Here is a 57134-nt window from a genome sequence, read left to right on the forward strand (position 1 = left end):
CTGTCTTTCCGTTCGGCTTGCGCGTCCCGGCGACGTGTTGAACTCTAGCGGATTCCTGGGCCAGTACAAAAACGCGTTTGTGCAGCGTGCTGCGCTGCACCTGCTCAGGCACCCCGCCGAGGTCACGGGCGAGGTCGCGGCCCAGGTCCCCGGACGGACATGACCAGGTCACCCGCTCGCCACCCGCCCTAGACTCGACCGCGTGCACGACCTCCCTCCTCTGGCCCGTTTCGGCAACCGCGTCGCGACCGGGCTGCTCGACATCACCAGCGATCCCGCCGCCCTGGACTCGACCGGCTTCTGGGCCGTCGCGGCGGACTTCGAGGGCCGCCTGACCTGCGCCCGCTTCGGCGACGTACGCGAAGAGCCGGTGCCCGCCCCGGTGCCGGGGCGGTGGCGGGGGCCGGCGGTCGGGGACTGGACGTCCTCGCTCGACCGCGCCGGGTACACGGCGGGAGTGCGGCGCATCCGGGAGCACATCGCGGCCGGCGAGGTCTATCAGGCGAACCTCTGCCGCGTCCTGAGCGCGCCCGTGGCGCCCGACGCCGACGTGGACGCGCTGACCGCCCTGCTGGCCCGTGGCAACCCGGCACCGTATGCAGGAACGATCCGGCTGCCGGAGCACGGCGTGGAGACGGCCACCGCCTCACCGGAGCTCTTCCTGCGCCGCGACGGTGATGTCGTCGAGTCCGGGCCGATCAAGGGCACCGGGCGCACCGAGGCGGACCTCCTGGAGAAGGACTACGCCGAGAACGTCATGATCGTCGACCTGGTCCGCAACGACATCGGGCAGGTCTGCGCCACCGGCAGCGTGAGCGTCCCCGACCTGTGCGCGGTGGAGAAGCACCCGGGCCTGGTGCACCTGGTCTCCACGGTCCGCGGCGAGCTGCGGGACGGCGCCGGCTGGCCGGAGCTGCTGGCCGCCGCCTTCCCACCGGGGTCCGTCACCGGAGCGCCCAAGTCCAGCGCCCTGCGGATCATCGACGCCCTGGAGCCGGCACCGCGCGGCCCGTACTGCGGCGGCATCGGATGGGTCGACGCCGACCGGGGTACCGGAGAGCTGGCCGTCGGCATCCGCACCTTCTGGATCGACCGCGCGCGAGGAGTGCTGTGCTTCGGCACCGGTGCGGGCATCACCTGGGGTTCCGACCCCGAGGGGGAGTGGCGGGAGACCGAGCTGAAGGCGGCACGGCTGCTCGCGGTAGCGTCGGGGACGTACGAGGTGAGTGGAGAGGAAGCACCGACGTGCTAGCCGACCCGGGGGGCACCCCTAGGGCCACCGCGACTCGTCCGGCACGGATTCTGCGAGGTAAAGACCAGTGAAGATTTGGCTCGACGGCGGGTTGCAGGACACCGAGTCCGCCCGTGTCTCCGTCTTCGACCACGGGCTGACCGTGGGCGACGGCATCTTCGAGACCGTGAAGGCGGTGGCCGGCCGGCCGTTCGCCCTGACCCGGCACCTGGACCGGCTGACCCTCTCGGCGCGCGGCCTCGGCCTGCCCGACCCCGACCTCGACGAGGTGCGCCGCGCCTGCGCCGCCGTCCTCGACGCCAACCCCATGCCGCTCGGCAGGCTGCGCATCACCTACACCGGCGGCCACGGCCCCCTCGGCTCCGACCGCGGCGAACACGGCCCGACCCTCGTCGTCGCCCTCGGCGAGACCTCCCGCCGCCCCGACACCACGGCCGTGATCACGGTCCCCTGGACCCGCAACGAGCGCGGCGCCCTCACGGGCCTGAAGACCACCTCGTACGCGGAGAACGTCGTCGCGCTCTCCCGCGCGCACGGCCAGGGCGCGTCCGAGGCGCTGTTCGCCAACACCGTCGGGCAGCTCTGCGAGGGCACCGGGTCCAACGTCTTCGTCGTCCTGGACGGCGAGATCCACACCCCGCCGCTCGCCTCCGGCTGCCTCGCGGGCATCACGCGCGCATTGACGGTCGAATGGACCGGCGCCCAGGAGACAGACCTCCCGCTGGACGTCCTGGAACGCGCCGAGGAGATCTTCCTCACCTCCACCCTGCGCGACGTGCAGGCCGTGCACCGCGTGGACGACCGCGAGCTGGCCGGTACGCCGGGACCGGTGACCGCCAAGGCCATGCGCGTCTTCGACGAGCGGGCCGGCAACGACCTCGACCCGTAGGGTCCCGAGGAGTTGGGCGGCTTGCGAATATTGGGCTGCCCCGGGGCATCGCAGCGGGTAGAACACCCGTGATGACCACCACCCTGCGGCCGACCGAGCCGCTCCAGCAGAATGCCGACGGCACGCGTTCACGCCGCTACCAGGTGTGCGTGAACAGCCGCCCCGTCGGCGCCGTACACCTCGGCACGTCGCCGTCCTTCGGGACCTCGGTGGCGCGCATCCGCGATCTCGGCATCGAGGAACCCGACCGGCGCCGGGGCCGCGGGACGGTGGCCGCGCTGGCCGCCGAGGAGGTCGCGCGCGGGTGGGGCTGCCGGGAGATCGAGATCGCCGTTCCCGCGACCGCTGAGGCCGCCCTGCGGCTCGTCAGGGCGCTCGGCTACGTCCTGCGCAACCGCGGCATGGTGAAGCAACTCGGCGACACCCCGCCGGCCCTGCCGGCCGGCTATCGGGCCCGCCCCATGACCGAGGCCGAGTTCGACACCTGGCTGGAGCACGAGACCGAGGACTACGCGCGCACCTGGATCGCCCGGGGCGTGCCCGAGGCCGAGGCCCGCGCCAAGTCCCGGCGCGACCACGACACGCTCCTGCCGCGGGGCTTCGCCACCGAGGACACGTGGCTCCACATCCTCGAACACGAGGGCACGCGCGTGGGCAATCTGTGGATCGCCCTGCGCGACGGAAAACCCTTCGTCTACGACGTCGAGGTGGACGCGGCCCACCGGGGCCACGGCCACGGCCGCGCCCTGATGCTCCTGGCGGAGATCGAGGCGCGCGCCCTCGGCAGCCGGACCCTGGGCCTCAATGTGTTCGCGGGCAACACACCGGCCGAGCGTCTCTACGAGTCGCTCGGCTACGAGACGACGCAATACGCCTTCTACAAGCCCCTGTTGTAGCCGGCGGGGCTCAGGCGTCCGGCCCGGCCAGCAGCCGGTCCACGATCTCCTCGACGCGCTCGCGCAGGCCCTCCTGGCTCTTGCCGCCGTCGAGGCGCTCACCGCCGACGACGTACGTGGGGGTGCCGGTCACGCCGATCGCCTTGCCCTCGGCCTGGTCGGCGTCCACGATCAGGATGTGCCGGCCGTCGATCAGCGCGGTGTCGAACTCCTCGGCGTCGAGGCCCAGTTCACCGGCCACGTCGACCAGGAGGGATTCGCCCCTGCGATCCAGCTCCTCGACGCGGCCCAGCACGGCCTCGACATACTCCCAGCCCTTGCCCTGCTCGGCGGCCTCCTCGGCGGCCTGGGCGGCGGCGAAGGCGTGCTTGTGCTTCTCCAGCGGGAAGTGCCGCAGCCGCAGTTCCAGCCGATCGCCGTAACGGGCGCGCAGAGCCCGGACGTCGTCCAGGGCGCTCAGGCAGTCCGGGCACTGCAGCTCACACCAGACGTCGAGCACGGGGACGGCGGGAGACGCGGGGGAGGAGTCGTTCATGCCCCCAGTCTCCCAGCCCGGCCCGGCACCGACCGAATCGGCCCGCCCCGGGGCTGCCGTGCGGGGCCCCTGCCCCGGGCCGCGTGTCACCGGCGTCCGGAACCCCACTCCACCCTCCGACCGGCACCTACGGACGACCCGACCCGGAGATGTCCCTGATGTCCCGCCCGAGCATGGCCCCATGGGGCTCGGGCGGTGCAGGATGGAAGGGACGAACTGCCCGACCGAGCCCTGCCTGGAGGACCGGATGATTGCCGAGACCGTCTGTTCCGCCGTCTCCGCGGCCGGCCTGGGCATCGCGGCCGTCACGGCGTACCGCAAGCGCTTCCTCGCCGCCGCCCGTCTCGCCGCGTACTCCCTGGTGCCGATCGGTCTGGTGATGACCGGCGTCGTCGAGTGGCTGTCCGACACCGCGTTCAGTGTCACCGCGTGGGCCGGTTTCGGTGTTCTCGGCGCCTCCTGGCTGCTCTTCTCCGCGACGCGCGCGGTGGAGCGCCGACGCGGCGGCACCCGCAAGGAACGCAGGGCGGCCGCCCGTTCCGCCCAGCGTGAGGCGGTCGCCCCGGCGGCCTCGGCGCCCTCTCTGGGCCCGGCCGCGCGCCCGGCGTCCCGTCCCGCCGCCGCCCCGCGCTCCGACTCCGCGGACGACTTCAGCGACATCGAGGCGATCCTGAAGAAGCACGGCATATGACGGACGCAGGTCGGCTGAAACGACACAGTCCGCACTGATCCGAACGCGGATGTGAACGTTCTGGACCTCACGTCACGGAATCCGGCGAACTACCCTGCATTTCCGGGCGTGTTGGTAACACCGGGGGTGATGACTGCGTCATCATCGCCCGCGAGATGCTGGACACGACACAGAGCGACACCGCGCCACCTCAGGACGAGCCGCGCGGGTGCCTTTTCGCCCTTTCCCAGCCACCGCTGATGATCTTCCTGGCGGTGATCGGGTGTCTGCTGCTCATGGCTGCGCTGCACGATCTGCTGTTGCTGTGAGCCGTTCGCGCGGTACCCGACGTCACCCGTCGGGTACCGCGCCGCCACCTTGAGACCGCTGAGGCCGCCACCTTGAGGCAGGTGCTTCGAGACGGACGCCCCGAGACCGACAACCTCCGGCCGCCCTCCCGGAGCGACCCGCTCCTCAGCCGGCCGCTTCCTTGCGGCGCGCCCGGTACGCGGCCACGTGCAGCCGGTTCCCGCAGGTGCGGCTGTCGCAGTACCGCCGCGACCGGTTGCGGGAGAGGTCGACGAAGGCGCGGCGGCAGTCGGGCGCCTCGCAGCGCCGCAGCCGCTCCTGCTCCCCGGCGACGACGAAGAACGCCAGCGCCATCCCGCAGTCCGCCGCCAGGTGGTCGGCGACGGAGGCACCGGGAGCGAAGTAGTGGACGTGCCAGTCGTAGCCGTCGTGGTCGGTGAGCCGGGGCGTGGTGCCCGCGGCGGCCACCAGCTCGTTGATCAGGCCGGCCGCGGCCCGGGCGTCCGGCGCCGAGAAGATCGCCGCGAACCGCCCCCGGATCTTGCGCACCGCCGAGAGATCGAACTCCGAGAGGACCCCGACATCGCTGATTTCGTGCTTTCGTACGAAATCAGCGAGAGCGGCGACGTCCGGCAGCGCGTCCGGGGTCGTGGTGTCCTCCGGTGCGGTGTTCACCAGATCCACCACGGCATCGAGGGCACACCGGGTGTCATGGGTGATCAGCACGTTTCGCTCCCTGGCCTGGGGGGTCGGGCGGGCGCCCGCCGATGCTGGCCGATCGTAGTGGCTTACCGCGCGGCTGTACCGGTCCCGGCGGCTGCGAGCTGCGCGGCCGGGCCGCCGGCCGGCGGGCCCACGCGCAGCGGCGCCGCCCCGCGGGAGTCCGCGGAGACGGCGCCGATGCGCGTACCTGTATGCGATTGTCCTGGCCCGAGCCGTCACCCCGAGTCGACGGCGCCGGGCGGCTTGGTGAGGCCTCGGTCCCTAGCTTTCCGCCAGGATGTGCGAGAGCTCCTGATCAAGGTCGAAGTGCCGGTGCTCGGTGCCGGGCGGCACAGCAGCGTCCGTGCGCTTCAGGAACGACTCCAGGGCCCGCGCCGGGGCCTCGAGCAGGGCTTCGCCCTCCGGGGAGCTCAGGGCGATGCATACGACGCCCTGACCGTGACTGCGCGACGGCCAGACTCGGACGTCGCCGGTGCCGGTGGGCCGGTGGAGGCCCTCCGCGAGGAGGTCGCGGGCGAACACCCACTCGACGGTCTCCTCGGCTCCGGTGTGGAAGGTGGCGTGCACGGCGTAGGGGTCGGCCGTGTCGTACCGCAGGCCTGCGGGGACAGGCAGGGAGGACTCGCTCGACACAACGAGGCGCAGGTGCAGCTCGCAGCTGACCGTGGTGTTCATAAGCGCCAGGGCCTTTCGCTCAGTGTGCGCTCGGGGATTCGCACGTCGGCGAAATCGACATGCCACCTACGGTGCCGTTGTAAACCCCTCTGAGTGTTTTGCGTGCCTTTACGTAACTCTTCCGGCCGAGACCCCGTTCGCGAGGTACGACCATTCCGGTGACCGGTTTCGCTCGGGTAAAGTTTGGCCGTATGAATACGGGGCGTGACGAGCGGGCCGAGGTGGCCGTGGCATCGGACGAGACAGAGACCAGCGGAGCGCAGAGCGAGCAGGGGCTCGGCTCGAAAGCGCCGGAATTCATCAAGGCGCGCCGCCTGCTGCACCTGAGCTGGCAGGTCGGGATCTTTGTCATCGGGCTCGCGGTCGTGGTCGTGGGCATCATCATGCTTCCGCTGCCGGGGCCCGGCTGGGTCGTGATCTTCGGCGGTATGGCGATCTGGGCGACCGAGTTCGTCTGGGCCCAGCTGGTGCTGCGCTGGACGAAGCGGAAGGTGACCGAGGCGGCGCAGCGGGCACTGGACCCCAAGGTTCGCCGGCGCAACATCATCCTGACGTCGATCGGCCTGGTGATCGTGGCCGCGATCGTCGGGGTCTACCTCTACAAGTTCGGCTTCGAGATGCCCTGGAACATCAAGGACCAGTGATCCGCGGCCGGGGGTGCCGTGCCGGTTCGCACTGGTCACAGGCACCCCCTGACATGGGGTAATGTTCTTCCTGCGTCCGGGCGATTAGCTCAGTGGGAGAGCGCTTCGTTCACACCGAAGAGGTCACTGGTTCGAACCCAGTATCGCCCACCGGATCCGACGGCCCCTCTGCGAGCAGCAGAGGGGCCGTCGTCGTTCCCGGCCCTGCGACCGCCGATGAGTTTCGGCCGGACGGCATCCCGATCCGGCAGGCGAGTTCATGTTCGGCGGACCGAACGACCGCGCCCGACCTGCGACTTCTCCGCGCGCGGCGCGACGTTCGCCCCTGGTGCGCGGTCAACTCGTCCGGGGGTCCCGCAAGAAATTCCTGTCCGAATCATTGACGCACCCCGAGGGCCTTCGTACCTTGTGCCAGCAAGCGCTTACTTGAAACGATTCATGCAGGCGGCAACGACGCTGCGGGGAGGGCCCGACTGTGGGAACCAGCAGGAATGTTGAGAGGCGTACGATCCTGAAGGTGGCCGGTGGAGCGGCGGCCACGCTCGGGCTGGCGACGACGACGGCGTGCGGAGGCGATGACAGCGGCTCCGGCGACGGGAATGTGACACTCCGTTATGCCTGGTGGGGTGGCGAGCCGCGCACCATCGCCATGAAGAAGGCGATCGCCGTCTTCGAGAAGAAGAACCCGAAGATCAAGATCAAGCCTGAATTCACCGACTACGCGGCGTTCTGGGAGAAGTTCCAGACGCAGGCCTCCGGTGGAAATCCGCCGGACGTTTTCCAGAATGCCGTCGGATTCCTGCGCAAGTACGACAAGCGCGGTGTTCTGATGGACCTCAAGTCCCAGGCGGACTCCGGAAATCTGGACCTGAAGAACTTCCGCAACGGCGTTCTGGCGAACGGTCAGGTCGGCGACAAGCAGCTCGGCATCCCGGTCGGCGCCAACACCATGGCGCTCGTCATCGACCTCAAGGCCTTCAAGAAGGCGGGCGTCGAGGCGAAGATGGGCTGGACCTGGGACGAGTACTTCGACGCCCTCCAGACGATCCAGGACAAGCTGAAGATCGCCGGCGACACCGGCTACTTCAGCATCATGTACCTGTACGACCTGTACCTGCGTCAGAACGGCAAGGCGTTCTTCACCGACTCCGATCTCGGCTTCACCGAGGACGACCTGACGCAGTGGTGGGCGGACGGCTACAAGCGTGTGAAGTCCGGGCTCGTCGCCGACCCGAAGAAGATCGAGCAGGTGCAGCCCAAGTCGGGTCTGTCGGCCGGGCTCGCGGCCTCCGAGTTCACCTGGGACAACTTCTCCATCCGCTACGAGGGCGAGGGCGAGTCGGACTACGGGCTCGCGCCGATCCCCACCACGGACGGCAAGGACACCGGCCAGTACCTCGGTTCCCTGATGCTCAGCGCCTTCTCCGGGACCAAGCACCCCAAGGAAGCCGCCCAGTTCATCTCCTTCATGGTCCACGACCCCGAGGTCGGCAAGATCATGGGCTACGACCGCGGCATCCTCTCCACGACCGAGCAGTACGACGCGTTCGTGCCCACCGACGACAACAACAAGGGCGTCAAGGCGTACGAGGAAGAGGTCGCCAAGGCCGGCGTGCTGGGGAAGATCACCCCGCACCCGTCCGGCGCCGACGTCATCGAGGCCGCCTTCCTGCGGATCGGCGGTGAGGTCGCCCAGGGCAAGACCAAGCCGGCCGACGCCGCCAAGGCGCTGTTCAGCGAGGCCAAGGCCGCGTTCGCGGGCTGAGGGGACGTACCACCATGACGCTCGTCAAGGAAGCGCCCGCGCGCCCGGCGAAGAAGCGGTCCGCCGCTCCTGTCGCCGGGCGGCGCGGGCGGCGCCGCGAGAACATCGCCGGCTATCTCTTCATGTCGCCGTGGATCGCCGGGTTCCTGGTGCTTACGGCGGGGCCGATGATCGCGTCGCTGTACTACGCGTTCACCCGCTATAACCTGTTCACGCCACCCGAGTGGGTGGGGACGGACAACTTCACGACGATGTTCCAGGACCCGCGCTGGCAGAAGTCGGTGGAGGTCACGCTCAAGTACGTCGTCGTGGCCACGCCGCTGAAGCTGCTGCTGGCGCTCGGTGTCGCGTTGCTGCTCGCGCAGAAGCGGCGCGGACAGGGTCTGTACCGGGCCGCGTTCTACATGCCCTCGCTGATCGGCGCCAGCGTCTCCGTCGGGTTCGTGTGGCGGGCGCTGTTCTCGGACGACGCGATCGTGGACCGTACCCAGAAGATCTTCGGTCTCGACGTCGGGGGCTGGATCGGCAACCCCGACTACGTCATCTACGCGCTGGTGGCCCTGAGTATCTGGCAGTTCGGCGCGCCGATGGTCATCTTCCTGGCCGGTCTCAAGCAGGTTCCGCAGGAGCTGTACGAGGCCGCCGAGATGGACGGGGCCGGCCCGCTGCGCCGGTTCTGGAACATCACCCTGCCGATGATCTCCCCGGTGCTGTTCTTCAACGTGCTGCTGGAGTCCATCCACGCGTTCCAGGTGTTCGGGTCCGCGTACGTGGTCTCCAACACCCAGTGCGGGCCGGCCGACGCCACGCTCGTCTACACCTGTTACCTGTATCAGAAGGGCTTCAAGGAGGCCCAGATGGGCTTCGCCTCCGCCATGGCCTGGACGCTGGTGGTCGCGGTGGCGCTCGTCACGGCGGTCCTGTTCTGGTCGCAGAAGAAGTGGGTGCACTACGAGGAGGCCGCCAAGTGACCAGCGCCACCAGCAATCCCGTCGTCCACAGCGCGAGCGAGCGGCGGCGCTTCGGATCGATCGCCTGGCACGTGGGGGCGCTCGCCGTCCTCGCGGTCGTCCTCTACCCGGTGATCTGGGTGCTCGGTGCCTCCTTCAAGCCGAGCAAGGACATCATCGCCAGCATCGACCTGCTGCCGACCAAGCCGGTCTGGGAGAACTTCTCCGGGCTCGCCGACGGTATCTCCGGCATCTCCATCAGCACCTTCTTCACGAACTCCCTGCTGTACGCCGGGCTCGCCGTGGCCGGTGTCGTGCTGTCCAGCTCGCTCACCGCGTACGCCTTCGCCAAGATCCGGTTCGCGGGGCGGAACCTGCTGTTCACGCTGATGATCGGCACCCTGCTGCTGCCGTACCACGTGCTGCTCATCCCGCAGTACGTGATGTTCCGCAAGCTGGAGCTCACCGACACCCTGGTGCCGCTGGTGGCGGGCAAGTTCCTGGCCACGGAGGCGTTCTTCGTCTTCCTGATGGTGCAGTTCATGCGCGGGCTGCCGCGCGAGCTGGACGAGGCCGCCAAGCTCGACGGCTGCGGGCACCTGCGGACCTACTGGTCCGTCGTGCTGCCGCTGACCCGCCCGGCCCTCATCACCAGCGCCATCTTCACCTTCATCAACGCCTGGAACGACTTCATGGGGCCGTTGATCTATCTCAACACCCCGGACAAGTACACCGTCTCGCTCGGGCTGATGATGTTCCGCGACCAGGAGGGCATCTCCAACTACGGAAGCATGATCGCGATGTCGCTGGTGGCGCTCGTGCCGGTCATCGCCTTCTTCATGGCCTTCCAGCGGTATCTCATCGACGGCATGGCGACGTCCGGACTGAAGTGAGGCGGTTCCACCCATGGCCCAGGCGCGTGTGAAGGCCCGCAGGCTGTCCTTTCTCGGGGGCGAGCGGTTCGCCGTGTTCGCCGAATGTCTGCTCACCGGCGTGTGGATCGCGGTGGCCTCGCTCGGAGTCGTCACCTACCCCGCGGCCTTCGCCGCCGGCGCCCGGCACCTTCGGCGTCGTACCGGCCACGAGGGCGGCGGGTGGGGAGAGTTCGTCGCGGACTTCCGTACGGCGCTGCGCGGCGGCTGGGCCGTCGGGGTCGCCGGGTGGGCGGTCGCCGCGGTGGTCTGGGTGGACGTCCTCGCCTCGCGGGCCGGGCTGCCCGGTGGGCCGCTCGTCGGGGCCGTCGGCACCTTCGCGCTGATCGGGGTCGTCGTGGCCCTGCTGCGGGCGGCCGCCGTCTGGGCGCCCGGTGACAGCTGGCGGGCGCTGCTCGCCGATGCCGGGCGGCGGACCGTGCTCGATCCCGCCGGGTCCTTCCTGATCGTCTGCGGGCTGGGAGTGGTCGCCCTGTCCGCCCTGTTCGTCGCGCCGCTGGCGGTTCCCGTCCTGGGAGCCGTCGTGGCGGCGGCCGTCGCCGTCGAAGAGCGGTACCGGCACCGCTGACGGGCGGCGCACTCCTACGCATTAGGCACCGCTGACGGGCGGCGCACTCCTACGCATTAGGCACCGCTGACGGGCGGCGCACTCCTACGCACTAGGCACCGCTGACGGGCGGCGCCCCCTACGCACTAGGCACCGCTGAGTGGCGGTGCCTCCCGCACCACAAGGTCGGTGCCACGGGCGCCGCACCTCTCTCTGTCATGCCCCTGACCAGCCGCACATGGAAAGGAATGACCATGTCTCCCATCCCTCGCAGGTCCCTCCTCAAGGCAGCCGCCGTCGCCGGCGCCGCCGCACAGTTCAGCTGGGCGCTAGGAGCGAAGGACGCGCAGGCCGCGCCCAGAGCCGCCGAGGCCGACGCCGATCCGGTGACCCTGGACTGGCTGGAGGACGGAGGACTCGGCGCCGCCCCCGGCTCCACCCTCGGCGTGCCCTGGCCCAAGGGCGTCTACCAGGAGGACCAGGCCTTCGCGCTGACGGACGCGGACGGCAAGTCGGTGCCCGTGCAGTCCTGGCCGATCGCCTACTGGCCGGACGGCTCCCTCAAGTGGACCGCCCACGCCGTGAGTTCGGGCAACGGCAAGCTCACCCTGTCGGCCGGCGAGGCCGCCGTGCCGGACAAGAAGGTCACCGTCGACCAGAGCGGAGGCACGATCACGGTCTCCACCGGCGTGATCACCGCGAAGATCGGCAAGTCCGGTGCCACGCTCATCAAGTCCGTCACCCGCGGCTCCACCGAGATCGCCAAGGACGGCAAGCTCGTCCTGATCCGGCAGCCCGAGATCGAGGACGAGGACCAGGGCGCGGTCAAGACCGAGCGCTTCGACGGGGCCGTCTCGGACGTGACCGTCGAGCAGGACGGACCGGTCCGCGCGGTCGTGCGCATCGACGGCAAGCACCGCAAGGGCGACCGGAGTTGGCTGCCGTTCTCCATCCGCCTGTACTTCTACGCGGGCGCCGACTCCTTCCGCATGGTGCACACCATCACCTTCGACGGCACCCAGGAGCCGGGCAAGGCGAGCGGCGACTTCATCCGCGGCATCGGCGTCCGCTTCACCGTGCCGATGCGCGACCAGTCGTACGACCGCCACATCCGCATCGGCGGTGAGGGCACCGGTCTGCTGCGGGAGGCCGTCAAGGGCATCACCGGGCTGCGCCGCGACCCCGGCGCGGCCGTGCAGGCCGCCCAGTACGCGGGGGAGAAGCTGCCCGACCCGTCGACCTGGGACCAGCGGGTCACCACCCGCCTCCAGTACATCCCCGAATGGGGCGACTACACGCTCTCCCAGCTCTCCGCCGACGGCTTCACCCTGCGCAAGAGGACGAAGAAGGGGCACGGCTGGATCGGCGCGGGCGGCGGCAAGCGGGCCTCCGGGTTCGGGTACGTCGGTGGTGTCAGCGGCGGACTCTCCTTCGGCCTGCGGGACTTCTGGGAGAAGTTCCCCGCCCAGCTCGACATCCGCGACGCCCACACCGACGAGGCCGAGGTCACCCTCTGGCTCTGGTCGCCCGAGGCGCAGCCCATGGACCTGCGCTTCTACCACGACGGCATGGGCCAGGACACCTTCGCCGAGCAGCTCGAAGGCCTCAACATCACCTACGAGGACTACGAGCCGGAGTTCGGTACGCCGTACGGCATCGCGCGGACCTCGGAGCTGCTGTTCTGGGCCAACGAGTCGACCCCGTCCGCGGCGGCACTCGCCCAACAGGTCGCGGCCGTACGGGTGTTGCCGCAGCTCGCCGCGCCGCCCAGGCAGCTCATCAAGGCGAAGGTCTTCGGGCCTGGCCTCTACTCCGAGCCCGACCGTTCCACTCCGGCCAAGGCGAAGATCGAGGACCACCTCGACTTCCTCTTCACCTACTACAAGGACCAGGTGGAGCAGCGCCGTTGGTACGGCTTCTGGGACTACGGCGACATCATGCACACCTATGACACCGTCAGGCACCAGTGGCGGTACGACATCGGCGGCTACGCCTGGGACAACTCCGAGCTGTCGCCGGACCTCTGGCTCTGGTTCGCCTACCTCCGCTCCGGCCGCGCGGACATCTTCCGGTTCGCCGAGGCGATGACCCGGCACACCGGCGAGGTCGACGTCTACCACCTGGGCAAATGGGCCGGCCTCGGCACCCGGCACGGTGTGCAGCACTACGCCGACAGCGCCAAGCAGCAGCGCATCGCCAACACCACCTACCGGCGCTACTACTACTTCCTCACCGCGGACGAACGCGTCGGCGACCTCATGCACGCCAACGTCGACTCCGACGAGACGTTCCTCGTCCTCGACCCGCTGCGCAAGATCCGCACCGATCCCTACACGCCCGACCGGCACGCCCTGTCGATCGGGTTCGGCACGGACTGGAGCGGGCTCGTGTCGGCCTGGCTGACGGAGTGGGAGCGCAAGGGCCCCAAGTGGGAGAAGGCCAAGGCGCGCGTGCTGTCGACCATGGAGGGCATCGCCGCGCAGCCCAACGGATTCGTCCAGGGCAGCGGGTTGTACGACCTCGACACCGGCAAGTTCGCGGTCGCTCCGGCGCCGGTGGTCGGGGTGTCGCACCTGTCCGCGGTGTTCGGGCTCAACGAGCTGTGCGCCGAGCTCATCGACCTCGTCGACATGCCCAAGTTCAACGAGGCGTACTTCGACTACTGCCGCTACTTCAACGCCACCAAGGCCGAACAGGCGGCGCGGTACGGGTCCAACTTCGGGACGCTGCTGCTGTTCCAGGGGCACTCGCGGCTCGACGCGTACGCGGCCGTCAAGACCGGGGACGAGAAGCTGGCCAAGCGGGCTTGGGAGAAGTTCTACAACTCCGACGGGTACAAGGAGTCGGCGCCGTGGAAGACCGAGAAGCTGAGCGGGCCGGTGACGCTGGTCGCCGGCAGCGAGGCGGCGTGGATCTCCACCAACGACACGGCTCTGTACGGGCTCGCGGCCATTGAGAACCTGGCGCTGCTCGGGGACAAGATGCCTTGAGGGCTCAAGGGGAACTGCGCGATCGGCGTGGCTGGTCGCGCAGTTCCCCGCGCCCCTGGGGGCGTCAGCTCATCCTTCCCAGGACGTCCCGCATTCTTCGGACGTCCCTGATGCGCCGCTCGTACGTCGCTCCCAGGGACAGCAGGAGAAGTCCCGCCAGCGCCGGCGGCACCCAGCGGGGGAGTGCGTCCGTCACCTGGACTATGTACGGGGCCAGTTCATGGAGGGTGTCCAGGGCCAGCACCGAGCCTCCCAGGACCAGGGGTGCCTGGAGGCTGTAGCCCCCGCCCAGCAGGGTGAGGGACAGGGCCGCCAGGCCCAGCAGCAGGGGCCGGGTCCAGCCGGCATCGCCCCAGGCCGCGGCCAGGCTCGGCAGCAGGGTCGCGGCGAGGCCGGGGCCGTACGCCGTCCAGGACGAGGTCCGCGGCTCGCGGCGCCTGTGCAGGAAGCCGACGATCAGCGCCGCGACCGTCACCGGGAGCGTGTACGCCTCGGGTGTGCCGACCTCCCAGGCCGCCAGGCGCACCCAGGTGGCCAGCAGGAAGAGCGCGGCGGCCGGGTAGCCCACGGCATGGCGGTCGGGACGCAGTGCGGTGCCCGCTGCGATCACTCCGCACAGGGACAGGACCAGGGCGAGCATCGGCAGGTCGGTCGCGGCGAGGGTGATGGCGAGGACGCCCGTGACGGCCCCCGTGATCTCGACGGCCACGGTCGCCCGGGTGTCCTTGAGCCAGCCCGCCAGCACGGCCGCGACCGCCGGGACCGCCAGCACCAGCAGGGCCGTGAACCGCGGCTGCCAGTCCGCCGCCGCACCCGTCGCGCAGGCCAGCGCGGTGGCGTGGGCGAGGGCCGTCGGGGCCGTGAGCGCGGTGTGGCGCCAGGAGACCACGGCGAAGAACGCCGTGAGCGCGGCGAGCGCGGTGAGGGTTGCCGACTGGGAGGCGAGGGCGGCGAAGCCCAGGTCGGCGGAGGTGGCCAGGGCGAGCACGGTCGCGGTCGGCTGACCGTAGGGAGAGGCCAGGACCACGCCCGTCACCGAGCCCAGCACCAACAGGCCCAATGTGTACGGCAGTTCCAGTACCGCGGGGAGCGTCAGCGCCGCCGCCCACGTCAGCGCCAGCGCGCCGGTCAGGGCGCGCGGACGCCGGTCGGTGTGCCGTACGGCCAGGACCAGGACCGCCGCCACGGCCACCAGGACGAGCGGTGCCGTCGCCGCGTCCGGCGGCCAGGGGGCGTCCACCGTGACCGCCTCGCGAAGATCCGCCGGCGCCCCCGACCAGACGTGGAACACCCAGCCGACCGGTCCCAGCAGCGTCACGGCCACGACGGGCAGCGTCCACGCGACCGCCAGGACCTGTACGGCACCGGAGGCCGCGGCGAAGCCACGTCGTACCGTCTCCGGCAGCCGCTCGGACCGTACGGCCGCCAACAGGGCGATACCGACGGCCAGATGGACCGGAACCGTCCATGTGCCGGGCAGCGCGGAGCGCGCCACGCCGCCGAGCGCGGCGACCGCCAGGAGGGCCGAGGCCACCGAGAGGCCGAGGGCGTGCCCGGCGCCCGGTGCCGCCGGGCGGGCGCCGGCGGCACCGGGCGCGGTGCCCTGGGCGTCCGGCAGGCCGTCGGCGGGGGCCGTCGCGGCGCCCGGCTCGCGCCGCCCGCCCGCGCCGCGCCACGCCGCGACCAGCGCGATCGTCGCGGCGAGGAGAAGGAGCGCCGCCGCACGGGCGGCGGCGCTCGGGCCGGTTGCCGTCCAGGACAGCGAACCGGCCGCCCATACGCCCGAGCCGCCCAGACCGTACGCGCCGACGACGGCGAGGAGACGTACGGGACGGGCGGTCGCTCGGAGCGCCACAGCTGTGTCGAACGCGGCCGTCAGCAGGAGGGCCGCGGTGATGCCGTAGGCATCGGCACCCAGCGCGAGTGCGCCGCAGAGGAGCGGGAGTTGGGCCGCGGCGAGGGCCGCGGGGAGGGGAAGGCGCAGCTCCTGCATGGCCGGGAGCCTGCCGTACGCCACCCACAGGCTCCCCAGCACCGCCGACGTGATCGCCGTGTACGGGGCGCCCGCCGCCTCGACGAAGACCGCGCCGTGCAGCGCGTACGTGTCGAGGACCGTCAGCGCAAGGCCCAGGCCCGCCACCGATTCGGCGGTCGAGCGCAGGCCGCGCTTCAGCAGGGCCACCGGTGCGGCGAGCACCGCCGCGGTCACCGCGCCGAGCACCAGAGCCCGCCCGGTGATCCCCAGGTCACCCCAGCTGACCAGCGTGAACGCCGTTGCCGCGATGACCAGCAGGACACCGCCGAGCAACAGCAGCACGTTCTGCACCCGGGGCGCTGCCGCCTCGGGGCCGCGCGCGGTGGGCCGGGGCGCGGCAGGAGCCGGTGCGTACAGGGCGGCGACCAGCCAGGCGCGGCGCCGGAGCAACTCGTTGCGGCGGGCGTCGAGGCGGAACAGCTCCGCGTCCAGGAGCCGCAACTCCTCGGCCGGGGGCGGGATGTGCGTCATGCCTTGGAGTGTGGTCCGGGTCACGTCGTACGACATGAGTGCGCGTACTCAGAACGTACTCAGATGCGCGCGGGCAGACTCTGTCCATGGACTGGAGCCATTACCGCTTCCACACCCGCTGGGCCCTGCCCGCGTCCCCCGCCACCGTCTACGACGTACTGGAACAGGCCGAGGACTACCCCCGTTGGTGGCCTCAGGTCCGTGCCGTGGAGCGTCTGGACGACACCACCGGTGTCATCACGATCCGGGCCACCCTGCCGTACGACCTGGTCTTCACCGCGCGGGAGGTGCGGCGCGACCGGGCGGCCGGGGTGCTGGAGATCGCCATGACCGGGGACCTGGAAGGGTGGGCGCGCTGGACGATCACCGGGGACGGTGCGGGCACCCTCGCCCTGTACGACCAGGTCGTCGACGTGCACAAGCCGCTGCTCCGCCGCCTCGCCGTGCCCGGGCGGCCGGTGTTCCGGGCCAACCACCGGCTGATGATGCGGGCCGGACGGCGGGGCCTGGTCGCCTACTTGGAAGCGGTTTGAAGGAAACCCGCCGGGACCTGTATTGTTCAGTGCGTTCCCGGGCGATTAGCTCAGTGGGAGAGCGCTTCGTTCACACCGAAGAGGTCACTGGTTCGAACCCAGTATCGCCCACCGGGAGAAAGCCGGTCCGCGTCACGCGGACCGGCTTCTTTTTGTCCCGTCCCGCGCTGTTCTCAGGCGGCTGCCGCCGGCAGGTCCGGGCGCAGCGGCCACGACGGGTCCACCGCCTCCTCGCTGCCACTGCGCGCGAACCACGCCTGAAGGCCGCGCGCCTGCGCCGCGTGCCACCCGGTCTGGAGGTTGTGCAGCTCCACCGGGTTCAGCCGCTCCAGCCGGGCCGCGAACCGGCGGCCGACCGCCCGGACGACCTCCAGCGCGGCCAGGGCGTCCGCCGCGGCGTCATGCGCGCCGTCCAGCGTGATGCCGTAGTGCGCGCACAGGTCGGTCAGGGTGCGGCGGCCCTTGCGGTAGCGGTCCAGGTGCTTGTCCAAAACCCGCGGATCGAGGACCAGCAACGGCGAGGACTCGAACCAGCGGTCCAGGGACGAGGCGCGGTGGCGGCGCAACTCCCGGTCCAGGAGCGTCAGATCGAACGGTGCGTTCATCACCACCAACGGGCGCCCCGCGGACGCCTGTTCGCCCAGCTGCTCCGCTATCTCGTACACCACCGGCGCCGGCCAGCGGCCGTTGCGCTGAAGGTGTTCGTCCGTCAGCCCGTGCACCGCCGTCGCGCCCTCGGGCACCGGCACACCCGGGTTCACCAGCCAGCGGCTCACCCGCGGCCGGGTGCCCGGGGCGTCCTGGACGACGACGGCGGCCGACACGATCCGGTCGGTCTCCACGTCGACGCCCGTCGTCTCCGTGTCGAAGGCGGCCAGGGGCCCCTCGTACCAGCACGTCATACCAACACAACCCCTCGTTCACCCACGGCAGCTGACGCACCGTCTTCTGCCTGTTTGGTGATACCCGGGCTGTTTGCGCCGTACGCCGGAAGGACACAACAGGAATACGGGTCTTTGCAGTTCAGAGACCCGGGGTTCGGATTCACCGAGCGTGGAAGGCTGTTGGTCATGGCGATAGCGCAGCCCGAGCGGGGCGGGCTGCTGCCCGAACGCACGGGCCCCCTTCGCGGCACCCTCGCCACCACCGCCTGCATGGAGACCCTGCAGGTGGGCTATCTGCACGCCGTCGCCGCGGCGGCCGGCTGCTCGCTGTCGCAGCCCTTTCCGGACAACGGCATCGACTGGCACGTCAGCCACGGCTCGCCGGGGCACACGGTCGACGACGAGGTCACCATCAAGGTGCAGCTCAAGTGCACCTACCAGGTCGCGCCGAACCCACCCGGCCGGTTCTTCTCCTTCACGCTCGACAACGACCATCTGCGCAAGCTCGCGCGCACCCCCGTCTCGGTCCACAAGATCCTCGTGGTCATGCTCGTGCCGAGATCCCAGGACGACTGGCTGCGGGCCAGCCACGACCGCCTCGACCTCAGACACTGCTGCTACTGGGTCAACCTCGCCGGGCACCCCATCACCGGCCGGACCCGGACCACCGTGCGGATACCGACGCAACGCATCTTCGACGACCGGGCGCTGTGCGAGATCATGACGCGGGTCGGGACGGGAGGCAGACCGTGACCCACCGCCCCGTGGAGGAGCCCCTGCGGCCGGTGCGGCCGCACCCCGTCGACGCCGCCGCCTGGAACCGCGCCCCGGCCCCGGACGAGGTCGACCCCGCCGTGCTCAGCGCCCTGCTGCACCGGCACGGCTGGCAGCGCCGCGGCGGCGCCCCCGGACGCTACGGCCGCTGGACCCCGCCGGGACCGGGCACCGGCGGCACCAGCCTGCTCGTCCCCGAGAGCCGTGCCTTCCCCGACAGCGACGACCTGCTCGGCGAGGCGCTCGTCGCCCTCGCCCGCAGCGGCACGCCCTCCGCGCGCGAGGTCCTCATCGGCCTCGCCGTGCCCAGCGACGAGATCCGCTGGTGGCGGGACGTTCCGGCCGGACCCGCCGGGGCCGCGCCCTGGACTGCGGAGGAACACCTGCGTGCCGCCGCCCGCCAGATGCTGCTGGCCGGCGCCCTCGCCACCCGCGCGCGTGCCGGCTACTACGGCGCCCGGCACCGCCGCGCCGCCGCCGGCCTGCTGGAGAGCGTCCTCGTCGGCACCGCGACCGACGGCCGGCTCACCGCCTTCGTGCCCGTCGGCGCCGGGCGCCCCCTCGCCGTACGCCTCCACCAGGCCCTGTACGCCACCCGCGAGGCCATCGACTACCAGCGGGCCACCGGTGGCATGGACGCCTTCGACGGGGCCGTCGAGGCAGGTGTGAGCCGCGAGCTCACCGAGGCCCTGGTCGCGCTCGTGCGCGGTACGGAAGGTGCGCGCATCGCCGTGGACTGGGCGCCGGCCGCGGGGGTCCCCGAGGGCTGCGCCGCCTCCGGGGAGCCCGTCGAGTTCTCGCCCGGCGACCTGCCGGCGCTGCGCGAGGCCGGGGCCCGCTATCTGCGCGAGGAGCCGTCCGTGCCGGTGCGGGTCACCGGGACCGTGGTGCGGATGCGCAGGTCGGGGCCGCGTGGGGACGGCAGCGTACGGCTGCGGGTGATCGCCGGAGTCGAGGTGCCGCACGTCCGGCTGACCCTGGACGAGGAGGCGTACCGGATCGCCGGACACGCGCACCTCGTCGGGCTGCCGGTGCGGGTGCACGGGCGGCTGGAGAGCCGGGGTGGCTTCCGCAGGCTCACCGGCGCCTCGGGGGTCGTACCCGTGCAGGTCGACGAGGCGGAGCGGGACCGGCTGATGAAGTCCCTCCAGGAGAACCTCGACTTCTTCGAGGAGGCCTGCGGCGGGGAGTACGACGGGGAGTGATGGGGCTGGTGCCGGGCGGGGCTGCCGGGGCTGATCGGGGAGGGTGCTGGGTGGGGGCGCGGGGCTGGTCCGTCAGGGCGTGGGCGGGACTGCGGGCACTGATCGGGGAGAGTGGCGGGCGGGGCTGTGGGGACTGATTTCGCGGTCCGCGGGTGCGGGTCGGTACGATCCCAGTCATGCGCGCGCTCCTGGTATGGCGCCGCACCCCACCTTCAGTCAGGAGAAACCGGTGTCAGACGTCCGTGTGGTCATCCAACGCGATTCCGAGCGGGAAGAGCGCACGGTGACGACGGGCACTACGGCCGCCGAGCTCTTCGCCGGCGAGCGCTCGATCATCGCCGCGCGCGTGGGCGGTGAGCTGAAGGACCTGTCGTACGTCGTCGCCGACGGCGAGACCGTCGAGGGCGTCGAGATCTCCTCCGAGGACGGCCTCAACATCCTGCGCCACTCCACCGCGCACGTCATGGCGCAGGCCGTGCAGGAGCTCTTCCCCGAGGCCAAGCTGGGCATCGGCCCGCCGGTCAAGGACGGTTTCTACTACGACTTCGACGTCGAGAAGCCGTTCACGCCCGAGGATCTCAAGGCCGTCGAGAAGAAGATGCAGGAGATCCAGAAGCGGGGGCAGAAGTTCGCCCGCCGCGTGGTGACGGACGAGGCCGCTCGTGAGGAGCTCGCCGACGAGCCGTACAAGCTGGAGCTGATCGGCCTCAAGGGCTCGGCGTCCAGCGACGACGGCGCGGACGTCGAGGTCGGCGCCGGTGAGCTGACGATCTACGACAACCTGGACGCCAAGACCGGCGAGCTGTGCTGGAAGGACCTCTGCCGCGGTCCCCACCTGCCCTCCACCCGCAACATCCCGGCGTTCAAGCTGATGCGCAACGCGGCCGCCTACTGGCGCGGCAGCGAGAAGAACCCGATGCTCCAGCGCATCTACGGCACCGCGTGGCCGACCAAGGACGAGCTGAAGGGCTACCTCGACTTCCTCGCCGAGGCCGAGAAGCGCGACCACCGCAAGCTGGGCAACGAGCTCGACCTGTTCTCCATCCCCGAGCAGATCGGCTCCGGCCTCGCCGTCTTCCACCCCAAGGGCGGCATCGTCCGCCGGGTCATGGAGGACTACTCGCGCCGCCGCCACGAGGAAGAGGGCTACGAGTTCGTCTACACCCCGCACGCGACGAAGGGGAAGCTCTTCGAGACGTCCGGCCACCTGGACTGGTACGCCGACGGCATGTACCCGCCCATGCAGCTCGACGAGGGCGTGGACTACTACCTCAAGCCCATGAACTGCCCGATGCACAACCTGATCTTCGACGCGCGCGGCCGTTCCTACCGTGAACTGCCGCTGCGCCTCTTCGAGTTCGGGACCGTGTACCGGTACGAGAAGTCGGGCGTCGTGCACGGCCTGACCCGCGCGCGTGGCTTCACGCAGGACGACGCGCACATCTACTGCACCCGCGAGCAGATGTCGGAGGAGCTCGACAAGACGCTCACCTTCGTCCTCGGGCTGCTGCGCGACTACGGTCTGGAGGACTTCTACCTGGAGCTCTCCACCAAGGACCCGGAGAAGTTCGTCGGCTCCGACGAGGTCTGGGAGGAGGCGACCGAGACGCTGCGCCAGGTCGCCGAGAAGCAGGGCCTGCCACTGGTCCCGGACCCGGGCGGTGCCGCCTTCTACGGCCCGAAGATCTCCGTCCAGGCCAAGGACGCCATCGGCCGCACCTGGCAGATGTCGACCATCCAGCTCGACTTCAACCTGCCCGAGCGCTTCGACCTGGAGTACACCGGCCCCGACGGCTCCAAGCAGCGCCCGGTCATGATCCACCGCGCGCTGTTCGGCTCCATCGAGCGGTTCTTCGCGGTGCTCCTGGAGCACTACGCGGGCGCCTTCCCGGCGTGGCTGGCGCCGGTGCAGGCGATCGGCATCCCGATCGGGGACGCGCACGTGGAGTACCTGGCGAAGTTCGCCGCCGCCGCGAAGAAGCAGGGGCTGCGGGTCGAGGTGGACTCCTCCTCCGACCGGATGCAGAAGAAGATCCGCAACGCCCAGAAGCAGAAGGTGCCCTTCATGGTCATCGCGGGCGACGAGGACATGTCCGCGGGCTCGGTCTCCTTCCGCTACCGCGACGGTTCGCAGGAGAACGGCATCCCGTTCGACGAGGCCATCGCGAAGATCGCGAAGGTCGTCGAGGAGCGCGCGCAGGTCTGATCGCCCTCCGGCGCACCAGGCCCTCGGGAGGTTCAGCTTCCCGGGGGCCTTTCGTCGTCCTCCCGCGAGAACACCTGGAGCAGCCACGAGGCGAACGTTCCGGTGACCGCGCCGAGCAGGGCCAGGCCGATGGCCATCATGCCGACGGCGATCAGCCGGCCGACCGGGGTGACGGGGGCGACGTCGCCGTAGCCGACGGTCGCGAGGGTGGCGCAGGTCCACCACACGGCGTCCCCGAAGGTCCGCATGCTCGCATCGGCGGCCCCGCGTTCCTGCTGGTAGACGGCGAGCGCGCCGGAGAAGCCGAGCAGGATCGTCGACAGTCCGGCGTACACCATCACGCGCGCGTGCAGCGCGAGCCGGGGCCGCCCGTGCCGTCGCTGGACCGCCTCGTAGACCTTGACGACCCGCAGCGGGCGCAGCAGCGGCAGCGCCAGCACCACCGTGTCCAGCCAGTGCGTCCGGACGAACCGCGGCCCCTGCCCGCTGAGCCGCCAGCGGACCGCGTAGTCGACCGCGAACAGCGTCCAGGCGGCCAGCGTCACGGCGAGGCAGAGGTCCAGCCAGACATCGGCCAGGCCGTGCGCCAGGACGCGGATCGCGTACGAGGCGAGGAAGAGCAGCGATGCCACGGCGAGCGGGACCTCGGTGCGCTGCTCCCAGCGGGCCTGCCGGGTGGCCCCGGCCACGCCGAGGGGGAACCCGGCGCCCTGCTCCGAGCGGTCCTTGCGGCTGTCAGCGTCCACCCGGTCAGCTTCGCCCGGGAAGCCCGGGCCGTAACCCCGCCGACACGCCGAGAACGGGCGAAGCCATATGCTGCACTGCATGACGAGTGAGCCGGAGCAGCAGTGGGGAGTGGGGACCCAGGACGCGTTCCAGCGTCTGTGGACGCCCCACCGGATGGCCTACATCCAGGGCGAGAACAAGCCGACCGGCCCGGGCGCCGACGACGGCTGCCCCTTCTGCTCCATCCCGGCCAAGTCCGACGAGGACGGTCTGATCGTCCGGCGCGGCGAGCAGGTGTACGCGGTGCTGAACCTCTACCCGTACAACGGCGGCCATCTGATGGTCGTGCCCTACCGGCACGTGGCCGACTACACCGATCTCACGGACGCCGAGACCGCGGAGCTGGCCGTGCTGACCAAGCAGGCGATGACGGCCCTGCGCACCGCCTCCGGTGCGCACGGCTTCAACATCGGCATGAACCAGGGCACGGTGGCGGGCGCCGGTATCGCCGCCCACCTGCACCAGCACATCGTGCCCCGCTGGGGCGGCGACACGAACTTCATGCCCGTCGTCGGCCACACCAAGGTGCTGCCGCAGCTGCTTGCCGACACCCGGAAGATGCTGGCGGACGCCTGGCCCGCGTAGCCGGCTACGCGTCGTAGAGGTCGGCCTTCCGGGGCGAGGGGTCCTGCACCGCGGTGCTCAGGAACGCCGACCTCGCGCCGAACTTCTCCACGTCCACGCCGTTGTCCTCCAGGACCTTGATCGCCGCCGCGTGCACCACGCGCAGCACCGGTGTCGCGGCGCGCAGGGCGTCGTCGGCCATGAAGCGGTGGCGCCAGGGCTTGTCGGCCCAGACATGCCGCAGGCCGAACGGCTCGGGGAGGGCGATGGTGCCGCCGAGCCAGTTCAGCAGGGGCGGGTACCAGGTCAGCGGGGCGCGCACGGCCAGTCGTACGACCTCGTCCGTGGGGACCAGCGGCAGGTTGACCTTGCGGGTCTCCCACGGCTTGAGCGACTTCGTGACCTCCTTGGTGGGGGCCTCGGACTTGCCCGTGAACAGGGAGTTCACCGGGCCGAGCGCGTGTCCGGTCACCTCGATGCGCAGTGTCTCGTGGAGGACGGTGACGGTGATCATCATGGTGAGGATCAGCTGGCCGTCCCAGAGGGTCCACTGCACGCCGAGGTAGTGCCGGTCGCCGCTGCCGAACTGCTGCTTGTTGCAGATGTCCTGTATCGAGTGCGGCCGGTGCTGGAACGCCTCGATGTCCGCCGACTGCTCGGTGCGGGCCACCGCCTTGGCGTTCTCGCCGATCGGCGTGACGATCCAGTGGCGTATGGAGGCCTTCGGGAAGCCGCCGGTGTTGATGGTGTTGCGCTCCAGCATGCGCAGCCGGGCCTCGATGTTGCGGATGACGTCCCAGCTGCGGAACGGGTGGATCTCCCGGGACGGGTCCGCCGGGGTGAGGTCCTCGGCGAGCTGCCAGCTGCCCCAGCGGGTACCCATGCCCAGGATGCCCTTGGGGCCGGCGTAGAAGACGTGGTTGGACTGCTGCTCGGCGCTGAGCCGGGCGAGGGACTGGCGCTTCTGCTCGGCCTGGGTCTCGCCGGGGCTGCTGGGCACCGCCTCGGGCACCTGGGCGCCGACGCTGCTGCCCGCGATCAGGCCGTCCCAGCGGGCGCGGAGGTCCTTCGCGGTGCTGTCGCAGATCTGCTTGGCCCAGAACCAGCCGATGACGGGTGCGACCACGCACGCGCGCGCGTACCAGCCCCAGAAGCCGGTGAACGGCATCTTGATCAGGAAGATGACGGCGAGCGCGCCGACGCCGACCAGCAGTGTCGTGGCCAGGGCGGAGGCGCGCTTGTTGGGGTTCTTGTCGATGGTGGTGCGGATCGCGAAGACCAGGAGCCAGATCAGGAGGCCGGGCAGGAACAGCACGCCGCACAGCAGCATCACGGTCGACAGCCGGCGGTCCCGGGCCCGGCGCAGGCGGTGCGCGGCCAGGCAGTGGTCGACCACGACCTGGGGTTCGGTGCCGAAGGACTGGATGAGGGGCTTGCGGCCCTCGCCGATCATGCGGTCGATGACGGCCCGGGAGAACGCCTCACCGAGGTTGGGCTTGAACAGACCGCCCGTCCATCCCTGGCCTTCCGTGACCGTCGTCTCGTGCCATTCGTTGTTGGCCTTCTTGATGTCGTCGACCACGTTGTCCCGGTACGCCGCCGAGGCGAGGGCGAAGGTCGCCGTCTGGCTCTCGTCCCCCGTGCGGGGCACCTGTGGTCCGAAGACGCTCTCGTAACCGGTCTCAACGGTCATTCCCGCCCCCGATCGCCGCCACTGTCGCTCCTGCGGCCTTCCCGACTTGCTTGCTTCGCACACCTGTTGATCAGGTCATCAGCGTATCCGCAGCCACCGACATTCGTCGGCGGACGGCCGAAGCCGCCCGCCGACTCGGAGGGGAGCGTTCCACAAAGGTCCGGCGGAGGAGCAGTTGGAGTCTGCCCGGCGGTCAGGTGTGGAATGCCCGGTCTCAACTGCTAGGCGTCGCCCGCCTCTTCACGAATCCTCTCGGCGATCTGCGGCGGCATCGGTTCGTGCCGCGCGTAGGAGCGGTTGAAGCGGGCCGTGCCGTGGGACAGGGAGCGCAGGTCGACGGCGTACCGGCCGATCTCGATCTCCGGCACCTCGGCCCTGACGAGGGTGCGGTTGCCGCTGGTCTGCTCGGTGCCCAGGACCCGGCCGCGCCGCCCGGACAGGTCGCTCATCACGGCGCCCACGTAGTCGTCGCCGACCAGGACGCTCACCTCGGCCACCGGTTCGAGGAGATGGATCTTCGCGTCGGCCGCCGCCTCCCGCAGGGCCAGCGCGCCCGCCGTCTGGAAGGCCGCGTCGGAGGAGTCCACCGAATGCGCCTTGCCGTCCAGCAGTGTGATCCGCACGTCGATGAGCGGATACCCGGCCGCAACTCCCTTGGTGGCCTGGGCCCTTACGCCCTTCTCGACCGAGGGGATGAATTGCCGCGGCACCGCGCCGCCGACCACCTTGTCCACGAACTCGATGCCCGAGCCGCCCGGCAGCGGCTCCACCTCGATCTCGCAGATCGCGTACTGGCCGTGCCCGCCGGACTGCTTCACATGGCGCCCGCGCCCGCCGGACTTCCCGGCGAACGTCTCCCGCAGGGAGACCTTGTGGGGTACGACGTCGACCTGGACGCCGTAGCGGCTGCGCAGCCGCTCCAGCGCGACGTCGGCGTGCGCCTCGCCGAGGCACCACAGCACCACCTGGTGGGTGTCCTGGTTCTGCTCCAGGCGCATCGTCGGGTCCTCGGCGACCAGCCGGGACAGGCCCTGCGAGAGCTTGTCCTCGTCCGCCTTGCTGTGCGCCTGGATGGCGAGCGGCAGCAGCGGGTCGGGCATCTGCCAGGGCTCCATCAGGAGCGGGTCGTCCTTGGCCGAGAGGGTGTCGCCGGTCTCCGCGCGGCTGAGCTTGGCCACGCACACCAGATCGCCGGCGATGGCGTGCGTCACCGGGCGCTGCTGTTTGCCGAAGGGCGTGGACAGGGCGCCGACGCGTTCGTCGACGTCGTGGTCCTCGTGGCCGCGGTCGGCCAGGCCGTGCCCGGAGACGTGGACGGTCTCGTCGGGGCGCAGGGTGCCGGAGAAGACGCGGACCAGGGAGACACGCCCCACATAGGGGTCGGAGGACGTCTTGACGACCTCCGCGACCAGCGGGCCCTCGGTGTCGCAGGCCTTGATCTCGCGCGGCTTGCCGTCGATGGTCGTGACGCCCGGCGTGGGGTGCTCGAACGGCGTCGGGAAGCCGCGTGTGATCAGCTCCAGCACCTCGACGGTGCCGAGCCCCTGCTTGCCGCCCTCGGCCGCGGGAGCGGCGGCCAGGACCGGGTGGAACACCCCGCGCGCGACGGCCCGCTCCAGGTCCTCGATCAGCGTCTTGACGTCGACCTCTTCACCGCCGAGGTAGCGGTCCATGAGGGTCTCGTCCTCGCTCTCGGCGATGATCCCCTCGATGAGCCGGTTGCGGGCCTCCTCGATCTCCGGGAGCTGGTCCTCGCCCGGCTCGGACTCCTTGCGCTCGCCGGAGGAGTAGTCGAACAGCTTCTGCGACAACAGCCCGGTCAGACCGGTCACGGGCGCGTGCCCGTCGGGGCCCTCCGGGCCGCGCAGCGGCAGATAGAGCGGCAGCACGGCGTCGGGGTCGTCGCCGCCGAAGGCCTCCGCGCAGGTCCGCGTCATCTCCTCGAAGTCCGCGCGGGCGGCCTCCAGATGCGTGATCACGATCGCGCGCGGCATGCCGACGGCCGCGCACTCCTCCCACACCATCCGGGTGGAGCCGTCCACGCCGTCCGAGGCGGAGACGACGAAAAGGGCCGCGTCCGCCGCTCGCAGACCGGCCCTGAGTTCCCCGACGAAGTCGGCGTATCCGGGGGTGTCCAGAATGTTGACCTTGATGCCGTCCCATTCGACCGGCACCAGGGAGAGCTGCACCGAACGGTTCTGCCGGTGCTCGATCTCGTCGTAGTCGGAGACGGTGCCGCCGTCCTCCACGCGGCCCGCCCGGTTCACCGCCCCCGCTGTCAGCGCGAGAGCTTCCACCAATGTCGTCTTGCCCGATCCGGAGTGGCCGACCAGCACCACATTCCGTACGGACGCGGGGTGGTCGGCCGCTGTTGCCCTTCCGGCGGCTCCGGGGTGTGCGTTCGCCTTGTCGCCCATGGCCTTGCCTCCCGTGCACGGTGAGGTCACTGTGGGCGCGGACACGCGGATCCGCGTGCGATGGCGGCTCCGTTGACGCCCGCGGTTCTTCGAGCTTTCCACTCCCGTCACGGTGCGTCCATACAGCGGACGCGATCGCGCCGTTACCCGTATGCCACGGGCCCGTGACACGGGGCTCGGGTGCCCGGCGGTCGCACACGCGCGCGCGTGGCTACGATGGGCCAGCCGGTGGCCAGCAGGGGCCGCGCGGCGAAACCGACCCTCGGGAAGGCCATGCTGAACAAGTACGCGCGTGCATTCTTCACGCGTGTCCTCACACCGTTCGCCGCGTTTCTGATCCGCAGGGGCGTCAGCCCCGACACGGTCACGCTTCTCGGCACCGCCGGAGTGGTCGCGGGAGCGCTGGTCTTCTACCCCATGGGCGAGTTCTTCTGGGGCACGGTCGTGATCACTCTCTTCGTGTTCTCCGACCTCGTCGACGGCAACATGGCCCGCCAGCTCGGCCGCTCCAGCCGCTGGGGCGCCTTCCTGGACTCCACCCTCGACCGGGTCGCCGACGGCGCGATCTTCGGCGGCTTCGCCCTCTGGTACGCCGGTGGCGGCGACGACATCGCCCTGTGCGCCGTCTCGATCTTCTGCCTGGCCAGCGGCCAGGTGGTGTCGTACACCAAGGCCAGGGGCGAGTCGATCGGACTGCCGGTCGCGGTCAACGGGCTCGTGGAGCGCGCCGAGCGCCTCGTCATCTCCCTGGTCGCGGCCGGTTTCGCGGGCCTGCACAAGTTCGGCGTGCCCGGCATCCAGTACCTGCTGCCCGTCGCCCTGTGGATCGTCGCCGTCGGCAGCCTGGTGACCCTGATCCAGCGTGTCGTCACGGTCCGCCGTGAGGCGGCCGAGGCCGACGAGGCGGCGGGCGCGCAGGAGGCGGCGCAGTGAGTGCGGGGGACGGCGGTGGGGTGAGCCTGCGGGACCGGCTCACCGACGGCATGTACGGCCTCGGTTGGGGAGCGGTAAAGAAGCTCCCCGAGCCCGTCGCCGTGCGCCTCGGGCAGACCATCGCCGACCTCGCCTGGAAGAAGCGCGGCAAGGGCGTCCAGCGGCTCGAGAGCAACTACGCGCGCGTGGTGCCCGACGCCGGCCCCGAGCGGCTCGCCGAGCTGTCCCGCGCGGGCATGCGCTCGTACCTGCGCTACTGGATGGAGTCCTTCCGGCTCCCCGCGTGGAGCGCCGAGCGCGTGAGGACCGGCTTCGACCCCAAGGACGTGCACTACCTCACCGACGGCATCGCCTCCGACCGGGGCGTGATCCTGGCGCTGCCGCACATGGCCAACTGGGACCTCGCCGGCGCCTGGGTCACCACCAAGCTGGAGACGCCGTTCACGACGGTCGCGGAACGCCTGAAGCCGGAGAGCCTGTACGACCGTTTCGTCGCCTACCGCGAGGGCCTCGGCATGGAGGTCCTGCCGCACAGCGGCGGCACCGCCTTCGGCACCCTGGCCCGGCGGCTGCGCGACGGCGGTCTGGTCTGCCTGGTCGCCGAGCGCGACCTGTCGTCGTCCGGCGTCGAGGTCCAGTTCTTCGGCGAGGCGACCCGCATCCCGGCCGGGCCCGCGCTCCTCGCCCAGCAGACCGGGGCGCTGCTGCTCCCCGTGACGCTCTGGTACGACGACTCGCCCGTCATGCAGGGGCGGGTGCACCCGCCCGTCGAGGTGCCCGAGACAGGTACGCGGGCGGAAAAGACGTCTGTCATGGCACAGGCGCTGGCCGATGCCTTCGCCTCGGGCATCGCCGACCATCCGGAGGACTGGCACATGCTGCAGCGGTTGTGGCTCAAGGATCTCGACCCCAGTAAGGCGCCCTCGTGAGGATCGGCATCGTCTGCCCGTACTCCTGGGACGTGCCGGGCGGCGTCCAGTTCCACATCCGTGATCTCGCCGAGTACTTCATCCGCCTCGGGCACGACGTCTCCGTGCTCGCCCCCGCCGACGACGACACCCCGCTGCCGCCGTACGTCGTCTCGGCGGGCCGCGCGGTGCCGGTGCCCTACAACGGCTCGGTCGCCCGGCTGAACTTCGGGTTCCTCAGCGCCGCGCGCGTGCGCCGCTGGCTGCACGACGGCGAGTTCGACGTCGTCCACATCCACGAGCCGTCCTCGCCGTCCCTCGGCCTGCTGACCTGCTGGGCGGCGCAGGGTCCGCTCGTCGCCACCTTCCACACCTCCAACCCGCGGTCCAAGGCGATGATCGCCGCGTACTCGATCCTCCAGGCCGCCCTGGAGAAGATCAGCGCGCGGATCGCCGTGAGCGAGTACGCCCGGCGCACGCTGGTGGAGCACCTCGGCGGCGACGCGGTCGTGATCCCCAACGGCGTCGACGTCGACTTCTTCGCCAAGGCCGAGCCCAAGCCCGAGTGGCAGGGCGACACCATCGGCTTCATCGGCCGCATCGACGAGCCGCGCAAGGGCCTGCCGGTGCTGATGAGGGCCCTGCCGAAGATCCTCGCCGAGCGGCCGCAGACCAGGCTGCTGGTGGCCGGGCGCGGCGACGAGGAGGAGGCGGTGGCTTCGCTGCCCGCCGAGCTGCGCTCGCGCGTCGAGTTCCTCGGCATGATCAGCGACGAGGACAAGGCCCGTTTCCTGCGCAGCGTCGACCTGTACGTCGCCCCCAACACCGGCGGCGAGAGCTTCGGCATCATCCTCGTCGAGGCCATGTCGGCGGGGGCCCCGGTCCTCGCCTCCGACCTCGACGCCTTCGCCCAGGTCCTCGACCAGGGCGCGGCGGGCGAACTCTTCACCAACGAGGACGCGGACGCGCTGGCGGAGGCGGCCCTGAGGCTCCTGGCGGACCCGGAGCGGCGCGCCGAACTGCGTGAGCGGGGCAGTGCGCACGTACGGCGCTTCGACTGGTCGACGGTGGGCGCGGACATCCTCTCCGTGTACGAGACGGTGACGGCGGGCGCGGCGGCAGTGGCCGCGGCGGACGACGAGCGGACACCGGGGCTGCGGGCACGGCTGGGGCTGGCGCGGGACTGAGGACGGGCCGCGGCTGCGGCGGGTCTGGGTCAGTGCGGGCTGCCGGGCCGAGCTCGGGCTGGTCTGTGGGGACCGAGGTGGTGACGGCCCGGCTTGGGGGCGAGGCGGACTGTTGGCCTGTGGGCAGGTCCGGCGGTGACGCGGGGGTGTGGGCATTGCTGCTGGCGGCGGCGCGCTGTTGGTTCGGTTCGGGGTGGCGCGGGCCCGGCGTCGGGTTGTTTGCCCGGCGCGGGCGCGGCGCTGGGGAGTTCGGGCGCGGCGCATGGCTGAGGGCAACGCGGGCCCGAGCGGCCGGGGGCACAGGGGAAAGGCGCGGGGTATCGCTGAAGCGGCGCGGGACTGAGTGCCGCAGGCCCCCGGGGGCGGGTGTGCGGCGGTCGTACGTCGGTAGTGTTGCCGCCCGTGACCGCAACCCTCATCTGGATCCTCGTCGCTCTCGTGGCGATCGGCTTGTACTTGAGCTGGACCGCAGGCCGGCTGGACCGGCTGCACGCCCGGATCGACGCCGCCCGCGCCGCGCTCGACGCTCAGTTGCTGCGCCGCGCCTCGGTGACCCAGGAGCTCGCGACGTCCGGCGTCCTGGACCCCGCCGCGTCGATCGTCCTCTACGAGGCCGCCCATGGCGCCCGCCAGGCCGAGGAGGAGCAGCGGGAGGTCGCCGAGAGCGAGCTCAGCCAGGCGCTGCGAGCGGTGTTCGCGGAAGCGCCGCAGGTGGAGACGGTGAAAGAGGCGCCCGGGGGAGAGGCCGCGATCCACGAGCTGACCGAGGCGGTACGCCGGGTGCCGATGGCCCGGCGCTTCCACAACGACGCCGTCGGCGCGGCCCGCAGGCTGCGCGAGCACCGCAAGGTCCGCTGGTTCCGGCTGGCCGGTCACGCCCCGTTCCCGATGGCGTTCGAGATGGACGACGAGCCTCCGGCGGCGCTGGTGGACCGGGCCGGGTAGCCCCTCCGGCCCCCTCGCCGCTCGGAAAACGATCCACCGCCTCCCTATTGGCCCTTGCTGTGGCCTGGTTCCTTCACGTTTCCTCGGTGCTGCAGAAATCCTCTTTCCCATCAGTGAGGTCAACCCGTGTCCAGCACCGAGAACCAGGCCCCCGAGACCGGCACCGCGCGCGTGAAGCGCGGCATGGCCGAGCAGCTCAAGGGCGGCGTGATCATGGACGTCGTGACGCCGGAGCAGGCGAAGATCGCCGAGGACGCGGGCGCCGTCGCCGTCATGGCCCTGGAGCGGGTCCCCGCCGACATCCGCAAGGACGGCGGCGTGGCCCGGATGTCCGACCCGGACATGATCGAGGGCATCATCGACGCGGTCTCCATCCCCGTGATGGCCAAGTCCCGCATCGGCCACTTCGTCGAGGCCCAGGTCCTGCAGTCCCTCGGCGTCGACTACATCGACGAGTCCGAGGTCCTCACCCCGGCCGACGAGGTCAACCACTCCGACAAGTGGGCCTTCACCACCCCCTTCGTCTGCGGTGCCACCAACCTCGGCGAGGCCCTGCGCCGCATCGCCGAGGGCGCGGCCATGATCCGCTCCAAGGGCGAGGCCGGCACCGGCAACGTCGTCGAGGCCGTCCGCCACCTGCGCCAGATCAAGAACGAGATCGCCAAGCTGCGCGGCTTCGACAACAACGAGCTCTACGCCGCCGCCAAGGAGCTGCGCGCCCCGTACGAGCTGGTCAAGGAAGTCTCCGAGCTCGGCAAGCTCCCCGTGGTGCTGTTCTCCGCCGGTGGCGTCGCCACCCCGGCCGACGCCGCGCTGATGCGCCAGCTCGGCGCCGAGGGCGTCTTCGTCGGCTCCGGCATCTTCAAGTCCGGCGACCCGGCCAAGCGCGCCGCCGCCATCGTGAAGGCCACCACCTTCTACGACGACCCGAAGATCATCGCCGACGCGTCCCGCAACCTGGGCGAGGCCATGGTCGGCATCAACTGCGACACCCTCCCCGAGGCCGAGCGTTACGCGAACCGGGGCTGGTGATGACCGACCCCGTCATCGGTGTGCTCGCCCTCCAGGGCGACGTACGCGAGCACCTGATCGCCCTGGCCGCGGCCGACGCCGTGGCCAGGCCGGTCCGGCGCCCCGAGGAACTCGCCGAGGTGGACGGCCTGGTCCTCCCCGGCGGCGAGTCCACCACCATCTCCAAGCTGGCCGTCCTGTTCGGCGTGATGGAGCCCCTCCGCGCGCGCGTGCGGGCCGGAATGCCGGTCTACGGCACCTGCGCCGGCATGATCATGCTCGCCGACAAGATCCTCGACCCGCGCTCGGGCCAGGAGACCATCGGCGGCATCGACATGATCGTGCGCCGCAACGCCTTCGGACGTCAGAACGAGTCCTTCGAGGCGGCGGTCGACGTGAAGGGCGTCGAGGGCGATCCTGTAGAGGGCGTGTTCATCCGCGCCCCCTGGGTGGAGTCCGTGGGCGCCGAGGCCGAGGTGCTCGCCGAGCACGACGGCCACATCGTCGCGGTCCGCCAGGGCAACGCGCTCGCCACGTCGTTCCACCCGGAACTGACCGGCGACCACCGCGTGCACTCCCTGTTCGTCGACATGGTGCGCGCGAACCGCACGGCGGAGTCCTTGTAGGATCTCTGGCGTTCGTTATGTAGAGGGTTACGCGAAGGAGACAGGCAGATGTCCGGCCACTCTAAATGGGCTACGACGAAGCACAAGAAGGCCGTGATCGACGCCAAGCGCGGCAAGCTCTTCGCGAAGCTGATCAAGAACATCGAGGTCGCGGCGCGCATGGGCGGCGTCGACCTGGAGGGCAACCCGACGCTCTACGACGCCGTGCAGAAGGCCAAGAAGCAGTCGGTCCCGAACAAGAACATCGACTCCGCCATCAAGCGCGGCGGCGGTCTCGAGGCCGGCGGCGCCGACTACGAGACGATCATGTACGAGGGTTACGGCCCGAACGGTGTCGCGGTGCTCATCGAGTGCCTCACCGACAACCGCAACCGCGCCGCCTCCGACGTCCGTGTCGCCATGACCCGCAACGGCGGCTCGATGGCCGACCCGGGCTCGGTGTCGTACCTCTTCAACCGCAAGGGCGTCGTGATCGTCCCCAAGGGCGAGCTGAGCGAGGACGACGTCCTCGAGGTCGTCCTCGACGCGGGCGCCGAGGAGGTCAACGACCTCGGTGAGTCCTTCGAGGTGCTCAGCGAGGCCACCGACCTGGTCGCGGTCCGCACCGCCCTCCAGGAGGCCGGTATCGACTACGACTCGGCCGAGGCCAACTTCGTCCCGACCATGCAGGTCGAGCTGGACGAGGAGGGCGCCAAGAAGATCTTCAAGCTGATCGACGCGCTCGAGGACAGCGACGACGTGCAGAACGTCTTCGCCAACTTCGACGTGAGCGACGAGGTCATGGAGAAGGTCGACGCCTGAGCCGACGCTCCGGATGCGAACGGGCCGACGGGACACACCCCGTCGGCCCGTCGCATTGTCGGTGGCACCCGATAGCCTGCACAAACAGGCGATCGAACGGGAGGGGGCGCAGTGCGCGTACTCGGGGTGGACCCCGGTCTCACGCGATGCGGTGTCGGTGTCGTCGAGGGGGTCGCGGGGCGACCGCTGACGATGGTCGGCGTCGGTGTCGTACGGACGCCCGCGGACGCGGAGTTGGGCCGCCGCCTCGTCGCGATCGAGCAGGGCATCGAGCAGTGGCTGGACGAGCACCGGCCCGAATTCGTCGCCGTGGAGCGGGTGTTCAGCCAGCACAACGTCCGTACGGTGATGGGCACCGCCCAGGCCAGCGCCGTCGCCATGCTGTGCGCCGCCCGCCGCGGCATCCCCGTCGCCCTGCACACCCCCAGCGAGGTCAAGGCCGCCGTCACCGGCAGCGGGCGGGCCGACAAGGCACAGGTCGGTGCCATGGTCACCCGGCTCCTGAGGCTGGACGCACCGCCCAAGCCCGCCGACGCCGCCGACGCCCTCGCGCTCGCCATCTGCCACATCTGGCGCGCCCCCGCGCAGAACCGACTCCAGCAGGCGGTCGCCCTGCACGCAGCCAACGCAACGAAAGGCCGTACGGCATGATCGCCTTCGTCAGCGGCACGGTCGCCGCACTCGCCCCCGACACCGCCGTCGTCGAGGTCGGCGGCGTCGGCATGGCCGTGCAGTGCACCCCGAACACGCTGTCCACGCTCCGCCTCGGCAAGCCCGCCAAGCTCGCCACCTCCCTCGTCGTACGCGAGGACTCGCTCACCCTCTACGGCTTCGTGGACGACGACGAGCGCCAGGTCTTCGAGCTCCTCCAGACCGCGAGCGGCGTCGGCCCGCGCCTCGCCCAGGCGATGCTCGCCGTCCACACCCCGGACGCCCTGCGCCGCGCGATCTCCACCGGCGACGAGAAGGCCCTCACCGCCGTCCCCGGCATCGGCAAGAAGGGCGCCCAGAAACTGCTGCTGGAACTGAAGGACCGCCTCGGCGAGCCGGTCGGCGCCCCGGTCGTCGGCGCCCCGGTCACCCAGGGCTGGCGCGACCAACTGCACGCCGCACTGATCGGGCTGGGGTACGCCACCCGCGAGGCCGACGAGGCGGTGTCCGCCGTGGCACCGCAGGCCGAGGCCGCCGGCGGCACGCCCCAGGTGGGCCAGCTGCTGAAGGCAGCCCTGCAGACCCTGAACCGCGCCCGCTAGGAGAACGTCAGTGAACTGGGACGACACGACCGGCACCGACGCCGTCGACGAACGGCTGGTGGGCTCCGTCGCCGACCGTGAGGACCAGGCCGTCGAGGCCGCCCTGCGCCCCAAGGACCTGGGCGAGTTCATCGGCCAGGAGAAGGTCCGCGAGCAGCTCGACCTCGTCCTGCGCGCCGCCCGCGCGCGGGGCGCCACCGCCGACCACGTCCTGCTCTCCGGCGCCCCCGGGCTCGGCAAGACCACCCTCTCGATGATCATCGCGGCCGAGATGGGCGCCCCGATCCGCATCACGTCCGGCCCCGCCATCCAGCACGCCGGCGACCTCGCCGCGATCCTCTCCTCCCTCCAGGAGGGCGAGGTCCTCTTCCTCGACGAGATCCACCGCATGTCGCGGCCCGCCGAGGAGATGCTGTACATGGCGATGGAGGACTTCCGCGTCGACGTCATCGTCGGCAAGGGCCCCGGCGCCACCGCGATCCCGCTCGAACTGCCCCCCTTCACCCTGGTCGGCGCCACCACGCGCGCGGGCCTGCTGCCGCCCCCGCTGCGCGACCGCTTCGGCTTCACCGCGCACATGGAGTTCTACGAGCCCCCCGAGCTCCAGCGCGTCGTCCACCGCTCGGCCGACCTGCTCGACGTCGAGATCGACCCCGACGGCGCCGCCGAGATCGCCGGCCGCTCCCGCGGCACGCCCCGCATCGCCAACCGCCTGCTGCGCCGCGTGCGGGACTACGCGCAGGTCAAGGCCGACGGCGTGATCACGCGCGACATCGCGGCGGCCGCCCTCCAGGTCTACGAGGTCGACGCCCGCGGCCTCGACCGGCTCGACCGGGGTGTCCTCGAAGCCCTGCTCAAGCTGTTCGGCGGCGGCCCGGTCGGCCTGTCCACGCTCGCGGTCGCGGTGGGGGAGGAGCGCGAGACCGTCGAGGAGGTCGCCGAACCCTTCCTCGTCCGGGAGGGACTGCTCGCCCGGACTCCGCGCGGCCGGGTCGCCACTCCCGCCGCATGGGCGCATCTCGGCCTCACCCCGCCGAGCTCGGCGACCACAGGAAACGGACAACAGGACCTGTTCGGGACGTGACGGCCGATGTGACGGCGGGCGTGATGGGTTTGTGACGGCGAGGCATTGGCCGGGCCAGGAACCCCGGTGCCATGCTGAGCGTTGTTCCATGCGCGCGGACTCGCTTAGACTCCGCCGATGCCGCCTTCGCCGGCGGCGCACACACCCCCAACCATCAGGCCGCTTAAGCATCGCGGTCGCGTGAAGGAAGTACCGACCCGTGAGTCTCGTGACCCTCCTCCCGTTCATCGTGCTCATCGGGGCCATGTTCCTGATGACCCGGTCGGCGAAGAAGAAGCAGCAGCAGGCAGCCGACATGCGGAACCAGATGCAGCCGGGCAGCGGCATCCGCACCATCGGGGGGATGTACGCCACGGTCAAGGAGGTCGGCGAGGACACGGTCCTGGTCGACGCCGGTCCGGGCGTGGAACTTCTCTTCGCGAAGAACGCGATCGGTGCCGTCCTCTCCGACGACGAGTACAACCGCATCGTGCACGGCATCGAGCACGACCTGAAGACCGACGTCGTTCCCGACGACGCCTCCTCCCTCACCGAGACCGACGAGCCCGCCGACGAAGCTGCCGCCGCCTCCGACGACAAGTCCGTCGATCTCGGCAAGAAGGACGAGTCCGCTGACGAGGCCGAGACCTCCGAGGCCGCCGAGGCGAAGACGGACGACGAGCCGAAGAAGACCGACGGCGACTCCGACGCGAAGTAGTCGTACCCGGGGCGCGCGGGCCACGCCTGCGCGCCCCCGGATGTACGCAGCTCGCACGGGATCGACACCATGTCATGGCCGCCCGCCCGCAGACCCGGCGCGCAGCGGCCCGAGAGGGAGTACGAGAAGGTGGCAGCACCTAAGAAGGGCCGGAGCGCGAGCGCCCAGAGCAAGCCTGGGCGCTCGCTGGCCCTGATCCTGATCGCCATCGTGGCGCTCACCGGGGGAATGTTCCTCTCCGGGCACACGACCCCGCGCCTCGGCATCGACCTGGCCGGCGGCACGAGCATCACGCTCGAGGCGAAGGCCGACCAAGGCTCAGCGATCAACAAGGCCAACATGGACACCGCGGTCGACATCATGAACCGCCGTGTCAATGGCCTGGGTGTCTCCGAGGCGGAGGTGCAGACCCAGGGCGACCGCAACATCATCGTCAACATCCCCAAGGGCACCAACTCCAAGGAAGCCCGGGACCAGGTCGGCACCACCGCCAAGCTGTACTTCCGTCCGGTGCTGGCCCAGGAGGCCACAGGCGCCGCCGCGAGCGCCTCGCCGAGCCCGTCCGCCAGCGGCTCGTCCAGCGCCTCGCCGAGCCCCTCCGCGAGCAAGTCGGGCGCCTCGGGTGAGAAGGCCACCTCTTCCTCCTCCCCGTCCGCCTCGGCCACCACGCAGGGCCGCGCCGTCACCGACGCGCTGAAGGCGGACGCCTCCCCGTCGGCCTCCGCGAGCGCCTCCTCCTCCCCGAGCCCCTCCGCATCGGCGAGCGGCGACACCGGCAGCACCGCCGACGCCAAGCTCCAGGCCCAGTACGCCGCCCTCGACTGCTCCAAGGAGTCGGCCCGCGCCAAGGCCGGCGAGGGCGTCAAGCCCGAGGACTCGACGGTGGCCTGCGGCGAGATCGACGGCGTCTGGTACAAGTACCTGCTCGGCCCCGCCGCCGTCGCCGGCACCGAGGTCGACGAGGCCAAGGCGGTCTACGACACGCAGACCGCCGCCGGCTGGCAGGTCACGATGGACTTCAACAAGAGCGGTGCGAAGAAGTTCGCCGACATCACCGGCAAGCTCGCCCAGAACACCCTCCCGCAGAACGAGTTCGGCATCGTCCTGGACGGCGAGGTCGTCTCCAGCCCGACCGTCAGCCAGTCCATCACCGGCGGCCAGGCCCAGATCTCCGGCAGCTTCACGCAGGAGGAGGCCCAGAGCCTCGCCAACATGCTGTCGTACGGCGCGCTCCCGCTCTCCTTCCAGGAGCAGAGCGTCACCACGGTGACCGCCGCGCTCGGCGGTGACCAGCTGCACGCCGGTCTGCTCGCCGGTGCGATCGGCCTCGGGCTGGTCGTGCTCTACCTGGTGTTCTACTACCGCGGTCTGTCCGTCGTCGCCATGGCCTCGCTGCTGGTCTCCGGCATCCTCACCTACGTGATCATGGCGCTGCTCGGCCCGGCCATCGGCTTCGCGCTGAACCTGCCGGCCGTCTGCGGTGCGATCGTCGCCATCGGTATCACCGCGGACTCGTTCATCGTGTACTTCGAACGCATCCGGGACGAGATCCGCGAGGGCCGCTCCCTGCGACCCGCCGTCGAGCGGGCCTGGCCGCGCGCCCGGCGCACCATCCTGGTCTCCGACTTCGTGTCGTTCCTCGCCGCCGCGGTGCTGTTCATCGTGACCGTCGGCAAGGTCCAGGGCTTCGCGTTCACGCTGGGTCTGACCACCGTGCTCGACGTGGTCGTGGTGTTCTTCTTCACCAAGCCGCTGATGACGCTCCTGGCCCGCCGGAAGTTCTTCGCGAGCGGCAGCAAGTGGTCCGGCCTCGATCCCAAGAGCCTGGGCGCCAAGCCGCCGCTGCGCCGCACCCGTCGTACCGCCGCCCCCGTCGAGACGAAGGAGGCGTGAGCATGTCGAAACTCGGCAACCTCGGCGCCCGACTGCACCGTGGCGAGATCAGCTACGACTTCATCGGTCACCGCAAGATCTGGTACGGCATCTCGATCCTGATCACCATCACGGCGATCGTGGGTCTCGCGGTACGCGGCCTGAACATGGGCATCGACTTCCAGGGCGGCGCGGTCTTCACCACAGAGAAGACCTCCGTCTCCGTCTCCCAGGCCGAGACGTACGCGGAAGAGGCCTCCGGTCACCCGGCCGTCGTGCAGAAGCTCGGCAACGGCACGCTGCGCATCCAGATCGCCGGCATGGACACCAAGCAGTCCGACGAGATCAAGAACCAGCTCGCCGAGGACTTCAAGGTCGACCCGGAGAAGATCGCCGCCGACCTCGTCGGCCCCAGCTGGGGTGACCAGATCGCCAACAAGGCCTGGCAGGGCCTGGCGATCTTCATGGTGCTCGTCGTGATCTATCTGGCGATCGCTTTCGAGTGGCGGATGGCCATCGCGGCCCTCGTCGCCCTGATCCACGACATCACCATCACCGTCGGCATCTACGCCCTCGTCGGCTTCGAGGTCACGCCCGGCACGGTGATCGGTCTGCTCACGATCCTCGGTTACTCGCTCTACGACACGGTGGTCGTCTTCGACTCCCTCAAGGAGCAGACGAAGGACATCACCAAGCAGACCCGCTGGACCTACAGCGACATCGCCAACCGGTCGATCAACGGCACTCTGGTCCGTTCGATCAACACCACGGTCGTTGCCCTGCTCCCGGTCGCCGGTCTGCTCTTCATCGGTGGCGGCTTCCTCGGCGCGGGCACGCTCAACGACATCTCGCTGTCGCTGTTCGTCGGTCTCGCGGCCGGCGCGTACTCCTCGATCTTCATCGCCACGCCGCTCGTCGCCGACCTCAAGGAGCGCGAGCCGCAGATGAAGGCCCTCAAGAAGCGGGTCCTGGCCAAGCGCGCCCAGGCCGCCGCCGAGGAGGAGCTGGCGGAGGCCCGTGGCGAGGCCGCGGACGGTCCCGCGGACGCCACCCCGGCCGTCGTCGGACCGCGCGCCACGCGGCGCCGTCCCTCGGGGAAGCGCCGATGACCGACATCCAGGAGCTCCTGCTCAGCCGCATCCGTGACGTGGCCGACTACCCGGAGCCGGGCGTGATGTTCAAGGACATCACCCCGCTTCTGGCGGACCCGGCGGCGTTCACGGCCCTGACGGACGCGCTGGCGGAGATCGCGGAGCGCACGGGCGCAACGAAGGTCGTCGGCCTGGAGGCCCGCGGCTTCATCCTGGGCGCCCCGGTCGCTGTCCGCGCGGGCCTGGGCTTCGTCCCCGTGCGCAAGGCGGGCAAGCTCCCCGGAGCGACGCTGGGCCAGGCGTACGACCTGGAGTACGGCTCGGCGGAGATCGAGATCCACGCCGAGGACCTGAGCGGCGACGACCGCATCCTGATCGTCGACGACGTCCTGGCCACCGGCGGTACGGCGGAGGCCGCGATCCAGCTGATCCGCAGGGCCGGCGCGCAGGTGTCGGGCCTGGCGGTCCTGATGGAGCTGGGCTTCCTGGCAGGTCGCACCCGTCTGGAACCGGCTCTTGACGGGGCGCCTCTGGAGGCACTCCTCGTGGTCTGAGACCGACGCACGCTCCAAAGTCACGAAGACGGCCGTCCCGGTACATCCGGGGCGGCCTTTTTCGTGCCGCGCGAGGGCGCGGAGCTGCGTCGACACGACCCCGCCGCACGGGCGTGACCAGCAACAGCGGAGCCGCGGTCGGCCGCGCGTCCCACCGTCCTCGGGCGAGTCCCGGAATGCCCGCGCCCACCTCTCACGTTTCACCGGTAGACCGTCCTCACATCGGCCTGAAGGCGATCCCCGGCCGCAGGATCGCTACCATGGGGTTTCCGGAGCCTGACCGGGGGACCCGGATCGCGCACGAGGAGTCCTCTTGCCAGACGAGGCCCAGCCACTGACCGCCGCCAAGCCCGAGGCTTCAGCAGGCCCCGCGGCAACGCCCGCGAAGAGCACCGCGCAGGGCTCGGCAGAGCACGCGCACGCCCAGTCCGCCCCCGCCGAGCGGTCGGCCGAGCAGCCGCGCCCCAAGCCCGCGCCCCCCGAGCGCCCCGCGCCCGCGGCCACGCCCCCCGCGGTCCGCCCGCCCGCGGGCCAGCCCGCCCGCTCCGGCTCCTCCAACCGCGTCCGCGCCCGCCTCGCCCGGCTCGGCGTCCAGCGCTCCAACCCGTACAACCCGGTCCTGGAGCCGCTGCTGCGGATAGTGCGCAGCAACGACCCGAAGATCGAGACCGCGACCCTCCGGAAGATCGAGACCGCCTACCAGGTCGCCGAGCGCTGGCACCGCGGCCAGAAGCGCAAGAGCGGCGACCCGTACATCACCCACCCCCTCGCCGTCACCACCATCCTCGCCGAGCTCGGCATGGACCCGGCGACCCTGATGGCCGGTCTGCTGCACGACACGGTCGAGGACACCGAGTACGGCCTCGACCAGCTCCGCCGCGACTTCGGCGACTCCGTCGCCCTCCTCGTCGACGGCGTCACCAAGCTCGACAAGGTCAAGTTCGGCGAGGCCGCCCAGGCCGAGACCGTGCGCAAGATGGTCGTCGCCATGGCCAAGGACCCCCGCGTCCTGGTCATCAAGCTCGCCGACCGCCTGCACAACATGCGCACCATGCGCTACCTCAAGCGCGAGAAGCAGGAGAAGAAGGCGCGCGAGACCCTGGAGATCTACGCGCCGCTCGCCCACCGCCTGGGCATGAACACCATCAAGTGGGAACTGGAGGACCTCGCCTTCGCGATCCTCTACCCCAAGATGTACGACGAGATCGTTCGGCTGGTGGCCGAGCGGGCGCCGAAGCGCGACGAGTACCTCGCCATAGTGACCGACGAGGTGCAGCAGGACCTGCGCGCGGCCCGCATCAAGGCGACCGTCACCGGCCGCCCGAAGCACTACTACAGCGTCTACCAGAAGATGATCGTCCGCGGCCGTGACTTCGCGGAGATCTACGACCTGGTCGGCATCCGAGTCCTCGTGGACACGGTCCGGGACTGCTACGCGGCCCTGGGCACCGTCCATGCCCGCTGGAACCCGGTTCCGGGGCGGTTCAAGGACTACATCGCGATGCCCAAGTTCAACATGTACCAGTCGCTGCACACCACGGTCATCGGCCCCAACGGCAAGCCCGTCGAACTGCAGATCCGCACCTTCGACATGCACCGCCGCGCCGAGTACGGCATCGCCGCGCACTGGAAGTACAAGCAGGAGGCCGTCGCCGGCGCCTCCAAGGTGCGCTCGGACGCGCCCAGGAGCACCGGCAAGGACGACCACCTCAACGACATGGCCTGGCTGCGCCAGCTGCTCGACTGGCAGAAGGAGACCGAGGACCCCGGCGAGTTCCTGGAGTCCCTGCGCTTCGACCTCTCGCGCAACGAGGTCTTCGTGTTCACACCGAAGGGCGACGTGATAGCGCTGCCCGCCGGTGCCACGCCCGTGGACTTCTCGTACGCGGTCCACACCGAGGTCGGCCACCGGACCATAGGAGCACGGGTCAACGGCCGCCTCGTCCCGCTCGAATCCACCCTGGACAACGGCGACCTGGTCGAGGTCTTCACCTCCAAGGCACCCGGCGCGGGCCCCTCCCGCGACTGGCTCGGCTTCGTCAAGTCGCCCCGGGCCCGCAACAAAATCCGTGCCTGGTTCTCCAAGGAGCGCCGCGACGAGGCGATCGAGCAGGGCAAGGACGCCATCGTCCGGGCCATGCGCAAGCAGAACCTGCCGATCCAGCGCATCCTCACCGGCGACTCCCTCGTCACCCTCGCGCACGAGATGCGCTACCCCGACATCTCCGCGCTCTACGCGGCGATCGGCGAAGGCCATGTCTCCGCGCAGAACGTCGTGCAGAAGCTGGTCTCCGCGCTCGGCGGCGAGGAGGCGGCCACCGAGGAGATCGACGAGGCGGTCCCGCCGACCCGCACCCGCGGTCGCAAGCGCCGTTCCAGCGCCGACCCCGGCGTCGTGGTCAAGGGCGTCGACGACGTGTGGGTCAAGCTCGCCCGCTGCTGCACCCCCGTACCCGGCGACCCCATCATCGGTTTCGTCACGCGCGGTAGCGGCGTATCGGTTCACCGCAGCGACTGCGTCAACGTGGAGTCACTGTCCCGCGAACCCGAGCGCATCCTCGACGTCGAATGGGCGCCGACCCAGTCCTCGGTCTTCCTGGTCGCCATCCAGGTCGAGGCCCTCGACCGCTCCCGGCTCCTGTCCGACGTCACCCGCGTCCTGTCGGACCAGCACGTCAACATCCTCTCCGCGGCCGTCCAGACCTCCCGCGACCGCGTCGCCACCTCCCGCTTCACCTTCGAGATGGGCGACCCCAAGCACCTCGGGCACGTCCTGAAGGCGGTCAGGGGAGTGGAGGGCGTCTACGACGTGTACCGCGTGACATCGGCGCGCAGCAGGTCCTAGCGCATACGACGAGAAGGGCCCCGTACCGCGAGGTACGGGGCCCTTCTCGTCGTATCAGCTCAGACGGCTGTCAGCCGCCGAACTCCTGCAGACCCTTCAGCGCCTGGTCCAGCAGCGCCTGGCGGCCCTCCAGCTCGCGCTCCAGCTTGTCGGCGCGGGCGTTGTTGCCCTGCGCGCGAGCCTGCTCGATCTGGCCCCTGAGCTTGTCCACCGCGGCCTGGAGCTGACCCGTCAGACCCTCGGCACGCGCGCGTGCCTCCGGGTTCGTGCGGCGCCACTCGGCCTCCTCGGCCTCCTGGATGGCCCGCTCGACGGCGTGCATACGGCCCTCGACCTTCGGCCGGGCGTCGCGCGGCACGTGGCCGATGGCCTCCCAGCGCTCGTTGACCGAGCGGAACGCGGCCCGCGCCGCCTTGAGGTCGGTGACCGGGAGGATCTTCTCGGCCTCCTCGGCCAGCTCCTCCTTGAGCTTCAGGTTCTCCGACTGCTCCGCGTCACGCTCGGCGAAGACCGAGCTGCGGGCGGCGAAGAAGACGTCCTGGGCGCCGCGGAAGCGGTTCCACAGGTCGTCCTCGTGCTCGCGCTGGGCGCGGCCCGCGGCCTTCCACTCCGCCATCAGCTCGCGGTAGCGGGCCGCCGTCGGACCCCAGTCCGTCGAGTTGGACAGCGCCTCGGCCTCGGAGACCAGCCGCTCCTTGGTCTTGCGGGCCTCCTCGCGCTGGGCGTCCAGCGACGCGAAGTGCGCCTTGCGGCGCTTGGAGAACGCCGACCGGGCGTGCGAGAAGCGGTGCCACAGCTCGTCGTCCGACTTGCGGTCCAGGCGCGGCAGACCCTTCCAGGTGTCCACCAGGGCCCGCAGCCGCTCGCCGGCCGCCCGCCACTGGTCGGACTGCGCCAGCTCCTCGGCCTCGGCGACCAGCGCCTCCTTGGCGTGCCGGGCCTCGTCCGACTGCTTGGCGCGCTGCTGCTTGCGCTCCTCGCGGCGCTTCTCGACGGTCTCCACGAGTGCGTCCAGCCGCTTGCGCAGGGCGTCCAGGTCACCGACCGCGTGGTGGGCGTCCACCTGCTCACGGATGTGGTCGATGGCGACCTGCGCGTCCTTCGCCGACAGATCGGTGGTCTTCACTCGCTTCTCGAGGAGGCCGATCTCGACAACCAGGCCCTCGTACTTGCGCTCGAAGTAGGCCAGCGCCTCCTCAGGGGAGCCGGCCTGCCAGGAACCGACGACCTGCTCGCCGTCGGCCGTACGCACGTACACGGTCCCCGTCTCGTCGACGCGGCCCCACGGGTCGCTGCTCACAGCGCCTCCTCCACATGATGCCTGCGAGGGGCTGGTGCTCCCCCGGGCATCGTCCACAGTTTCGTCACGGCCAACATAGGCGACCGGCGGGTGGCCTGTCCGCATCCCGCGCGACCGAAATTTCGCAGTTGGCGGTCAGGATTTGGTGACGGTCGCCTTGTTGATCACGACCGTGGCGTTCGGAGCGCCGTCGCCCGCTCCGGTGTTCTCACCTGCGGCGGCGATCTTCTTCAGCACGGCCATCCCGGATTCGGACACGGTACCGAACGGTGTGTAGTTGGCGGGCAGTGGACTGTCCTGGTAGACGAGGAAGAACTGGCTGCCGCCGCTGTTCTTGCCCTCGCCCGTCTGGGCGTTGTACTGGTTCGCCATCGCGACCGTGCCGGCCGGGTAGGTCTGGCCCTTGAGCGACTTGTCCTTCAGGTTCTCGTCCGGGATCGTGTAGCCGGGACCGCCGCTGCCGCTGCCCGTCGGGTCGCCGCACTGCAGCACGTAGATGCCGTTGGTGGTGAGCCGGTGGCACTTGGTGTGGTCGAAGTAGCCCTTCGACGCCAGGAAGTCGAACGAGTTCACGGTGTGCGGGGCTGCCTTCGCCTTGAGCGCGATGTCTATGTCACCGCAGGTCGTCGCCAGCTCCATCGTGTACTTCGCCGACTTGTCGATCGACATCGCCGGCTCCTTCTTCCAGGTCGCCGTCTTGACCTTGCCCTCGGCGGGCTTCTTGCACGGGTCGGCCGCCGCGCTCGGACTGGCGTCCGCCGTCGCGCTCGCGTTCGCCTTGTCGTCGCCGTCGTCCTTGAGGACCCCGGTCGTGTAAAGCGCCAGGCTGCCCACCAGGATCACGCCGAGCACCGACGCGATCACGGAGTTGCGCATGCGGGCCTTGCGTCGCGCGGCGGTGCGCCGCTGCTGCTGCCGCAGAAACTTCTCCCGGGCGAGCTGCCGCTTCCGCTGTTCCTGGGTGACCACCGGGTTCTCTCCTCATGCGTCTCGTACGCCGACTGGGACGCGTGCGTCAATCGAGCCGACCGCCTGCGTGTGCCCCGTACCGTATATGGGTTCGCTGAGGAATCGGCAGCGCCGGTAGGCTCTGACCACAGGTGCAGCCGCTTTTGAGGCCACCCGCAGTCCGCACTTATCGACACAACGAAGGACGATCGTGCTCATTGCCGGGTTCCCCGCCGGGGCCTGGGGGACGAACTGTTATCTCGTCGCCCCCGCCGCCGGTGAGGAGTGCGTGATCATCGACCCGGGCCACCAGGCCGCCCAGGGAGTCGAGGAGACGCTGAAGAAGCATCGGCTCAAGCCCGTCGCGGTCGTCCTCACCCACGGCCACATCGACCATGTGGCCTCGGTCGTCCCGGTCTGCGGCGCGCACGACGTGCCCGCGTGGATCCACCCCGAGGACCGCTACATGCTGGCCGACCCCGAGAAGGCGCTCGGCCGTTCCATCGGGATGCCGCTCATGGGCGAGCTGACCGTGGGGGAGCCGGACGACGTGAAGGAACTCACCGACGGTGCGCGGCTCGCGCTCGCCGGGCTGGAGTTCTCCGTCGCGCACGCGCCGGGCCATACCAAGGGGTCGGTGACCTTCCAGATGCCCGAGACGACGGACATCCCGTCAGTGTTCTTCTCGGGCGATCTGCTCTTCGCCGGCTCCATCGGACGCACCGACCTGCCCGGCGGTGACATGGCCGAGATGCTCGACTCGCTGGCCCGCGTGTGCCTGCCGCTCGACGACTCGACCGTGGTGCTGTCCGGCCACGGCCCCCAGACGACCATCGGCCAGGAGCGCGCCACCAACCCGTATCTGCGGCAGGTGGCCGCCGGCCAGGGAACCGCTCAGGCTCCCCGACGAGGAATGTGACGAGACCTTCCGTGAGCACCTTCAAGGCCCCCAAGGGCACGTACGACCTGATCCCGCCGGACAGCGCCAAGTTCCTGGCGGTCCGCGAGGCGATCGCCGCCCCGCTGCGCAACTCCGGCTACGGCTACATCGAGACGCCCGGCTTCGAGAACGTGGAGCTCTTCGCGCGCGGTGTCGGCGAGTCCACCGACATCGTGACCAAGGAGATGTACGCCTTCGAGACCAAGGGCGGCGACCAGCTCGCGCTGCGCCCCGAAGGCACCGCGTCCGTGCTGCGCGCCGCCCTGGAGGCCAACCTGCACAAGGCGGGCAACCTCCCGGTCAAGCTCTGGTACTCGGGCTCGTACTACCGCTACGAGCGCCCGCAGAAGGGCCGTTACCGGCACTTCTCCCAGGTGGGCGCCGAGGCGATCGGCGCCGAGGACCCGGCGCTGGACGCCGAGCTGATCATCCTGGCCGACCAGGCGTACCGCTCCCTGGGGCTGCGTAACTTCCGCATCCTCCTCAACAGCCTGGGCGACAAGGAGTGCCGTCCGGTGTACCGGGAGGCGCTCCAGAACTTCCTGCGCGGCCTGGACCTGGACGAGGAGACGCTGCGCCGGGCGGAGATCAACCCGCTGCGCGTCCTCGACGACAAGCGTCCGGACGTGCAGAAGCAGCTCGGCGACGCCCCGCTGCTGCGCGACTACCTCTGCGACGCCTGCAAGGCGTACCACGAAGAGGTCCGCGAGCTGATCACGGCCGCCGGCGTCGCCTTCGAGGACGACCCCAAGCTGGTCCGCGGCCTGGACTACTACACGCGCACGACCTTCGAGTTCGTCCACGACGGTCTGGGCTCCCAGTCCGCGGTGGGCGGCGGCGGCCGCTACGACGGCCTGTCGGAGATGATCGGCGGTCCCGCGCTCCCGTCCGTCGGCTGGGCCCTCGGCGTCGACCGCACGGTCCTCGCCCTGGAGGCGGAGGGTGTCGAGCTCGAACTCCCCTCCACGACCAGCGTGTTCGCGGTCCCGCTGGGGGAGGAGGCCCGCCGGGTGCTCTTCGCCAAGGTGACCGAGCTGCGCAAGGTGGGGATCGCGGCGGACTTCTCGTACGGCGCGAAGGGCCTCAAGGGCGCGATGAAGAACGCCAACCGCAGTGGCGCCCGCTACACGGTCGTCGCCGGTGAGCGCGACCTCGCCGAGGGCGTCGTCCAGCTCAAGGACATGGAGTCCGGCGAGCAGACGGCGATCGGCGTCAACGAGATCGTGGCGGAGCTGGAGGCCCGGCTGGGCTGAGTGAGACGCGAGGGCGCCGGGAAACCCCGGCGCCCTTTCTCATGGGTCCGACACCCCGAACCACATCGCGCCCGTCACCGCCGCGGCCCGGTCGTCGCCCCCCAACTTGCCGAGGGCGCGCGGCAGAGGGGCCTGCACGGTCGACTCCCCGCTGCCCAACCGCCGCTCCGACAGCCGGGGGCGTTCCGGCCGGGTACGGAGCCGGTCGACCGGGCGGGCCACCACCGAGGGCGCCGGTACGGGCCTCGCCCCCGCGCGGCGGCCCGTACCGCCTCCGCAAGCTCCCCGCGCGGCAGATCCTTGAGCGGACAGCTCGCCGCGCCAGCCTCCACGGCCCACGGAAGGTCGCGGTCCGTCTCGTGCGTCGTCAGAACGATGACCTGACAAGGCAGTGCGGCCGCGGCCATCCGCTCGATCGAGTCCACGCCACCGCCGCCCGGCATCCACAGGTCCATCGGCACGACGTCCGGGCGCAGTTCCGCCCCCGGCGGGTTCTGCCGGGACGTCTCGTCCAGCACGTCGGCAGGCGCCTCTCACCGACCGGCACCGCCGACGGCAGGAACAGGGCGCCAGGGCCACCGTCAGGCAGCCGAGCGCCTGCCGCTCGTCCGGTGGGTCGCCCCGCAGGACGGGGTGGTCGGCCGGATCAGCGCGAAGTCGGTGTCCCGGAGCCGGAACGACCGGTCCCCGGGTGTACGCGCCGATGAGTCCCGCGGGAATCCTCATCCGTCGCGCCGGTCCTTCCAGCGGAAGGTCAGCAGGCACAGCACCAATCCTCCGACGCACCAGGCGCCCAGGACCAGGGCGGTACGGCCGAACTCCCAGCCGCCCGCCTGCTCCAGGACCCGCGCCGAGTCCGGCAGGAACACCCCGCGCAGCCCCTGGCACATCCACTTCAGCGGGAACAGGGCACCGATGTTCAGCATCCAGTCCGGGATGGTGTCGATCGCGATGTACACCCCGGAGATGAACTGCAGGACCAGGAAGGGGAGTATGACGACCGAGCTCGCGCTCTTGCCGGACCTCGGGACCGAGCTGATCGCGATGCCGAGCAGCGCGCACGCCGTCAGACCGAGGACGAAGATCCAGGCGAAGTGGAACCAGTGCGCGGCGTCCGGGGGCAGCTCGACGTCGTACAGCGTCGTGCCGACGAGGAGCAGGATCGCCGTCTCCATCAGGCCGGTGACCAGAACCAGCCAGATCTTGCCGAGGAAGTACGCCGCCGGGGGCATCGGTGTGCCGCGCAGTCGGCGCAGCACCTTGTCGTCCCGCTCGATGGCGATCGAGATGCCCAGGGACTGGAAGCTGGTCGACATGATGCCGGCGGCCATCATCGCGGGGACGTAGAGCTGCGAGGCCGTGATGCCCGCGCCTTGCACGTCGTCGCTGAAGATCGACGCGAACAGGAAGAGGAAGACGACCGGGAAGGCGAAGGAGAACACCATCTGGTCGCGCTGGCGGAAGAACTGTCTGATCTCCAGGGCCCCGCGCCGCAGCCCGATGTCCCAGGCGCCCGGCAGCCGCTCGGCGCGCGTGTCCGTCCCGGACCGTACGGCGGTCGTGGTCATCGCGCGTCCTCCTGTCCGGTCAGCCGGAGGTAGACGTCCTCCAGCGTGGGCCGGCTCACCCGCAGCCCCGGGATCTCGCCGTCGAAGCGGTGCGTGAGCTCGGCGACCGTGCGGGTCGGGGTCTCCGTGCGCTCGGTGCGCGGGGTGCCGTCCGGCTCGGTCCACTCGACGGTCGCCTCGGTGCCGTGGCGCTCCCGCAGGGCGGCGGGACGGCCCTCGGCGACGATCCGGCCCTCGGTCACCACGGCCAGCCGGTCGGCCAGGGCCTCGGCCTCCTCCAGGTAGTGCGTGGTGAGGAGGATGGTCGTGCCCTCGTCGGAGAGGGTGCGGATCAGCTCCCAGAAGCGGCGACGGGCCGCCGGGTCGAAGCCGGTCGTCGGCTCGTCCAGGAGCAGGAGCTCGGGGCCGCCGATCACTCCCAGGGCCACGTCGAGGCGACGGCGCTGGCCGCCCGACAGGCCCTTGATCCGGCTGCCCGCCTTCTCCGCCAGCCCCACCAGACCGATGACCTCCTCCGGGTCGCGCGGGCTCGGGTAGTAGCGGGCGAAATGGCGCACGGTCTCGCGGACCGTCAACTCGGCGGGCGCGGATTCGTCCTGCCAGACGATTCCCACACGGGACCTCCACGCGCGGGTGCCCTTCGCCGGGTCCGCGCCGAGCACGGACACCTCGCCCGCGTCCCGGCCGCGGTTGCCCTGGAGGATCTCGACGGTCGTGGTCTTGCCCGCGCCATTGGGTCCCAGCAGGCCGAACACCTCGCCCCGCCCGATGCCGAGATCGATCCCGTCGACCGCGGTCACGTCGCCGTACCGCTTGCGCAGTCCCCGTACGTCGACCGCGAGTTCGTTCGCGTGTGCTGTCATGTTTTCAAGACTCGGCCGGAACCGAACATTCAGAGACAGCCGTGCGTACTTCCTTATGTCCAGCGAACGGTGGGCAAGGCCTCGTGTACGGCACAATGGCCCCTGCCCGAAGAAGGTCCAACTCTCAAGCAGACGGAATCGGCGTGATGAGCAAGACCACAGTCAAGAGCGTCTCCACCGTGCCCGAGCCGGATCGCACGGCCGGCGCGCCACGGTCGGTGGGAGGCAGCCGTGCCCTCGCCGTGCTGCTGGTGCTCACCGGAGCGGCCGGCCTGCTCGCCGCGTGGGTCATCACGATCGACAAGTTCAAGCTGCTGGAAGCCAAGGTCGAGGGCAAGACCTTCACCCCCGGGTGCAGCCTGAACCCCGTCGTCTCCTGCGGCAGCGTCATGGAGTCCAAGCAGGCCGCGGTGTTCGGCTTCCCCAACCCGATGCTCGGCCTGGTCGCCTACGGCATCGTCGTCTGCGTCGGCATGAGCCTGCTCGCCGGGGCCCGCTTCCCGCGCTGGTACTGGCTGACCTTCAACGCCGGCACCCTCTTCGGCGTCGGCTTCTGCGCCTGGCTGATGTTCCAGTCGCTGTACCGCATCAACGCCCTGTGCCTGTGGTGCTCCCTGGCCTGGGTCGCGACGATCATCATGTTCTGGTACGTGACCTCGTTCAACGTGCGCAACGGCTTCATCCCCGCCCCGCGCTGGCTGAAGAGCTTCTTCGGCGAGTTCACCTGGGTCCTGCCGGTCCTGCACATCGGCATCATCGGCATGCTGATCCTGACGCGCTGGTGGGACTTCTGGACCAGCTGACCGCCGGGCCCTCCCGGGGCCCGGACCGACTGTCAGTGCGGTGATTTAGGGTTTTGGACGTGGAGCCCGATCTGTTCACCGCCGCAGCCGAAGACCGCCAGGAGAAGGACCCCGCCGGGAGTCCCCTGGCGGTGCGGATGCGCCCGCGCACCCTCGACGAGGTGGTGGGCCAGCAGCACCTGCTGAAGCCCGGCTCACCCCTGCGCCGCCTGGTCGGCGAGGGCGCGGGCGGACCGGCCGGACCGTCCTCGGTGATCCTGTGGGGCCCGCCCGGCACCGGCAAGACGACTCTCGCCTACGTCGTCTCCAAGGCCACCAACAAGCGTTTCGTCGAACTGTCGGCGATCACCGCGGGCGTCAAGGAGGTCCGCGCGGTCATCGACGGCGCCCGCCGCGCCACCGGGGGGTACGGCAAGGAGACCGTCCTCTTCCTCGACGAGATCCACCGCTTCAGCAAGGCCCAGCAGGATTCCCTGCTGCCCGCCGTCGAGAACCGCTGGGTCACCCTGATCGCGGCGACCACCGAGAACCCCTACTTCTCCGTGATCTCCCCGCTGCTCTCCCGCTCCCTCCTGCTGACCCTCGAACCCCTCACGGACGACGACGTGCGCGGGCTCCTCAAGCGGGCGCTGAGCGACGAGCGCGGCCTGAAGGACGCCGTAGGACTGCCCGAGGACACCGCGGACCACCTGCTGCGGATCGCCGGCGGCGACGCCCGCCGCGCACTCACCGCCCTGGAGGCCGCCGCCGGAGCCGCCCTCGACAAGGGCGAGACCGAGATCTCCCTCCAGACGCTGGAGGAGACCGTCGACCGCGCCGCGGTGAAGTACGACCGCGACGGCGACCAGCACTACGACGTCGCCAGCGCCCTCATCAAGTCCATCAGGGGCTCGGACGTCGACGCCGCCCTGCACTACCTGGCCCGCATGATCGAGGCCGGCGAGGACCCCCGCTTCATCGCCCGCCGCCTGATGATCTCCGCCAGCGAGGACATCGGACTGGCCGACCCCAACGCCCTGTCCATCGCGGTCGCCGCCGCCCAGGCCGTCGCCATGATCGGCTTCCCCGAGGCCGCCCTCACCCTCAGCCACGCCACCATCGCCCTGGCGCTCGCCCCCAAGTCCAACTCCGCGACGACCGCGATCGGCGCCGCCCTGGACGACGTACGCAAGGGCCTGGCCGGCTCGGTGCCGCCGCATCTGCGGGACGGGCACTACAAGGGAGCCGCCAAGCTCGGGCACGCCCAGGGATACGTGTATCCGCACGACCTGCCCGAGGGCATCGCCGAGCAGCAGTACGCCCCGGACGCCCTCAAGGACCGCGAGTACTACGACCCGACCCGGCACGGAGCCGAGGCGCGGTACGCGGACGCGGTGGAGTGGACCCGCAAGCACCTCGGTCGCAAGCGGTCCTGAGCAGCCTGTAGAATCCGTCGAAGTGCTGTGTCCCGTGCTGTCAGAACGGGACGGTCAGCCGGAACCCCCAGGGGTTCCAGGAGCGTCGCGCACCGTTCGAATGGTGTCGCGGGCAGCCCACCACCACTCACCACCCGGTGAGAGCGGTCGGTGGGCCACTCGCGTGCTGCACGTAGTGCCCAGACCAGGGAGCGGCTGCCCACCAGGCCCGGCAACGGACCCGGAGGGTTTCCCCGGCTGCGGATGCGACCTCCCTCAACCCTGACAAGCCGAACACTGAGAAATGAGAGATTGTGGCGAACCAGTCCCGCCCCAAGGTCAAGAAGTCGCGTGCCCTCGGCATCGCGCTGACCCCGAAGGCCGTCAAGTACTTCGAGGCCCGTCCCTACCCGCCGGGTGAGCACGGCCGCGGCCGCAAGCAGAACTCGGACTACAAGGTCCGTCTGCTGGAGAAGCAGCGTCTGCGCGCGCAGTACGACATCTCCGAGCGCCAGCTGGTCCGCGCCTACGAGCGTGCCTCCAAGGTGCAGGGCAAGACCGGTGAGGCCCTGATCGTCGAGCTCGAGCGCCGTCTCGACGCCCTGGTCCTGCGTTCGGGCATCGCCCGCACCATCTACCAGGCCCGTCAGATGGTCGTGCACGGCCACATCGAGGTCAACGGCCAGAAGGTCGACAAGCCGTCCTTCCGCGTCCGTCCCGACGACGTCGTGATGGTCCGTGAGCGCAGCCGCGAGAAGACCCTCTTCTCCATCGCCCGCGAGGGCGGCTTCGCCCCCGAGGGTGAGACCCCGCGCTACCTCCAGGTGAACCTCAAGGCCCTGGCGTTCCGCCTGGACCGTGAGCCGAACCGCAAGGAGATCCCGGTGATCTGCGACGAGCAGCTCGTCGTCGAGTACTACGCCCGTTGATCCCTCAGCGGTCGTAGCACTCTCTGCGCCTCAGCCCGCCGTCTCCCCGCCCTTCCGGGCACGGGAGGCGGCGGGTTCGTGCATGATGACGGCCCCGCCCGCGTGCCGGGCCGGACCGCGCGGGCCGGGCAGCGGAGCCGGCGGCCGCCCCAGCGCCCGGGCCACGGCCGCCTCCCGGTCGAGCCGGCCCCCTTCCCGTACGCACGCCTCGTACCGCTCGTCACCCAGTTCCGCCCGGGCCGCGGCCTCGCACAGCTCGTGCGGGGTGTTGAAGTAGGCGGACCCGAACAGCGGCAGCCCCACCGAGGGCCACATCGCAGCGGCCGCACCCTGCAGCAGCGCGGCCTCCGCGGCATCGCCCTGGGCCACCGTGACCAGCGCCAGCAGTTCGATCGACAGCACCGCGCCGAGCAGGTCGTTGAAGGTGTGCGCCGCGCCCAGGGAGTCGGACAGCAGCTCGCGGGCACCGGCCGGGTCGCCGTCGCTCCAGGCCGCGTACGCCAGCACGTACAGCGCGTACGACCGGGCCCACCGCTCCCCGTGGTCCTCGCAGACCTGGCGCACGTCCTCGCACAGCTTCACGGCCTCCGGCAGATCGCCCTGGAACGCCCGGGTCATCGCCAGCTCCACCTGCCCCATCAGGACGCTGCTGTTGAGCTCGCCGATCTCCTGGTAGCGGTCGAGCGACGAGCGCAGCAGCGTTTCTGCGCGCGGCATGTCGTCCGTGACCAGGGCCAGACAGCCGGTGCGGTGCTCGGCGTAGGCGATCGCCGTCGGGTCCGCCGAACGCTCCGCCGTCTCCCGGCACTCCTGGAGCGCCGCCAGCGCGGGCACGGTGTCGCCCTGGAGGATCGCGACATAGCCGAGCACCCACAGGGCCTTCAGCCGGGACGACTCGTGGTCGGAATCCACATGCACGCACTGCTCCAGCCAGTGCCGCCCCTCCGACAGCCGCCCGCAGCCCGTCCAGTAGAACCAGAGCGAGCTCGCGAGGTACTGGCCCAGGTGCGCTTCCTCCGGGTCGGCCAGACAGTGCTCCAGGGCACACCGCAGATTCGGCAGCTCCGTCTCGACGAGCCGCGCCAGCTCGCCCTGCCGCGGCGAGAACCAGTCCAGCTCGCACCAGGTGGCCAGGCCCAGATACCAGTCGCGGTGCCGTCGGCGCAGCCGCTCCGCGTCCCCGGTCGCCTCCAGCCAGTCCGCGCCGTAGGCCCGGAGGGTGTCCAGCATCCGGTAGCGCACCCCCGCCGCGGTCTCCTCGCGCGCGACCACGGACTGCGCGACCAGCTCCGTCAGCACATCGAGGACGTCCGGCTCGGCCAGTCCGTCGCCGCTGCACACGTACTCCACGGCCTCCAGGTCGAAGGGCCCCGCGAACACCGACAGGCGCGACCACAGCAGCCGCTCCCCGGGCGTGCACAGCTCATGGCTCCAGCCGATGGCCGTGCGCAGGGCACGGTGCCGCTCCGGGGAACCATGGGCCGCGCCCGTCAGCAGCCGGAAGCGGTCCTCGAACCGGGCCAGCAACTGGGCGGGGGACAGGGCCCGCAGCCGCCCGGCCGCCAGCTCGACGGCGAGCGGGATGCTGTCCAGCCGCCGGCACAGCTCGCGTGCGTCGGGATCGTCACCCACGGCCAGGCCCTGCTGCCCCGCCCGGTCGACGAAGAGCTCGACGGCCTCGTCCGCGCCCAGCGGCGCCAGCACGAACACCCGCTCACCCGGTACGGACAGCGGCCTGCGGCCCGTCGCGAGCACGGTGAGCCCCGGCACCCGGCGCAGCAGGTCGGCCACCAGCTCCGCGCACGCCTCGACGAGGTGCTCGAACCCGTCGAGCACCAGCAGGAGTCGACGTCCCGGCGCGCCCAGATGCTCCAGCAGCGTCTCGCGCGGCAGCCGCGTCGTGTGGTCCGTCAGCCCCAGCGCGTCCACGACCGCGTAGTCCACGAGCTCCGGATCGCGTACCGCCGCCAGTTCGACGCGCCACGCACCGGCGTCCCGCGCGGCCCGTGCCGCGAGCCGTGACTTGCCGATCCCGCCGGCGCCGGTCACGGTGACCAGGCGCGAGCTCTCCAGCAGTCGGGACAGCGCGGCGAGTTCGGCCGTGCGGCCCACGAACGCGTCGAGTTCGAGGGGCAGATTGCCGTCGCTGAGCCGATCATCCCGCATGGGACACGGAGCGTACTCAACCGTAATCACTCCGTACAATCGCTTCGCTCAAGTCCGGTGCGCCCGGACGGTAATACCGGTGCGGAGTCCCACTCGCGGCGCGATAGGCTCGGGGCCACTTGTTTTTTGGGTTCCGATGTTCAGAGCACGTATACGGGAGCGGGTGCGCAGTGTCCGGTGGAGAGGTGGCCGGCATCCTGGTGGCCGTCTTCTGGGCGATCCTGGTCTCCTTCCTCGCCGTCGCGCTGGCGAGGCTGGCCCAGACGCTCAGGGCGACCACCAAGCTGGTGGCGGACGTGACCGACCAGGCCGTCCCGCTCCTCGCGGACGCCTCCTCGGCGGTGCGGTCCGCGCAGACCCAGATCGACCGGGTCGACGCGATCGCCTCCGACGTCCAGGAGGTCACCTCCAACGCCTCGGCGCTCTCCACGACCGTCGCCTCCACCTTCGGCGGCCCGCTGGTCAAGGTGGCGGCGTTCGGATACGGCGTGCGCCGGGCACTCGCGGGCCGCAAGGACGACGTGCCCGCCAAGGCGCCCCGGCGTACCGTGATCGTGGGGCGAACCGTGCCGACCGCGCGGCGGAAGAACCGGGGAAAGTAGGAGCCAGCTCAGATGTTCCGCCGTACCTTCTGGTTCAGCACGGGCGTCGCCGCCGGTGTGTGGGCCACCACCAAGGTCAACCGCAAGCTGAAGCAGCTGACCCCGGAGCACCTCGCCGTCGCCGCGACGAACAAGGCGATCGAGGCCGGGCACAGGCTCAAGGACCGTGCGGTCGGCTTCGCGCTCGACGTCCGCGACAACATGGCCCAGCGGGAGGAAGAGCTGGGGGAGGCGCTGGGCATCAACGCGGACCCCGAACTCCCCGCTCCCCGGCGGTTCGCCGCCATCGAGAACCGCAACAACCACAAGTACGTCGAGGGATCGACGTATGAGACGTACTCGTACAACCGGAATGAGGACCACTGATGGAGTCGGCCGAGATTCGCCGCCGCTGGCTGAGCTTCTACGAGGAGCGCGGTCACACCGTCGTCCCTTCGGCGTCGCTCATCGCGGACGACCCGACTCTGCTCCTGGTCCCCGCCGGCATGGTGCCCTTCAAGCCGTACTTCCTCGGTGAGGTCAAGCCGCCGTGGTCGCGCGCGACCAGCGTGCAGAAGTGCGTGCGCACGCCCGACATCGAAGAGGTCGGCAAGACCACCCGGCACGGCACCTTCTTCCAGATGTGCGGCAACTTCTCCTTCGGCGACTACTTCAAGGAAGGCGCCATCAAGTACGCCTGGGAGCTGCTCACCACGCCCCAGGACAAGGGTGGTTACGGCCTGGAGCCGGAGAAGCTCTGGATCACCGTCTACCTGGAGGACGACGAGGCCGAGCGCATCTGGCACGAGGTCGTCGGCGTGCCCAAGGAGCGCATCCAGCGCCTCGGCATGAAGGACAACTACTGGTCCATGGGCGTCCCCGGACCCTGTGGCCCCTGCTCCGAGATCAACTACGACCGCGGCCCCGAGTTCGGCGTCGAGGGCGGCCCCGCCGTCAACGACGAGCGGTACGTGGAGATCTGGAACCTCGTCTTCATGCAGTACGAGCGTGGCGAGGGCATCGGCAAGGACAACTTCGAGATCCTCGGCGAGCTCCCCAGCAAGAACATCGACACCGGTCTCGGACTCGAGCGTCTCGCCATGATTCTGCAGGGCGTGCAGAACATGTACGAGATCGACACCTCCATGGCCGTCATCAAGAAGGCCACCGAGCTGACCGGTGTCGCCTACGGCGACGCCCACGACTCGGACGTCTCCCTGCGCGTGGTCACCGACCA

53 protein-coding genes, 2 tRNA genes and 1 pseudogene (1 of these 56 cut by a window edge) are annotated in these 57134 nt (G+C 70.5%); 41 read left to right on the forward strand and 15 right to left on the reverse strand.

Translation table 11 applies throughout. From position 1 onward, the window contains the following. Positions 1–208 (reverse strand): hypothetical protein (locus DI272_RS44985; protein ID WP_219933874.1); only part of this gene is annotated, 208 nt, incomplete at its 3' end. Here DI272_RS44985 and DI272_RS40310 point away from each other — a divergent pair. From DI272_RS40310 to DI272_RS40320, 3 genes are all read left to right on the forward strand, one after another. Continuing rightward, on the forward strand, positions 203–1252 hold the full coding sequence (locus DI272_RS40310; RefSeq protein ID WP_109500110.1) for a chorismate-binding protein: 1050 nt from the start codon (positions 203–205) through the stop codon (positions 1250–1252). The genes DI272_RS44985 and DI272_RS40310 overlap by 6 nt on opposite strands. Positions 1253–1319: 67 nt before the next feature. After that, a complete protein-coding gene (locus tag DI272_RS40315; protein WP_109500111.1) occupies positions 1320–2141 on the forward strand; it encodes an aminotransferase class IV in 822 nt (273 codons plus the stop codon). A 71-nt stretch (positions 2142–2212) separates the two neighbouring features. Continuing rightward, positions 2213–3037: a GNAT family N-acetyltransferase gene (locus DI272_RS40320; RefSeq protein WP_109500112.1), complete on the forward strand. Its 825-nt coding sequence runs from the start codon at positions 2213–2215 to the stop codon at positions 3035–3037. Positions 3038–3047: 10 nt separating this feature from the next. On the opposite strand, the gene DI272_RS40325 is transcribed toward DI272_RS40320, so the two are convergent. Continuing rightward, positions 3048–3572, reverse strand: coding sequence for a DsbA family protein (locus tag DI272_RS40325; RefSeq protein WP_109500113.1), 525 nt, complete (start codon positions 3570–3572; stop codon positions 3048–3050). Between the two features lie 247 nt (positions 3573–3819). Here DI272_RS40325 and DI272_RS40330 point away from each other — a divergent pair, with 247 nt between their 5' ends. Both DI272_RS40330 and DI272_RS44785 read left to right on the forward strand, forming a co-directional pair. Then, positions 3820–4263: a hypothetical protein gene (locus DI272_RS40330; protein WP_109500114.1), complete on the forward strand. Its 444-nt coding sequence runs from the start codon at positions 3820–3822 to the stop codon at positions 4261–4263. 155 nt (positions 4264–4418) lie between these two features. Then, a complete protein-coding gene (locus tag DI272_RS44785) occupies positions 4419–4571 on the forward strand; it encodes a hypothetical protein (protein ID WP_170068264.1) in 153 nt (50 codons plus the stop codon). A gap of 145 nt (positions 4572–4716) precedes the next feature. Here the strand turns inward: DI272_RS44785 and DI272_RS40335 are convergent, their stop codons facing one another. Then, on the reverse strand, positions 4717–5277 hold the full coding sequence (locus DI272_RS40335; protein ID WP_109500115.1) for a CGNR zinc finger domain-containing protein: 561 nt from the start codon (positions 5275–5277) through the stop codon (positions 4717–4719). Positions 5278–5535: 258 nt separating this feature from the next. Then, positions 5536–5949, reverse strand: coding sequence for an SsgA family sporulation/cell division regulator (locus DI272_RS40340; RefSeq protein ID WP_004002642.1), 414 nt, complete (start codon positions 5947–5949; stop codon positions 5536–5538). Between the two features lie 191 nt (positions 5950–6140). Between DI272_RS40340 and DI272_RS40345 the strand changes: the two genes are divergently transcribed. The 7 genes from DI272_RS40345 to DI272_RS40375 all read left to right on the forward strand — a co-directional run bounded on the left by DI272_RS40345 (position 6141) and on the right by DI272_RS40375 (position 13777). Next, complete coding sequence (locus DI272_RS40345; RefSeq protein WP_109500116.1) at positions 6141–6593, forward strand: TIGR02611 family protein; 453 nt, start codon at positions 6141–6143, stop codon at positions 6591–6593. A gap of 78 nt (positions 6594–6671) precedes the next feature. Continuing rightward, positions 6672–6743, forward strand: a tRNA-Val gene (locus DI272_RS40350). A gap of 325 nt (positions 6744–7068) precedes the next feature. After that, positions 7069–8358, forward strand: a complete 1290-nt coding sequence (locus DI272_RS40355) for an ABC transporter substrate-binding protein (protein WP_109500117.1) — start codon at positions 7069–7071, stop codon at positions 8356–8358. A 14-nt stretch (positions 8359–8372) separates the two neighbouring features. After that, entirely contained in the window at positions 8373–9329 is a 957-nt protein-coding gene (locus DI272_RS40360; protein WP_109500118.1) for a carbohydrate ABC transporter permease, read from the forward strand. Beyond that, positions 9326–10201: a carbohydrate ABC transporter permease gene (locus DI272_RS40365; protein WP_109500119.1), complete on the forward strand. Its 876-nt coding sequence runs from the start codon at positions 9326–9328 to the stop codon at positions 10199–10201. The genes DI272_RS40360 and DI272_RS40365 overlap by 4 nt, the downstream gene beginning before the upstream one ends. A 13-nt stretch (positions 10202–10214) precedes the next feature. Then, complete coding sequence (locus tag DI272_RS40370) at positions 10215–10808, forward strand: hypothetical protein (RefSeq protein ID WP_181387469.1); 594 nt, start codon at positions 10215–10217, stop codon at positions 10806–10808. Positions 10809–11041: 233 nt separating this feature from the next. Next, positions 11042–13777: a Tat pathway signal sequence domain protein gene (locus DI272_RS40375; protein WP_109501294.1), complete on the forward strand. Its 2736-nt coding sequence runs from the start codon at positions 11042–11044 to the stop codon at positions 13775–13777. Between the two features lie 64 nt (positions 13778–13841). Here the strand turns inward: DI272_RS40375 and DI272_RS40380 are convergent, their stop codons facing one another. Then, positions 13842–16283: an SCO7613 C-terminal domain-containing membrane protein gene (locus DI272_RS40380; RefSeq protein WP_258314818.1), complete on the reverse strand. Its 2442-nt coding sequence runs from the start codon at positions 16281–16283 to the stop codon at positions 13842–13844. Positions 16284–16369: 86 nt separating this feature from the next. Between DI272_RS40380 and DI272_RS40385 the strand changes: the two genes are divergently transcribed. Then, positions 16370–16816, forward strand: a complete 447-nt coding sequence (locus DI272_RS40385) for an SRPBCC family protein (RefSeq protein WP_109500121.1) — start codon at positions 16370–16372, stop codon at positions 16814–16816. Positions 16817–16855: 39 nt separating this feature from the next. After that, a tRNA-Val gene (locus DI272_RS40390) sits at positions 16856–16927 on the forward strand. A 62-nt stretch (positions 16928–16989) separates the two neighbouring features. Here DI272_RS40390 and DI272_RS40395 read toward each other — a convergent pair. Next, the gene (locus tag DI272_RS40395) at positions 16990–17718 is read right to left on the reverse strand and encodes a 3'-5' exonuclease (protein WP_109500122.1); all 729 of its coding nucleotides are present in this window, start codon (positions 17716–17718) and stop codon (positions 16990–16992) included. A 168-nt stretch (positions 17719–17886) separates the two neighbouring features. On the opposite strand from DI272_RS40395, the gene DI272_RS40400 reads away from it, so the two are divergent. The 3 genes from DI272_RS40400 (at position 17887) to thrS (ending at position 21885) form a co-directional block, all read left to right on the forward strand. Then, positions 17887–18453 (forward strand): DUF4365 domain-containing protein, encoded by a 567-nt coding sequence (locus tag DI272_RS40400; protein ID WP_109500123.1) that lies wholly within the window; start codon positions 17887–17889, stop codon positions 18451–18453. Next, positions 18450–19679 (forward strand): hypothetical protein, encoded by a 1230-nt coding sequence (locus DI272_RS40405; RefSeq protein WP_109500124.1) that lies wholly within the window; start codon positions 18450–18452, stop codon positions 19677–19679. The genes DI272_RS40400 and DI272_RS40405 overlap by 4 nt, the downstream gene beginning before the upstream one ends. A 229-nt stretch (positions 19680–19908) precedes the next feature. Next, positions 19909–21885, forward strand: coding sequence for a threonine--tRNA ligase (thrS, locus tag DI272_RS40410; RefSeq protein WP_109500125.1), 1977 nt, complete (start codon positions 19909–19911; stop codon positions 21883–21885). A gap of 32 nt (positions 21886–21917) precedes the next feature. Here thrS and DI272_RS40415 read toward each other — a convergent pair whose 3' ends face one another. Beyond that, on the reverse strand, positions 21918–22631 hold the full coding sequence (locus DI272_RS40415) for a potassium channel family protein (protein WP_375138095.1): 714 nt from the start codon (positions 22629–22631) through the stop codon (positions 21918–21920). 67 nt (positions 22632–22698) lie between these two features. Here DI272_RS40415 and DI272_RS40420 point away from each other — a divergent pair, with 67 nt between their 5' ends. Continuing rightward, entirely contained in the window at positions 22699–23256 is a 558-nt protein-coding gene (locus tag DI272_RS40420; RefSeq protein ID WP_109500126.1) for an HIT domain-containing protein, read from the forward strand. Positions 23257–23260: 4 nt separating this feature from the next. On the opposite strand, the gene DI272_RS40425 is transcribed toward DI272_RS40420, so the two are convergent. Beyond that, positions 23261–24928, reverse strand: coding sequence for a hypothetical protein (locus tag DI272_RS40425; protein WP_109500127.1), 1668 nt, complete (start codon positions 24926–24928; stop codon positions 23261–23263). A 221-nt stretch (positions 24929–25149) separates the two neighbouring features. Continuing rightward, positions 25150–27345, reverse strand: coding sequence for an elongation factor G-like protein EF-G2 (locus DI272_RS40430; RefSeq protein ID WP_109500128.1), 2196 nt, complete (start codon positions 27343–27345; stop codon positions 25150–25152). A gap of 216 nt (positions 27346–27561) precedes the next feature. Here DI272_RS40430 and pgsA point away from each other — a divergent pair, with 216 nt between their 5' ends. The 15 genes from pgsA (at position 27562) to DI272_RS40505 (ending at position 43152) form a co-directional block, all read left to right on the forward strand. Continuing rightward, positions 27562–28278 carry a phosphatidylinositol phosphate synthase gene (gene pgsA / locus DI272_RS40435; protein ID WP_109500129.1) on the forward strand — a complete coding sequence of 239 codons (717 nt, stop codon included), beginning with the start codon at positions 27562–27564 and terminating at the stop codon, positions 28276–28278. Positions 28279–28298: 20 nt separating this feature from the next. Further along, the gene (locus tag DI272_RS40440) at positions 28299–29207 is read left to right on the forward strand and encodes a phosphatidylinositol mannoside acyltransferase (RefSeq protein ID WP_109500130.1); all 909 of its coding nucleotides are present in this window, start codon (positions 28299–28301) and stop codon (positions 29205–29207) included. After that, positions 29204–30373 carry a glycosyltransferase family 4 protein gene (locus DI272_RS40445; protein WP_109500131.1) on the forward strand — a complete coding sequence of 390 codons (1170 nt, stop codon included), beginning with the start codon at positions 29204–29206 and terminating at the stop codon, positions 30371–30373. The genes DI272_RS40440 and DI272_RS40445 overlap by 4 nt, the downstream gene beginning before the upstream one ends. A 393-nt stretch (positions 30374–30766) precedes the next feature. Next, positions 30767–31318: a hypothetical protein gene (locus DI272_RS40450; RefSeq protein WP_181387470.1), complete on the forward strand. Its 552-nt coding sequence runs from the start codon at positions 30767–30769 to the stop codon at positions 31316–31318. 126 nt (positions 31319–31444) lie between these two features. Further along, entirely contained in the window at positions 31445–32350 is a 906-nt protein-coding gene (gene pdxS, locus DI272_RS40455) for a pyridoxal 5'-phosphate synthase lyase subunit PdxS (protein WP_109500133.1), read from the forward strand. Next, positions 32350–32955, forward strand: a complete 606-nt coding sequence (gene pdxT / locus DI272_RS40460; protein ID WP_109500134.1) for a pyridoxal 5'-phosphate synthase glutaminase subunit PdxT — start codon at positions 32350–32352, stop codon at positions 32953–32955. The genes pdxS and pdxT overlap by 1 nt, the downstream gene beginning before the upstream one ends. A gap of 48 nt (positions 32956–33003) precedes the next feature. After that, a complete protein-coding gene (locus DI272_RS40465) occupies positions 33004–33756 on the forward strand; it encodes a YebC/PmpR family DNA-binding transcriptional regulator (protein WP_109500135.1) in 753 nt (250 codons plus the stop codon). Positions 33757–33867: 111 nt separating this feature from the next. Then, entirely contained in the window at positions 33868–34407 is a 540-nt protein-coding gene (gene ruvC / locus DI272_RS40470; RefSeq protein WP_109500136.1) for a crossover junction endodeoxyribonuclease RuvC, read from the forward strand. Continuing rightward, the gene (ruvA, locus tag DI272_RS40475; protein ID WP_109500137.1) at positions 34404–35009 is read left to right on the forward strand and encodes a Holliday junction branch migration protein RuvA; all 606 of its coding nucleotides are present in this window, start codon (positions 34404–34406) and stop codon (positions 35007–35009) included. Before ruvC ends, ruvA begins: the two co-directional genes overlap by 4 nt. Before the next feature lie 10 nt (positions 35010–35019). After that, positions 35020–36093 carry a Holliday junction branch migration DNA helicase RuvB gene (ruvB, locus tag DI272_RS40480; RefSeq protein ID WP_109500138.1) on the forward strand — a complete coding sequence of 358 codons (1074 nt, stop codon included), beginning with the start codon at positions 35020–35022 and terminating at the stop codon, positions 36091–36093. 199 nt (positions 36094–36292) lie between these two features. Next, positions 36293–36790, forward strand: coding sequence for a preprotein translocase subunit YajC (gene yajC / locus DI272_RS40485; RefSeq protein WP_109500139.1), 498 nt, complete (start codon positions 36293–36295; stop codon positions 36788–36790). Positions 36791–36919: 129 nt separating this feature from the next. Further along, the gene (gene secD / locus DI272_RS40490; protein ID WP_181387471.1) at positions 36920–38683 is read left to right on the forward strand and encodes a protein translocase subunit SecD; all 1764 of its coding nucleotides are present in this window, start codon (positions 36920–36922) and stop codon (positions 38681–38683) included. Positions 38684–38685: 2 nt separating this feature from the next. Further along, the gene (gene secF / locus DI272_RS40495; RefSeq protein ID WP_109500140.1) at positions 38686–39771 is read left to right on the forward strand and encodes a protein translocase subunit SecF; all 1086 of its coding nucleotides are present in this window, start codon (positions 38686–38688) and stop codon (positions 39769–39771) included. Next, positions 39768–40307: an adenine phosphoribosyltransferase gene (locus tag DI272_RS40500; protein ID WP_109500141.1), complete on the forward strand. Its 540-nt coding sequence runs from the start codon at positions 39768–39770 to the stop codon at positions 40305–40307. The genes secF and DI272_RS40500 overlap by 4 nt, the downstream gene beginning before the upstream one ends. Before the next feature lie 313 nt (positions 40308–40620). Next, positions 40621–43152, forward strand: a complete 2532-nt coding sequence (locus tag DI272_RS40505; RefSeq protein WP_109500142.1) for a bifunctional (p)ppGpp synthetase/guanosine-3',5'-bis(diphosphate) 3'-pyrophosphohydrolase — start codon at positions 40621–40623, stop codon at positions 43150–43152. Between the two features lie 70 nt (positions 43153–43222). On the opposite strand, the gene DI272_RS40510 is transcribed toward DI272_RS40505, so the two are convergent. Together DI272_RS40510 and DI272_RS40515 are read right to left on the reverse strand one after the other, a co-directional pair. Continuing rightward, a complete protein-coding gene (locus DI272_RS40510; protein WP_109500143.1) occupies positions 43223–44452 on the reverse strand; it encodes a DUF349 domain-containing protein in 1230 nt (409 codons plus the stop codon). 135 nt (positions 44453–44587) lie between these two features. Further along, positions 44588–45421 (reverse strand): peptidylprolyl isomerase, encoded by an 834-nt coding sequence (locus DI272_RS40515; RefSeq protein WP_109500144.1) that lies wholly within the window; start codon positions 45419–45421, stop codon positions 44588–44590. 190 nt (positions 45422–45611) lie between these two features. Between DI272_RS40515 and DI272_RS40520 the strand changes: the two genes are divergently transcribed. After that, positions 45612–46319: an MBL fold metallo-hydrolase gene (locus tag DI272_RS40520; RefSeq protein ID WP_109500145.1), complete on the forward strand. Its 708-nt coding sequence runs from the start codon at positions 45612–45614 to the stop codon at positions 46317–46319. An 11-nt stretch (positions 46320–46330) separates the two neighbouring features. Then, positions 46331–47593, forward strand: coding sequence for a histidine--tRNA ligase (gene hisS / locus DI272_RS40525; RefSeq protein WP_109500146.1), 1263 nt, complete (start codon positions 46331–46333; stop codon positions 47591–47593). A gap of 323 nt (positions 47594–47916) precedes the next feature. Here the strand turns inward: hisS and DI272_RS46340 are convergent. The 3 genes and pseudogenes from DI272_RS46340 to DI272_RS40540 form a co-directional block, all read right to left on the reverse strand. Beyond that, positions 47917–48048 (reverse strand): annotated as a pseudogene (locus DI272_RS46340) (DNA-binding response regulator); the annotation flags it as partial. A 267-nt stretch (positions 48049–48315) separates the two neighbouring features. After that, entirely contained in the window at positions 48316–49161 is an 846-nt protein-coding gene (locus DI272_RS40535; protein ID WP_109500147.1) for an ABC transporter permease, read from the reverse strand. Continuing rightward, entirely contained in the window at positions 49158–50024 is an 867-nt protein-coding gene (locus tag DI272_RS40540; protein ID WP_109500148.1) for an ABC transporter ATP-binding protein, read from the reverse strand. Before DI272_RS40540 ends, DI272_RS40535 begins: the two co-directional genes overlap by 4 nt. A 146-nt stretch (positions 50025–50170) precedes the next feature. On the opposite strand from DI272_RS40540, the gene DI272_RS40545 reads away from it, so the two are divergent. The 3 genes from DI272_RS40545 (at position 50171) to rpsD (ending at position 53150) form a co-directional block, all read left to right on the forward strand. Continuing rightward, a complete protein-coding gene (locus DI272_RS40545; protein ID WP_109500149.1) occupies positions 50171–50827 on the forward strand; it encodes a vitamin K epoxide reductase family protein in 657 nt (218 codons plus the stop codon). 59 nt (positions 50828–50886) lie between these two features. After that, positions 50887–52242: a replication-associated recombination protein A gene (locus DI272_RS40550; protein WP_109501297.1), complete on the forward strand. Its 1356-nt coding sequence runs from the start codon at positions 50887–50889 to the stop codon at positions 52240–52242. 293 nt (positions 52243–52535) lie between these two features. Continuing rightward, positions 52536–53150 (forward strand): 30S ribosomal protein S4, encoded by a 615-nt coding sequence (gene rpsD, locus DI272_RS40555; RefSeq protein WP_004002680.1) that lies wholly within the window; start codon positions 52536–52538, stop codon positions 53148–53150. Between the two features lie 30 nt (positions 53151–53180). Here rpsD and DI272_RS40560 read toward each other — a convergent pair whose 3' ends face one another. Then, complete coding sequence (locus tag DI272_RS40560; protein ID WP_181387472.1) at positions 53181–55316, reverse strand: AAA family ATPase; 2136 nt, start codon at positions 55314–55316, stop codon at positions 53181–53183. 170 nt (positions 55317–55486) lie between these two features. Here DI272_RS40560 and DI272_RS40565 point away from each other — a divergent pair, with 170 nt between their 5' ends. The 3 genes in view from DI272_RS40565 to alaS are tightly spaced (at most 12 nt apart) and all read left to right on the forward strand, a layout consistent with a single transcriptional unit that may run on beyond the window. Beyond that, positions 55487–55918: a DUF948 domain-containing protein gene (locus DI272_RS40565; protein WP_109500151.1), complete on the forward strand. Its 432-nt coding sequence runs from the start codon at positions 55487–55489 to the stop codon at positions 55916–55918. A gap of 12 nt (positions 55919–55930) precedes the next feature. After that, positions 55931–56284: a hypothetical protein gene (locus DI272_RS40570; RefSeq protein WP_109500152.1), complete on the forward strand. Its 354-nt coding sequence runs from the start codon at positions 55931–55933 to the stop codon at positions 56282–56284. After that, positions 56284–57134, forward strand: partial view of an alanine--tRNA ligase gene (gene alaS, locus DI272_RS40575; protein ID WP_109500153.1) — the 5' portion only. It continues 1822 nt past the right edge of the window; 851 of the gene's 2673 nt are visible here — the first part of the coding sequence; the start codon lies at positions 56284–56286; its stop codon lies off the right edge, out of view. Before DI272_RS40570 ends, alaS begins: the two co-directional genes overlap by 1 nt.

Source organism: Streptomyces sp. Act143 (genome assembly GCF_003143935.1).
Classification (GTDB): domain Bacteria; phylum Actinomycetota; class Actinomycetes; order Streptomycetales; family Streptomycetaceae; genus Streptomyces.

Bases quoted from the DNA above. Each gene is read 5' to 3' on its own strand.
- DI272_RS40320 (WP_109500112.1), top strand. From the start codon at position 2,213: ATGACCACCACCCTGCGGCCGACCGAGCCGCTCCAGCAGAATGCCGAC.
- DI272_RS40325 (WP_109500113.1), bottom strand. From the start codon at position 3,572: ATGAACGACTCCTCCCCCGCGTCTCCCGCCGTCCCCGTGCTCGACGTC.
- DI272_RS40330 (WP_109500114.1), top strand. From the start codon at position 3,820: ATGATTGCCGAGACCGTCTGTTCCGCCGTCTCCGCGGCCGGCCTGGGC.
- DI272_RS44785 (WP_170068264.1), top strand. From the start codon at position 4,419: ATGCTGGACACGACACAGAGCGACACCGCGCCACCTCAGGACGAGCCG.
- DI272_RS40340 (WP_004002642.1), bottom strand. From the start codon at position 5,949: ATGAACACCACGGTCAGCTGCGAGCTGCACCTGCGCCTCGTTGTGTCG.
- DI272_RS40345 (WP_109500116.1), top strand. From the start codon at position 6,141: ATGAATACGGGGCGTGACGAGCGGGCCGAGGTGGCCGTGGCATCGGAC.
- DI272_RS40360 (WP_109500118.1), top strand. From the start codon at position 8,373: ATGACGCTCGTCAAGGAAGCGCCCGCGCGCCCGGCGAAGAAGCGGTCC.
- DI272_RS40370 (WP_181387469.1), top strand. From the start codon at position 10,215: ATGGCCCAGGCGCGTGTGAAGGCCCGCAGGCTGTCCTTTCTCGGGGGC.
- DI272_RS40375 (WP_109501294.1), top strand. From the start codon at position 11,042: ATGTCTCCCATCCCTCGCAGGTCCCTCCTCAAGGCAGCCGCCGTCGCC.
- DI272_RS40380 (WP_258314818.1), bottom strand. From the start codon at position 16,283: ATGACGCACATCCCGCCCCCGGCCGAGGAGTTGCGGCTCCTGGACGCG.
- DI272_RS40385 (WP_109500121.1), top strand. From the start codon at position 16,370: ATGGACTGGAGCCATTACCGCTTCCACACCCGCTGGGCCCTGCCCGCG.
- DI272_RS40395 (WP_109500122.1), bottom strand. From the start codon at position 17,718: ATGACGTGCTGGTACGAGGGGCCCCTGGCCGCCTTCGACACGGAGACG.
- DI272_RS40400 (WP_109500123.1), top strand. From the start codon at position 17,887: ATGGCGATAGCGCAGCCCGAGCGGGGCGGGCTGCTGCCCGAACGCACG.
- DI272_RS40420 (WP_109500126.1), top strand. From the start codon at position 22,699: ATGCTGCACTGCATGACGAGTGAGCCGGAGCAGCAGTGGGGAGTGGGG.
- DI272_RS40425 (WP_109500127.1), bottom strand. From the start codon at position 24,928: ATGACCGTTGAGACCGGTTACGAGAGCGTCTTCGGACCACAGGTGCCC.
- DI272_RS40430 (WP_109500128.1), bottom strand. From the start codon at position 27,345: ATGGGCGACAAGGCGAACGCACACCCCGGAGCCGCCGGAAGGGCAACA.
- pgsA (WP_109500129.1), top strand. From the start codon at position 27,562: ATGGGCCAGCCGGTGGCCAGCAGGGGCCGCGCGGCGAAACCGACCCTC.
- pdxT (WP_109500134.1), top strand. From the start codon at position 32,350: ATGACCGACCCCGTCATCGGTGTGCTCGCCCTCCAGGGCGACGTACGC.
- DI272_RS40465 (WP_109500135.1), top strand. From the start codon at position 33,004: ATGTCCGGCCACTCTAAATGGGCTACGACGAAGCACAAGAAGGCCGTG.
- ruvA (WP_109500137.1), top strand. From the start codon at position 34,404: ATGATCGCCTTCGTCAGCGGCACGGTCGCCGCACTCGCCCCCGACACC.
- secF (WP_109500140.1), top strand. From the start codon at position 38,686: ATGTCGAAACTCGGCAACCTCGGCGCCCGACTGCACCGTGGCGAGATC.
- DI272_RS40500 (WP_109500141.1), top strand. From the start codon at position 39,768: ATGACCGACATCCAGGAGCTCCTGCTCAGCCGCATCCGTGACGTGGCC.
- DI272_RS40535 (WP_109500147.1), bottom strand. From the start codon at position 49,161: ATGACCACGACCGCCGTACGGTCCGGGACGGACACGCGCGCCGAGCGG.
- DI272_RS40540 (WP_109500148.1), bottom strand. From the start codon at position 50,024: ATGACAGCACACGCGAACGAACTCGCGGTCGACGTACGGGGACTGCGC.
- DI272_RS40545 (WP_109500149.1), top strand. From the start codon at position 50,171: ATGAGCAAGACCACAGTCAAGAGCGTCTCCACCGTGCCCGAGCCGGAT.
- DI272_RS40560 (WP_181387472.1), bottom strand. From the start codon at position 55,316: ATGCGGGATGATCGGCTCAGCGACGGCAATCTGCCCCTCGAACTCGAC.
- DI272_RS40570 (WP_109500152.1), top strand. From the start codon at position 55,931: ATGTTCCGCCGTACCTTCTGGTTCAGCACGGGCGTCGCCGCCGGTGTG.